Raw genomic sequence first — 57,671 nt, forward strand, 5'->3', positions numbered from 1 at the left:
AGTCCGCCGGAGTTTGATCCCGGCCGACTTTTCTTCCGGGAGAATGGTCGCACGGGCTGGTTGCTACAACCGGTTGTTGGGAGCGATGGCCTGAGCATGTTGCTGTTTGCATTGGCTCCGCTGGCGTTTCTACGGTTCTTGCGTCCTCAAGACGCCGATCGAACCTTCCGATCCACCGTGATCACCCTGAGCTTATACACCGCGTGGTTTATTCTCAGTTGGTGGGCGTTGACGCACCGGATCGATCGGTTTTGGATTCCGATGTTACCTGTAGTGGCCGTGCTTGCCGGTATCGGTTGGACCTGGACCCAACACAAAGCCTGGACGGTGGCTATCGGACTTTTAGCTGCAGCGACGTGGGTTCATCACTTGGCGTTGGCCCCACATTATGGCACCCGTCTGCCGCACCTCAGCGAATTATCCGCAGCCCGTGTTGTCGCCGCCCGACAAACGGCCGGTTCCATTCAATTCATCAACGAATCGATCACGCACGGCGAACTTCCGGCAGATGTCTCAGTATTGTCAGTCGGAGATGCGGAGGTCTTTGATGCCCAATTTCCGATTCGCTATGAAACCGTATTTAATGACTCCATTTTCGCGAAATGGGTCTTCCAAGACCTTGCCGATTCGCCCGAAAGTCCTGCGCTCAGACCACCCGCCGAGATCCGCAAGACACTTTCTGAAGCGGGTATCACGCATATCTTAGTCGATTGGGGCGAGATCATGCGGTACCGCGCGACGTACGGATACAACCCCGCGATTACTCCTACCGTGTTCAACGCATTGCAATCCGCAAACGTCGTAGGATCGCCACAGGCAATCGAACAAGTCGGCTTATATCAGCTGGCCAACTCTCAGCGTCAGCGGTTGATTGAGTTGGGTTGGGTCGAGCGTTTGATTGTCCCGTCCGATCGCGGACCGCTGCTTACGCTCACGCAACTTTATCCCGTCAACCGCGTCAGCAATCCCGAATGACGGAACTTTCGACTCATTGCACGTCGAAATGCGTTTGCAACCATTCCCGATGCGCTGAATCCGACCGACGATGGCATTGCAATTTGTCGACTGTCGTCGGTTCGATAGAGAAGTCGTCCCACTCGGAATGGAACGAAATCAACTCACAGGTTTCATCGATCGTTAGGTCCGGTTCCACCTGAATCGCGGGTTCCTCGTCGACGTTCGGCAGGCTCAGTTCTTTTTGGCTTTCCATGACAGCACTCCACGTCAGTCGGTGAGGTATAACTGCATATCCTACCGAGATTGAATGCCACTCGCCACAAAAAACCGAAAATCCGGTGACTATGAAGTCATCATGATTTCGTCACTTCGCTATGCGACTTCAGCACGGCGTCGCCGTCTTTTTGCTTGATGTAATAGGCTGGCTCGTCGTCGCTCGCTTCGCGAGTCACTTCACTTCCCGAGATTTTTCGCGTGACTTTGCGGGTGTAAACCTTCTCGACGGTGCCACGACCGTAACCGTCGCCCCACTTCCACTTCACCCGTTCACCTTCATCGTAGCGTTTCTTCTTAGCCATCGCGGATTCATCCTCTCAGAGACTGATTTCTGATCGAACTTGATCGACCGTCTTACGGGAAGTTGTAGACAGGCCGTCAAGAGGGCAATCACGCAGTTGGCTTCTGAAACTCACGTAGTAGTGTCGTGGCATAAACACCACTCGGAAGCACAAATTGAAAACGCATGCCGTTTTCGGTTGCGTCACATTTCAGATCGTGGGGACGAATCAAAAAGGCGCGTCGTGTTCCAGGCGTCAGCTTTGAGAATCGGCGGAAGAATGTTTCATCCAGACCGGCCTCTTGCAGCACTTGGGTTTCCCACTCCGCGGGTTCGCCGGTCGGCTGTCGCATTTTGGGGCCGAACATGGGTCCTGTGGAAACGATCTCGCCGGCATCAAACCGAGATTGCTCATGCGGCTGGTCTTCCACAACGAACAATCCGCCGGTGGCGACAACTTGCATCACGTCGCCGAGCAGGACCTCAGCAATCTTTCCATCATTCAGCCGATTGGCGAGCGTTCGATTGAACAACTCGGATTGCACCGCCGACAACGCAAACCGCAATAGAAACTTGCGACGCGAACGCGGGATGTCATCGGCCGATTTCTCTCCGCGGAGCAATTGCAGACCCAATTGCAAATTGTCTCCGTCGCGTCCAAAACGCTGATCGCCGTAATAGTTCGGAAACCCGAGTCGAGAAAGTTCCGTAGCGATTGGCGTCGCTAAGTCCGCCGCGTCTGCGTGCGTATCTCGCAGGACAATCTCGAATCGATTGCCACGCAAATGACCGGTTTTTAACTTGTTGGTGTGTCGTTCAAAGGCCAGCACACGAATGTCTTCAGTCGCCAAAGCCGCCGGATTCGGGCACGACTTCGCTGGCACTGAGACAAACTGTCGTGTGACTGCGTGACGATCTTTCAAACCAGCCACGCCGACATCCATTGGTTTCAACTTCAACGTCTGAGCGATATGACGCGAAAGCTGCTCGGCAGCCACCCCACGTTTCTCGATCCAAAGGAATAGATGCTCGCCATCACCGGCAGGCTCATACGCGGGAATCTCCTCGACGACAAAGTCTTCGGGATCCTGCTTAAGCACACCGCCAATACCAGGCAATGCGGACGTGAGAAACGGTAACGGAGACATCGTTTCCTTCAAGACTTCGAATGCCATTGGCTTCGTTAGGGCATTGCGACATCGACATCCATCGAATGTTGGATTGGCACATACCCTCGGATTTACGAGACCAATGAGGTCAAATCGTCATTGCGGTGAAACCACCGTCGACGACAATGTTCGTGCCGGTGATAAAACTGCCGGCCTTCGGAGATGCCAGTAGCAACAACGCCCCCGCGAGTTCTTCCGGGTCGCCAAAACGGTTGGCGGGAGTGTGCTTCATGATGTCTGCAACGCGATCCGGCGTGAGCACTTTGCGATTCTGTTCGGCCGGAAAGAAACCAGGAGACATTGCGTTCACCCGCACCCCCTGTGTGGCCCACTCTCTCGCCAGGTTTTGCGTGAGGTTGATCACCGCTGCTTTGGAAGCCGAGTACGTATAAACCCTGGACAACGCGGTAATTCCGGAAAGCGATGCGATGTTCACAATGGAACCGTTCGTGCCGGAGTCCAACATGAACTGCCCGAAGACTTGGCAGGAAAGTCGCACACCACGCAAGTTGATGTTCATGATCCGCTCCCATTCCTCGTCATCGATTTCGAGAAACGGAGTCGCGGAGTTCGTTCCCGCACCGTTGATCAGGACGTGCACTTCTTGGCCACGATCCTTGAAAAGCTGCACCAGTTTTTCGAGGTCTTCCCGCTTCGTAGAATCGGCAGCGAAGAATTCGGCCGATCCACCGGCACCTTCGATACGCTGAACGGCCTGTTGTCCGCGTTCTTCGCTACGACCGACAACGAACACGTGTGCACCAGCGGCGGCCAAGGTATCGGCAAACCCGCCTCCAAGAACTCCCGTCCCTCCAATCACGACCGCATTCAAGCCGTCCAACCCAAAAAGTTGTTTCAAATATGCATCTGTAGCCATTGCGGATCAATTCGTCGTCAAAAAAAGAAAGCGAACGTGGGAGTACCAAAGCGTGTCCGCCCACCATGACGTCCGCCCGTAAAATCGTCAACTCAACACACAATCAGCCATTGGCAAAATCTGCCAAACCATGACCATATTGCGGCCCAGTTACCTAGAGTGAACAGATTCTAACCGACCACACCAGGAATTGCGCAAAATAGAATCTGGATGGAGCCAACGAGGATTGGCCGTGGTGGTTGTCGCAGAGGTCGCTGGCACGATATGATGGGGTCTGAACCGAATACCGAGAGGATAACCGAACCACAATGACTGATTCACGTAACCTGTTCAACAAAGTTTGGGACCATCATACCGTCCGCGAATTGCCGTCTGGGCAAACCCAATTGTTCATTGGTCGTCATCTGATCCACGAAGTCACCAGCCCGCAAGCGTTTCAGATGCTTCGTGAACGCGGACTCCAGGTGATGCACCCCGAATTGACGTTCGCGACCGTCGATCACATCGTTCCAACCGATAACCAAGCCCGACCGTTCGCCGACAACCTGGCTGAACAAATGATGTCGCAAATCGAAATCAACTGCCAGGAGTTCGGCATCGAGTTGTTCGATTTGAAGGGCGATCGACAGGGAATTGTCCATGTTGTCGGCCCAGAGCTTGGTCTGACCCAACCGGGCGTGACGCTTGTTTGTGGCGACAGTCACACGAGCACACACGGTGCCTTCGGCAGCATCGCATTGGGAATCGGCACGAGTCAAGTTGCGTATGTGCTTTCCACGCAAACACTTGCGTTAGCTCGCCCAAAAGTTCGGCAGATCAAAGTCACCGGCGAACTTCAACCCGGCGTGTTCGCGAAGGATGTGGCGTTGCATATCATTCGGGTACTCGGCGTGAAGGGCGGCATCGGTTATGCGTACGAATATTGCGGCGAAGTCTTTGACCGCATGACGATGGAAGAACGCATGACCGTTTGCAATATGAGCATCGAAGGCGGAGCCCGTTGCGGGTACGTCAATCCCGATGAGACCACGGTCGAGTATCTCCGGGGACGCCCCTATTCCCCGAGTGGCGAGGAATTCGAACGCGCCGCCGAATGGTGGTTGAGCCTGGCGTCGGGACCGGACGCGAAATTCGATGACGTCGTGGAGATCGACGGATCACAAATCCAACCGACTGTTACCTGGGGCATCAATCCCGGTCAATCCGTTGGCGTCAACGAGAACTTGCCGACCGTTGATTCCTTTGCCGCCGATGAACGTGGCGGGGCAGCGGAAGCATTTCAGTTTATGGACCTGACCGAAGGCCAACCGATCCAAGGCACCGCCATCAACGTGGCGTTCATCGGTTCCTGTACAAACGGCCGAATCTCCGATTTGCGAGAAGCCGCCGAAGTGGCTCGTGGCCGACATGTCGCCGAAGGTGTCCGGGCACTCGTTGTGCCGGGTTCGAAGAAAGTCCTCGAACAAGCCAAGCAAGAAGGACTCGATCAGATCTTCATCGACGCTGGTTTTGATTGGCGAGACGCCGGCTGTTCCATGTGTTTGGCGATGAATCCCGACAAACTCGTCGGCCGCGAAATCTGTGCCTCCTCGAGCAACCGCAACTTCAAAGGCCGCCAAGGCAGCCCGACCGGTCGCACGCTGCTCATGAGTCCCGCAATGGTCGCCGCAGCCGCCGTCAACGGACACGTGGTCGACGTCCGCGAGTTGCTGGAACCGGCTACGGTCTAGTTCTGAGGGGTCAAAATGGCCGAAACCACTCTGATCAGCAACGCACCGGAATCACCGGAGTTCACGCATCAAACGCTCGCCGACCTGGTTGAGCGTTTGGGTGGTATTCCGTTGTCGCGGATCTGGTGTGACCCACCTCCCGGCACTGCGAACGAAGGAGATGTACTCCGCTATAAATACTCCGGCAACGGCGAGAAACATCTCTTGGAACTCATCGACGGCACACTGGTGGAGAAACCCGTGGGACTTCGAGAATCCATCTTGGCAGTTTTCCTCGCTCGCATGATCGGAAACTTCGTTGCCGACGGGAATCTGGGTTGGGTCGCAGGAACAGATGGTCCATTCCGGTTGGCTCCCGGCTCGGTGCGATACCCGGACGTGTCTTTCATCTCCCGGACACGATTCCCTGATGGTCTGCCCGAGGATCAGATTGGCCAATTCGACCCGGACCTCGCGATCGAAGTCCTCAGTCCGAGCAACACGACAGCGGAGATGCAGCGAAAACGTGAAGAACTGTTCGCAGCCGGTACACGGTTGGTTTGGATGGTCGATCTGTCCACTCGTTCTGTCCGCATCTATCGAGACCCGAATCGTTTTCAAGAGCTCACCGAAACCGATGAACTCGACGGCGAAGATGTTCTGCCCGGTTTCACACTATCTATTCAAGAATTATTTGCGACACTGAATTGACGATACGAAAGACGAATCATGGCGAAGATTGAACAAGTTCGAGGATGCGGAATTCCGTTGTTGATTGACGATATCGACACCGACCGCATCATTCCTGCCCGGTATTTGCGGTGCGTCACGTTTGACGGACTCGGCGAGCACGCGTTCAAAGACGACCGCGAGCAGGACAAGAATCATCCGTTCGACAACCCGGCTTACCAGGAATCGACGATTTTGGTTTCCGGTCGAAATTTCGGTTGTGGTTCGTCACGCGAGCATGCTCCGCAGGCGTTGATGCGGTGGGGCGTGGAGGCGGTGATTGCGGAATCTTATGCCGAGATTTTCTTCGGCAACTGCACCTCGCTGGGCATTCCCGCGGTCTGTTTGGAACGGGTCGACCTGGAAACACTGGCGACGATGATTCAACAGACTCCGACGCTGCCAATCACAGTCGACTTGGTCGCTAAACGCGTTTCATGTGGCGATGCGGAGTTCCCGCTCACGATGGCCGAAAGTGCCCGTTCCGCATTGACCAGCGGCGAATACGATTTCCTGGCCCAACTTCTCGAGGGCAAAACGGAGATCGAAAAAACCGCCGGAGAGTTGCCGTATTTGAACCAATTCCAAACGGCCTAGTTGTCACCGATGACGGACTCAGCACCGAACCGACGCGATTTTCTGTCCGGCCGATCGGCTCATGACGAGTTGCTCCGTCGCACAGGAAAAATCGCTGACGAGCTCGGTGCAATTCCGAATGAACGCCCCGAACCGAGTGCCGGTCCCACGATCCGGGTCGCGACCACCGCGATGGCATGTGAGTTCTCCGTGCTGTTGAACGGCGGTGAAACACCGCAACTGCAATCGACGGCGGAAGCCTGGGCCGCTTCGGATGTGTTGGATCAAATCCACCACCTCGAAGATCAGATGACCGTCTATCGCGACGACAGCGAACTGGCGGACATCAACCGCCGGGCCGATTCTGAGGCTGTTTCCGTCGAATCGCAATTGTTTCGCCTACTGTGCCAGGCTCGGGATATTGCCCGAGAGACCGAATATGCATTCGACCCGACTTCCGGTCCGTGCGTCGCGTTATGGCGGGAATGTCGTCAAGATAATCGTCTGCCCACTCAGGAAGAAATCCAGTCTTGCCTGGAACGGAGCGGGATCGAGAATATTGAGTTCGACGAATCCGCCGAGACGGTGCAGTACACGAAAGCCGGGGTCGAACTCAATCTTGGTGGTATCGGGAAGGGTTATGCACTCGATGTCGTCGCGAAGGAGTTGGCGGAGCAGGGGTTCGAAAGTTTCCTTGTGTCCGGCGGTCATAGCAGCTTGATCGCACGCGGTGAACACAACGGACACTCGGGCTGGCCGGTGGGGATTCGCAACCCGCTGTTTCCCACCGAACGTTTGGCGACGGTTTTGCTCTGCGATCGGGCGATGTCGACCAGCGGTTCCGGCGTGCAACATTTCCGCCACGCGGGGAAACGATACGGCCACATTATTGATCCACGAACGGGTTGGCCGGTCGATGAATTGGCCTCTGTGACCGTTCTCGCCCCGACGGCGGCAGAGGCCGACGCACTTTCCACCGCTTTTTTCGTCTTAGGACTCGAAAAAACCCAAGCATATTGTGATAATCGAACAGATGTCGGTGCTTGGCTCATTCCGTCACCACGGCGGGGACGCGCTCTCAGACCGGTTCGCTGCAATCTTCCGGATGAGTTGCTCTTCCTCAACCCCGCCGGGTCTGCGACCGTTTCCGAGTGAACTGTCGTTCGTTTGTTCAAGAAGCAAACCGAGTTCTTCACCGAATTCACTCGATTATCACTTATTTTTGATGCCCCAATTCTTTTCGGGCGATCAGACTGAAGTCGGAGGAAAGCTGAGTGTCCCGCGATTTGAAGCGCATTTCGATTATTGCCGGTTTCTTTTTAGTGACCTTGCGGCTTTGTATCGGCTGGCAGTTCCTCTATGAAGGACTGTGGAAGTATCGCACGCAAGAAACCGCAACCCCTTGGACGGCATCAGGTTATCTCACCAACGCCGTCGGCCCGTTCCGTGATGTCTTCCGGGAAATGGCCGGTGATCCCGATGGACTCAACTGGCTGAACTATAACGCCATGGTTGGTCGTTGGGAAAAATGGCAGGAGGATTTTTCGAGCCATTACAAGCTCAATGAAGAACAGCAAAAGGAACTCGATCGCCTTCTCAATGGCTCGGATGATTTCGCCGTCGCACTGGCGGACTGGCCTATCGAGCTGAAGGGGAACGATCCGAAGTACTTCATGTATCGTGCCAATATCGATGGCGGCGGACAACTGGCAATCATCAAAGGCGAGACACCATCGGCAGCACGGTTCGACAATCTTCGCAAATACATCACGAAGAAAGCCGCTCCGGAATTTCATGAGGCCGTCGACAAACTGCAACTCATGTATGAGAACGACGCCTATGTTAGACAATTGGAGTCTTTGCTCAAAGAAGACCCGGAATGGACCGGTATCGTTCGAGATGCCAAAGGGAACGTGATCGAAGAACGCGTCGGCAAGGTTGACCTCTACCGCGCGAAGTTGGCTGCTTATGAGAAAGAACTCGCCACAGCCGACCAAGATTTCGAGCACGTCCACCTGAAAAAGAAGTGGAGTGAAATTCAGGATTTGAAAAAGGAACTCATTCCGCCAGTCAAGGCGTTGGATGCGGATTTGAAGGTGGCTGCGATCGGTCTTTTGACCGAAGAACAACGGGAGATGCCAAAGTTACCACCGCAGAAAAGTCAGATTCACACCATCGACATGCTGACGATTTGGGCGTTGATTATCCTGGGAATCCTGCTGCTTTCTGGGTTCTGCACACGATTGGCCGCCTTGCTTGGAGCGGGAATGGTTCTATCATTCTATTTAGTGGCTCCTCCTTGGCCAGGCGTTCCGGTAACTCTCGGGCCAGAACACTCATTCGTCGTCAACAAAAACTTGATCGAAGTCGTCGCATTGCTCGCGCTGACGTTCCTCCCGACGGGAACTTGGTTCGGAGTCGATGGCATTTTCTATCGACTGTTCCATCGCACCGATGCAAGTGCCGAGAAATAGTCGAACCACAACCGGCGGGCATTGAATACTCACTCAGTTACTTCAGCGAAAAGGGGCAATCATGCCATTGACTCCCGAACAAAAACAAATTGGACAGGATAACTTCCACGAGGCCAGCGGTTGGACACGGCGACAAGTCCTCAAAGGCGGTGCGGCGGCAGCAGTCGGTGCAGGAGCCACCTTTGCAGGCTTCCAAGAACTCTCCGGCAATCCGGTGAAAGTGGCTTGGATCGGTACCGGGGATGAGGGTAGCGTGCTGCTCAACGAGCACCCGACCGCGCACATGGATATCGTCGCGATCGCAGACCTCCGTCCAAGTAACCGCGAACGTGCCTTCACTGGCGACGGTAACGATCATCGACGTGGTTTGAACAAGATCCTCGGTGAGCAAACCGCCTCGAAGATCAAGAAGAACGGTCACGTTTACAACACGCACAAAGAGTTGCTCAAGGCTGTTGCCGACGGTCAACTCGAGCTGGAAGCAGTCGTCATTGCTGTGCCGCTCGTTGCTCACGCACCGATTGCGATTGACTGTCTCAACGCCGGTTTGCACGTGCTGACCGAAAAGCTGATGGCCCATAACATCGGCGAATGTAAGGAGATGATCAAAGTCGCCCGCAAGAACAATAAGCTGCTCGCGGTCGGCCACCAACGTCACTACAACGTGCTCTACGACAATGCCAACGGACTCGTGCAGAACGGCCTTCTTGGCACGATCAAGCACATCCGCGCCTTGTGGCACCGCAATAACAGCTTCCCGAATCGCGATAGCTGGCAAAAAGCCACCGGCGGTACTGCTCGGGCATTCATGGATGACCGAGAAGCCTTGGCGAAGTCGAACATCGACCTCAAAGAGTTCGGTTTCAGCGACTTCGAACACCTCGGCAACTGGCGGTTGTACAACGAAACCGGTGGCGGACTGATGGCCGAATTGGGCAGTCACCAACTCGATGCCTGTAGCATCTTCCTCGGCAAAGTGAAGCCGATCGCAGTGCTTGGGTACGGGGGCAAGAACTACTACGGCGTGAACTGGAAAGACGAAAATGGCAACCCGGCCGGTTTGGGCCCGAAAGACAAGTGGAATGATCAGCGAGAAATCGACGATCACGTCTACACCATCTTCGAGTTCCCGGGGCCGCACTACGAAGACAACAAAGACGATGTTGTCATCGTGACCTATTCGTCGCTCAACACGAACACGTTCGAACCTTACGGCGAACACGTTTATGGTAGCCGTGCCACGCTCATCATGGAGCAAGAGCAGAAGGTCATGCTCTACAAGGAAGGCGCGGGCTACGAAAAACGTCTGCAGGTTGCGAAGGGCAAAGATGGAAAAGCCGCAATCGACACCAGCGAAAGCTTGGCTCCATCGAGTGCGGCAGCCGTCTCGGCAAGTGAAATCGGCGAGAAGGTCAGCCGAGGTTACACCGAAGAAATGGAACATTTCTGCTGGGCCATTCGTAATCTCGGACCGACTTACTATCCCGATGGCAAACCGGTACCGAAGTCGGAGAAAGGTCTCCGCTGCCCCGACGTGCAAGGCATGGCGGACGCAATCATGGCCCTGACATCGAATCTCGCCATGAAACATCGGCAACGGATCGAGTTCAAACCGGAATGGTTCGACCCCGATAACCCAGCGACTCCGGAAGAAGACGTCAAGAAAATGTTTGGCTGATTCCGTTTCGGACAATCAATTTCTTCTGCCCCTGGGCCTAAACCCAGGGGCTTTTTGTGAAATTTCTCTTCAGACCGATCAATTCGTCGGGATTATCGTCTTCCCCAAGAGTTGACTCGGCGATACACTTCGCCGAACTGATCGACCAACTGCGATCAAGAACCGTCTCACGGTCCCGCGCTATGTCATGGCGACGACAAGGACCGTTTCCTGCCGACCGCTTGCCTACCGAAGCCCACCATGCGACGCGACGAACTCCGAAACATTGCGATCATCGCCCACGTTGACCACGGAAAAACGACGTTGGTCGATTCTCTGCTGCGGCAAAGCGGGCAATTCCGTGATACCCAACTTGCGGGCGACTGCATTCTCGATTCCAACGACCAGGAACGCGAACGCGGCATTACGATTCTCGCCAAGAACATCGCGTTGACCTACAAAGGCGTGAAGATCAACATCATCGACACCCCCGGCCACGCGGATTTCGGCGGCGAAGTCGAACGTGTCCTCAAAATGGCCGACGGTGTGCTGGTGCTGGTCGATTCTTACGAAGGTCCACGTCCGCAAACGCGATTCGTGGTGCAGAAAGCCCTCGAATGCGGCCTCAAACCGCTGGTCGTCGTCAACAAAATCGACCGTCCCGACGCTCGCCCCGATGATGCCCTGTCGGAAACATTCGACTTGTTCGTTGAACTCGGAGCCGATGACGAAGCCCTCGATTTCCCGTACATCTTCGCTAGCGGTCGGGATGGTTACGCATCTCATGATCCGTCTGACCGCGAAGGCACCATCGAACCGCTGTTGGATTTAGTGCTCGAACACGTCCCTGGGCCGGAAGTGTCCCCCGACGGGCCACTCCAGTTTATGGTTACGACCCTGGAATGGTCGGAATATGTCGGGCGAATTGCCACCGGACGGATTACCTCGGGCCAAGTTAGGAAGGGCCAGAAGGTCGTCGTCATCCGGAAGGATGGCAAACACGAGAATGCGACAATCGATGCCGTTGAAGCCTTCGACAAACTCGGCCGAACCGAAGTCGATTCCGCACAAGCCGGTGATGTCGTCGCTCTCGTCGGTTTGCCGGACCCGGAAATTGGCGATACCGTTGCTTGCCCCGTTCAACCGACAGCACTCAAACGCCTTGCGGTGGATGAGCCGACGTTGTCGATGCTGTTTACCGTCAACTCCTCGCCACTCGCGGGACGTGATGGTAAGTTCGTCACCAGTCGACACCTGCGAGCCCGGTTGATGAAGGAACTCGAACACAACGTCGCCTTGCGAGTCGAAGAGACCGGCGAGAAGGACTCTTTTTTGGTGTCTGGTCGCGGCGTGTTGCACCTATCTGTGCTGATCGAGCAAATGCGACGGGAACAATTCGAACTTTCCGTCGGTAAACCCGAAGTCATCCGTAAGGAAATCAACGGGCAAATGCACGAACCGTTCGAGCAGCTCGTCATCGACGTACCTGCAGAGGACGTTGGCCCGGTCATGGAACTCGTCGGGAACCGTCGCGGGCAAATCAAAGAAATGACCGCCGGTGCCACTGGTATGACACACTTGGAATTCTCGATCCCCGCACGTGGTTTGATCGGTTTGCGAACCCGTCTGCTCAACGCAACTCGCGGGCAGGCCATCATCCATCACCGCTTCGAAGACTATCGGCCCATCGAAGGCGATGTCCCTCGACGAAAGAACGGCGTGCTCGTTTCGCAAGTCAACGGACAAGCGGTGGGGTACGCGTTGTGGAAGTTGCAAGAGCGGGCGGAGATGTTCGTGGGCCCAGGTCAAGATGTCTATGAAGGCATGATCGTCGGTGAAAACTCGCGGGAAAACGATTTGGTCGTGAATCCGATCCGTGAGAAGAAACTGACCAACATCCGCTCATCGGGTGCGGACGACGCGATTCTGCTCAAGCCGCCGCGTCAAATGACACTCGAAGCGGCTCTGGAATACATCGAAGACGACGAGTTGGTGGAAGTCACTCCCGCTGTGATCCGCACGCGAAAAATTCACCTCACCGAAACCGGCCGCAAACGCCACGCCCGGAAATAGTCGGCTTATAGAATCCGTTGTCATCGCGAATCTCGGAACTGTATGCTAGTAGTGAATTTTTCACTCAAGCCTCTCAGTTTCGGGAAGGACTGCTGCATGATGCTGGAGCCGACTAATGATATCGGCAATATCTTTCTGCGACTTATCGCCTCGATTTTGATGGCGGCCGTTTTCGGCTGGGAACGCGAATACCGCGATAAACCTGCCGGCCTGAAAACACATATGCTCCTCGCATTGGGGTCGGCAGCACTTACGGTCGTTGCGTTGCAATTCCCGATGACGAATGACCTCCAGGGAACCGGGATCCAATTCGACCCGTTCCGTTTAATCCAGGGTATTCTGGCTGGCATCGGCTTTTTAGGGGCCGGCACCATTATTCAATCGCATGGTGATGTCGAAGGTTTAACCACCGCCTCGACGCTATGGATTGTCACGGCCCTTGGCGTCGCCTGTGGACTTGGTTATTTAACGATTGCCGGTATGACGACCATTTTAGGACTGGTCGTGCTGATTGTAGTCAAAGCCTATGAACGACGAATTTTTCCCAACCAAGATGCCGACCACCCGGATGCCTAATCCATAAAGCGAGTCGAAAGTGTGGTAAGGGTCTGTCGGAATTTTACGGCGTTTGTCCATTTGCAATAAGACGGTCACGCCGTTTCCCACCCTGATGATTCTGTTTCCATATTGACCATTGCGGATGTGCAACCGATACTTGTTGATCGGTTGTCGGGTTTTGAAACTGTTTTGTTTGACTGGTTCCTCATTTGATGTGTCGGCGTTTGCTAATCACACTCATGTTGCTCTCAACCGGAGCACACGCAGTCTTCGGATGCTGTTGGCATCACGAACACGGCGAATGTGAGGACGCACATGACGAGGCGCATGCGGTCGCCGTCGAACATCACAAGTGCGACAAGCATGATTCTCATTCGCATGAATCTGCCGACAACTCCGTGTCAGATGGCGGGAGCGTCGAACTCGAACAGCTGAAGTTTGTCGTCGACCGCGAAACCCACGGATGCCCGCACGAGTGTGACGGCGATCGCTGTCAGTACCTTGTGACGGTTCGCGTCCAGTCGGATTGTTTTTCGCCATTAGCCCAGCTAACGCCTTACCTCACGATTAGCTGGAATTTCCTCGACGTATCAAGCGTCGAGCGTCCACGCGCTTGGGCTTCGTGTTCGAGCGTCCGGCTTCTCTACCAACGCGGCCTGCGTGACCTGACGGAAGTTGCGCTGATTTAGCGCCCAGGTTCTCGTTACTTCTGCGACGGTGTCGCGTGGCTGGTTGGACATTCCGGCAGGAATGTCGGCCGATCTTTGCCGTGCGTTTTCTTTCCCCAATCGATGTGTCTCCGCGTACGCGGAAAACGCGTCTCTTCGGTTTTCCAAACCCTTGGAGGTCGAGATGAACACTCTCGTCTCGTTGTTGTCCCGTTCACGCTCGAAATGGATTGCCGGTTCGATCGTTGTTCTAACAATCGTTACGGCACCATGGTGGTGGGCGTGGATGAACTCCATCGCGGAATCACTCACCGATGGCAGTGTCGACAACGCAGCGATGGCCGACGATGAACCGGCAGACGACCACACCGGTCACGATCATGCGGAGCACGACCATGATGCCTCCGAAGCGGTGGAATTGTCTCCCCAAGCGCGACGGAACTTACGGCTGGAAGTCGGTGAGATTCGCCCCAGTACCTACACGCGTGCGATCACCATTCCGGCTTTGGTCACGGAACAACCTGGGAAAACGCATCATGTGGTTTCCGCCCCGATGACGGGAATCGTGACGGGTGTTTCCATCGTGGAAAACCAGATGGTTGACTCGGGCGATTTGCTCTTCACCGTCCGCCTAACGCATGAGGACTTGGTCAAAGCTCAAACGGAGTTTCTCGCAACGTTGGGTCGGCTCGATGTCGAGCGACGCGAGGTCCAGCGGTTACAACAGGTCAGCACGGGTGTCTTGCCTCAGAAGGTCATTCTCGAACGACAATACGAAGTCGAAAAGCTCGAAGCCATTTTGAAAGCCGAGCAAAGCTCGCTGAACCTGCACGGTCTGTCGGACAAGCAGATCGAAAATATCGCTAAGGAACGCAAGTTGGTGCGTGAGGTGAGCGTGCGTGTTCCGTTTTTGCACGCGGACTCATCAGTGCATACCGACGGGGAACATGACGGGGGACTCCAAGTCGACCAAGACCATGAGGTCTTTTCTCAAAAGTCGGTGGTGTCTCGACTCGATGTCCGTTCCGGGCAAGCGGTCCAAACGGGACAACCGATGTGCCAGCTGACCGATTACGCCGCACTCTACATCGAAGGACGAGCGTTCGAGCAAGACGCAGATATTCTTGCAAAGGCTGCGCAACAGACGGAAAATGTTTCCGCCATTCCGCTGTCTGGCGAGTCTCGTTCGGTGACCGCGATCGAGTCGCTCTCCATTCAGTACGTCGCCAACGAGATCGAAGAGCAGTCTCGTGCCCTCCATTTCTATGTGGGTCTTCCTAACGAAATTGTTCGAGACAGCCGGCACAACGGGCATCGATTCGTAACTTGGAAGTACAAACCCGGGCAACGGATGCAGTTACAAATCCCGGTGGAAACATGGGACGACGTTTTGGTTCTCCCGGTCGATGCCGTCGGTCAGGAAGGGCCGGAGACGTTCGTGTTCGTGGAGAACGGCGATCACTTCGACCGTCGTCCGGTTCATGTGATGCATCGGGACCAACGCAACACCGTCATCGCCAATGATGGCAGCCTATTCCCGGGCGAATCCATCGCTCTCAACGCCGCCCATCAACTTCAAATGGCCATCAAGAACAAAAGCGGCGGAGCCGTCGACCCGCATCACGGGCACAACCATTAGCGGAGAGCCGACGGCGGAGAGCGGAGAGCCGGAGAAGAACGTGAAACTCTTACCAATGTTTTGAGCGGAGAGAACGCCATGTTTCGATTTGAAAAATTCGATGTCTGGCAGAAAGCGATTGCATGGGCCGACCTCGTCTATCGAGTGACTCAATCATTCCCAACGGATGAGCGTTTTGGTTTGACAAATCAAATGAGACGAGCTGCGGTTTCCGTTTCTTCAAACATTGCGGAAGGTTGCAGCAGAACATCCGATCGTGACTTTGCTCGGTTTGTCGAGGTGTCGTACGGGTCGCTACTAGAAGTCGTTTCGCAATGTCACATTGCAAAGAACCAAAATTTTCTCGCTCCGGACGACTTCGAATTGATCGTTGCGGAGGCTGAGCAGCTCGCGCGGATGCTCAGTGCGCTCAAATCGCGATTGAAATCCTGAACTTGTTGAACTCTAGAGTTCTCTGGCTCTCCGCTCTCCACCCTCAGCTCTCCGCCCAATCATGCTCAACTCCGTTATTCAATTTGCACTTCGACAGCGGTTGCTCACGATCGCGTTTGCGGGATTCCTGCTGGTCTTTGGGGGTTGGCAGGCTCTGCGGATGGAGATTGATGTCTTTCCGAATCTCAACCGTCCGCGGGTGGTCGTGATGACGGAAGCTCCGGGGATGGCTCCGGAGGAAGTCGAAACGCTGATTACGTTTCCCTTGGAGACGGCCCTCAACGGTGCCAATGGCGTGCAAGCCGTGCGGAGTTCGTCGGGTGTGGGGATTTCCGTGATCTATGTGGAATTCGACTGGGGCACCGACATCTACACCGATCGGCAAATCGTCGCGGAGCGAATTGCCTTGGCCGAGGAGAATATGCCGCCGGGAGTCAAACCGACGCTCGCACCAATTTCCTCGATCATGGGTCAGATCGTGATGCTCGCGATGTGGAGCGAAACCGGCGAGACCGAGCCGCTCGAACTCCGCACGCTTGCCGATTGGGTCGTGAGACGTCGACTGCTGACCATTCCCGGCGTCGCACAGGTCTTCACAATGGGTGGTGGTCGCAAACAGTTTCAGGTGTTGGTCGATCCGTCGGAACTCCTGCGGTACGGCGTCAATTTGAATGAAGTCAAAGATGCCCTTACCAAATCCAACCGAAATACCACCGGCGGATATCTCGACGAACAAGGCCCGAATGAGTTTCTCGTTCGCGTATTAGGACGTGTGGAAACCGTCGCCGACTTGGAGAAACTCGTTGTGACCACCCGCGAGGATCGCCCGGTTACACTGAGTCAAGTCGCCCAGGTCACCGAAGCCGCTCAGGTCAAGCGAGGCGACAGTTCGGCATTCGTGCGGATAAACGGACAAGAGACGAGTGGCCAGGGGCAAGAGCCAGACGATTCAACTCCGTCCCTGGCCGCTGGTCTCTCGCCCCTGGACTTTAGCGGCGGTCCTGCGGTCGTGCTGACGATCAACAAGCAACCGAACTCCGACACACGGGCTGTAACGGAAGCCGTCGAACAGGCGATTGCCGACCTGAAAATCTCGATGCCAGATGATGTCCGAGTCGAGACGATGTATGCCCAACGCTCGTTTATTGATCGGGCGATTCACAACGTCGTCGAGGCATTGGCCGATGGGGGGGGTGTTGGTTGTGGTGTTGCTGTTCATCTTTCTGATGAACTTCCGCACGACGTTCATCACCCTGACTGCGATTCCACTTTCGCTGGTGATCACAGCGTTGATCTTCGCGGCATTCGGGTTTTCGATCAACACGATGACGCTCGGCGGCTTGGCGGTTGCCATTGGGGAACTTGTGGATGATGCCATCGTCGATGTCGAGAACATCTTCCGACGACTGAACGAGAACCGCAGGCTGGCGGAATCACAGCGGAAAAACCCGTTGTTAGTTGTCTTCCAAGCGAGCGTCGAAATTCGGAATTCGATCGTCTTCGGCACGATGATCGTGGTGCTGGTCTTTGTGCCATTATTCGCGCTCGAGGGCATGGAAGGCCGATTGTTTGTGCCCTTGGGCATGGCGTACATGGTGTCGCTGTTGGCGTCGCTGCTGGTCTCGCTGACAGTCACACCGGTGCTGTCGTATCTGCTACTTGCGAAACGGGGGCCGTGGCTTGCGGTGTCACCGTTGATGGCGATTGGAATCGCGGCTTCCGTGTTCTACTGGATCATTCCGCGACTTCACGAATTTGTCACGATCCCCGAATTCCTCACACGGTCACCCGTGATGGGAACGATTGTGCTCTCGCCGTTGGTGTGGTTGCTGATCATGCTGACCGACCACACGAGCCATTCCGAATCCGATGGCTTCGTACTGCGGATTCTGAAAGTTGTCGCCGGTTGGGTCATTGGTTTTAGCACGCGGTTGGCCATACCGATTTTGTGCATCGCAGGCCTCGGTGTGGTGTTGGCGGCATTGGTGTTGTCGCGGTTGGAGAACGATTTTCTCCCGCCGTTCAACGAAGGCACCGTGCAACTGAATGTTGTGCTGCCGCCGGGCACATCGCTGGCGACTTCGAACGAAATTGCCCACGCGGTCGAACGGCAACTCATGACGATCGATGCCATCACCGCATTTTCACGCCGTACAGGCCGGGCCGAACTGGATGAACACGCGGAAGGCGTGAACGTCAGTGAAATCATCATCGAACTCGACCCCGAAAGCGAACAAAGCCGCGAGGCGATACTCGAAGAAATCCGCGCAGCGATGGACGAAATTCCTGGCATCGTTGCCAGTGCCGAGCAACCGATCGCGCACCTCATTTCGCATATGGTTTCGGGGGTGAAAGCACAAATTGGGATCAAACTCTATGGTGACGATCTCGACGTATTGCGGTCGAAGGCCGAAGAAATGCGGGCGATGATGGAACAAGTGCCCGGCGTGACGGACTTGCTCGTCGAACCACAAGTCATCATTCCGCAACTGCGTATGGAAATCGATCGCGACGCCTTGCTGATGTATGGACTTCGCCCGGATGAAGTCGGGCAGATCATCGAAACTGCGCTCAATGGGGAAGTCGTCTCCGAGGTATTGATCGGGCAACGCACGTTCGATTTGCTCGTTCGATTCGATGAAGCGTTTCGGGAAGACTTGAACGCCCTCGAACGACTGACAATCGATCTGCCGGATGGTGGGCAAATACCGCTCTCAGCGGTCACAAAGATCTACAAATCTGGTGGCCCGAACACGATTAACCGGGAGAACGTCCGGCGGCGAATTCTGATTCAAGCCAACGTGGCCGATCGTGGGTTAGTGGATGTCGTGCAAGACATTCAACAAGAGTTCCAAACGATCGAACTGCCGCCCGGTTATTTCCTGGAATACAGCGGGCAGTTTGAAAGTCAGCAATCCGCATCTCGAATGTTGCTGTTGTTGTTCGGTTGCTCGCTATTGGGCGTGTTTCTCGTGCTGTACACGATGTTTGGCTCAATCAACTTTTCGTTGCAGGTGATGGCTGCATTACCCATGGCGTTTATCGGTTCCGTGGCGGCATTGATTCTCACCGGGCAAACGCTCACGGTCGCCGCGATGGTCGGGTTCATTTCGCTTGGCGGGATCGCCAGTCGCAATGGGATTCTCTTGCTGAACCATTACTTGCACCTCGTTCGCTATGAAAATGAAGACTGGTCGCGTGAGATGATCGTGCGAGCCGGGAAAGAACGGTTGGCTCCCGTATTGATGACCGCGTTGACGTCCGGAATCGGATTGCTCCCGTTGGCAATGGCAGCCGGTGAAGCGGGTAAAGAAGTGCTCTATCCGGTGGCGACAGTTGTCATCGGTGGTTTGATCAGCAGCACAATCTTGGAATTCTTCGTGCGGCCGGCGTTGTTCTGGACGTTCGGTCGCGGAGCCGGTCGACGGCTGATTCAAGAATCTCAAGAACACGTCGAACTCGTCAGTGAAAATCACCCGATGACCGCATGACGGTTCGCCGATTTGATTTCTCATGAAGTCAAGAAAACGACATGAAATGTAACCGATCGATTCGGAATCGATCACAATTCCCCCGAAGGAGAACGTGATGAAGTTTCACACAACTTGGACACTGTTATTGAGCGGCACGACTCTTTTCTTGAGTGCGTGCAGCAACGACCCCGAACCCGAAAAGCCACCCACAGCTGAAAAGTCCGAGCAGGCTGATGCACACCCGACCGAAGGTCCCCATCATGGGAGCCTCATCGAGTTAGGAAACGAGGAGTACCACGCAGAACTTGCGCACGACGAGAAAACCGGTGAAGTCACGATTTATATTCTGGATGGATCGGCCAAGGAACTGGTGTCGATCGATGCAACGGAAATCGTGATCAACGCGAAACACGACGGAAAGCCGGAACAGTTCCCCTTAACCGCACAACCGAGCGAGACCGATCCTGAGGGAAAATCGTCTCGGTTTGTCTCGACCGACGAGGAACTTGCTCATCACCTGGATGAGTCAGACGCCGATGCGCGATTGGTACTGAAAATCGCCGGGCGATCGTACAATGGCAAAATCGTGCACGACCATAGCACGCACAACCATTGAGAAGACGCTTAAACCGCTGGTCAAGTTGTTCGGTCGCGAGTGCTGAACCAAATAACTTGACCAGCCTCCACGACCGCACCGTGAGAATCAGGAAGTCGGTAGAAGCCGTTCCGGCGGGGAATCCACCGGTTGCGTCCCGTGAGAACCGTTCTATACTGTGTATTGGCGAGTTGGGTCATGGTCTTGCGATCTTGACCATCCGAACACGTAACGGTTACACTTGCGGGGATTCCGTTGCGGCAACGAGAGAATACGTGTCCCGACACGGGGAGCGAGTAGGCGTTGAAACGAGCGATCATAAGCGACATCCACGGCAACCTCGAAGGATTGGAAGCCGTCCTTGCGCACATTAAAGAGCAGGGTTGCGACTCGATCTACTGTCTTGGCGACATCGTCGGTTATGGTCCGAACCCCCGCGAATGCATTGATCGGGTGATGGATTGCCAGATGACCTTGCTCGGCAACCACGATCAAGGTGCATTGTTCGACCCGGAAGGCTTCAACGCCGGAGCGGAACGGGCAATTTTCTGGACCCGCAAAATGCTCGAGGGCGGCGATGCCCGTGGAAACCGCAAACGTTGGGATTTCCTCGGCGAACTGCCTCGAATGCACCGTGAGAACGATCTATTGTTCGTTCACGGTTCCGCGCGGAACCCGCTTAACGAATACGTCTTCCCGGAAGACATTTACAACCAACGGAAGATGGAACGCATCTTTGGGTTGGTGACGAAGTACTGTTTCCAAGGGCATACCCATATCCCCGGTGTTTTCACCGAGGATTACAACTTTCTTCCGCCCGAGGAAATCGACATGACCTACCGCACCACCGGCGCGAAAGCGTTAGTGAACGTGGGTTCTGTTGGTCAACCGCGAAATGGCGATAACCGCTCGTCTTATGTGATCTTGGAAGATACCGAAGACGATTGCGATTATGTCATCCGTTTCCAACGTGTGCCGTACGACTTTGAAAAGACCGCTGCCAAGATCTACGACGTACCCGACCTGGATAACTTCTTGGGTGATCGTCTCCGCGACGGACGTTAGTTCGCTGCTGCTGTCGCGAACAGACTTTCGGCGGCAACCGGTCATCGCGTCGGCGTGTTGCTCTTGAGTGGGCCGTCCACTAAGATTTCGAAATCCGTGATCCACCACGCTGCGGTTCGCGTTCTCGCTACCAATTGCAGCAGTCTGGTGGTTTGCCGATAATCAGTCAACTTCTGCGTTCGAGGATCGCACACCGAATTCCAACGCAGCCTTCTTTGAACGTCGATTGGCGTAGCCATTATGGATTTTCGCAGCATTTTACGGTTTATTTTGCTGTCGTTCGTGATTCTCTTCCTTTGGAAGCGATTTGTGATCGACAATTTCGCGCCGCCAGTACCACCACCGGTCGCCGAGGAAGAAGACGATCCCAAGAAAACCAAAAAGGACCGTAACGCACCCGCCGTTGCTGAGAAGCCGAAACCCGAACTGGCCAGCAATCCCCACAAGGACGGCATCACAATCGGTTCACTCGAGCCGGATAGCGAGTACTACTTCCAAGCCATACTGACGACCACCGGCGCTGCCGTCGAGAAACTGCAACTCAACGATCCTCGCTACCACAGTCTCGACAACCTTGAGGAACCGCTAGAGATTGTACGGCCGCTCGAATCGGGCAACGAAACTTACCGCACCTTCTCGACCTCGTTCAATGGCGATGAACGACTGGCAGAGTTGCTGGAAGATCATCCGCTTGACGACGAAGATTGGAAGATCGTCGAGAAAGACAAATCGAGCGTAACCTTCGAATTCACGATTCCGGGCCAAGTCCAGATTCGGAAGCGTTTCATCGTTCCCAAAGTGCAAGAGGGAATGTCCACTCGTCAAATTCGAGACCGCAACGCGAGCGGATACCAATTGCAATTGCAGATCGAGATCAAGAACCTCGACACACAAGATCGCGAAGTGCAATACGTGCTTCAGGGGCCGGTGAATTTTCCGATTGAAAACCCCGATACTGCGCGGAAATTGCAGGATGTGAAATACGGTTACATCGATGATGGCGAGTTGACAAACTCACAAATCGATGTGGCATCGTTGATCGAACAAACCGAGGAAAATACGGTCGAACGCTGGACGAAGCCGTTTCGTTACACCGGTGTCGACGGGCAATTTTTCGCGGCGATGGTGCTACCCAAAGAGAAAAAACGGACCAGCGATTACCTCGAATATTACGAAGCCGAGGTACTGGAAAAGAACGACGAGAACGAAAAACTCAGTCAGATTAGCGTCAAATTCACGTCCAAAGAATTCGACTTGAAGCCAGGTGAGTCCACCACTCAGGATTGGTATTTGTTCGCCGGTCCGAAGCGGCAACGTTTGCTGGACGAGATTGGGGCGGGAGCGATCGTCGAGTACGGTTGGTTCGCACCGGTCAGCAAAGCGATGTTGTGGTTGTTGAATTTCCTGCACGAGACGCTGTATCTGCCATACGCTTTGGCGATTATCTGTTTGACGATTCTTGTTCGCGGTGCGTTGTTTCCGATCTCACGGAAGCAAGCAATCAGTGCGGCTCGCATGAAAGAACTGCAGCCGAAACTTGCCGAACTCAAAAAGAAATATGGCGACGACAAGGAAAAGTTCCTCAAAGCCCAAATGGAACTTTTCCGCGATGCCGGCTACAACCCGCTCGCGGGGTGCCTGCCGATGTTGTTGCAACTTCCGATCTTCATCGGCTTGTACTACGGCCTCTACACGGCAATTGATTTACGAGCTGCCGAGTTCCTTTGGATTCAAAACCTGGCCGCTCCGGACAATCTGTTCAACATGCCCTTCAAGGTGCCGTTCTTAGGAACGTCGTTCAACTTGCTACCGATCATCACGATTGTGCTGTTCATCGCTCAGCAAAAGATGTTCATGCCAACGCCCGACCCGGAAGATGAGCAAGCCGTCTGGAATGCTCGCATCATGAACTTCATGATGGTCTTCATGGGCTTTCTGTTCTATCACGTGCCGGCGGGATTGTGTTTGTACTTCATCGCGTCGAGCTTGTGGGGCATGGGTGAGCGGAAATTGCTCGACGTCCACAAGAACCCGGCCGCGGCCGATGGCGGTTCCGGGGGTAGTTCTGGCGGTGGTGGTTCATCGGGCTGGAAGCCTAACGGTGGTGGCAGCAATGGCAGCACGAAACGAGCCAACACCAACAAGAAACAGAAATCCAAGAACCGCGGACGTTCCAAGAATCGTCGCTAAGGTTTTGTAGGAGATAGGGGTTAGGTGTCAGGGGAAGTGGTCCCACAGATCGCTGTAGTCCGAAAACATCACTTAGTCCCGAAATCCTGCCCCCTTCTGAATTGCTAATGACGAATGCAACTTCAATGGGATGACACCATCGCAGCACTTGCGTCTCCTCCGGGTTCGGCGCTTCGAGGAATCGTGCGAGTCAGCGGGCCGGATGTGAAAGATGCGGTTGCCGCGATCTTTCAACCTGATGATCACGAACGATGGCAAACGTCGAAAAGTTCCTTCCGGTATCTTGGCCAGTTGACACTTCCGCAGCTTCCCGCCGTTGAATCGGCCGTGATGCTGTGGCCGGGAAAACGGAGTTACACTGGCGAGCCACTCGCGGAAATCCACACGCTTGGTTCGCCTCCATTGTTGGAAGCCATTCTCGCGACGCTGTATTCCGGCGGTGTGCGTCCTGCGAGAGCGGGTGAGTTCACACTGCGAGCTTTTCTCGGTGGTCGTATTGACTTGACGCAGGCTGAGGCGGTGCTCGGCGTGATCGATGCCGAAGACCATCACGAACTCAATGCCGCCTTACAACAACTCGCTGGTGGATTGTCGTCGCGGTTGGCGACGGAACGGGCGAGTTTGCTCGATCTCCTGGCGGACTTGGAAGCTGGACTCGATTTCGTTGACGAAGATATTCAGTTCGTTTCAGCCGATGACATTCAACAACGATTGAACCGCTCTCTGGCGACCATCCGCGTGCTGTTGCTCGATGCGGAGACGCGCATGCAGACTTCGGTCCATCGCCGAGTTGTGCTTGCCGGGTTGCCGAACGCGGGGAAGAGCAGCCTGTTCAACTCGTTGACAGAGTCCGATGCAGCGTTGGTGTCCGATCAACAGGGCACAACCCGTGATTATCTCACCGGACGAGTTTACTGTGGTGAAACTGTGATCGAACTCATCGACACCGCAGGAGCCGAACCCGTTGCAAACGAGCATGACATCATGCATCAAGCCGGCACCTTGCGGACCGATGCATTGCGGGCAGCGGACTTGATTGTGTTCTGCTCCGAATGTGAGATGTCTCCTTCAGAGCGACAACAAGATGATGAATTCGCAAGCGAACTGAAACGGTTGGAACGGCCGATTCTTCGTGTCACCACCAAGAGTGACCTGAGTTCAAACGGCTCGGCAGATGGGCTTCCGGTTTCCATCAATGATGCTGCAAGTCTTGCTCGACTCAAGTCTGCAATCGCCGAGCAATTGTCCACACGCAATCGGGGTGAACGACAACTCATCGGCACCACCGCGGCACGTTGTCGAGAAAGTTTGCGGGCCACGGAAACCGCGTTGCAAGATGCACTCGAAGCAACGCTTTCCGAATCGGGTGAGGAGTTGATTGCTTTGGAAATCCGAGCGGGGCTTGAACATTTAGGACACATCCTCGGCACGGTTTATACCGACGATATCCTCGATCGAATCTTCAGCAAGTTTTGCATTGGGAAGTGATGTCAGCCGGGTTGCGTGTCGGCTTCAATCCAATCCCGAATCCGTTGTCGATAACGTCGGTATAGCCAAGACACGAGTAGCAACGTGCCCCCCAATGCGATGAAGGCAAACGTGCGGATCGTCGCGTGCAGATGCCATACGTCGACCAGGAACACCTTGCCGATCGTCAATCCAAAGAAGGCCAACGAGAGTTTTCGCAAATTGGCGGATCGCACCGCAATTCCGGCTAACAATGTCGCCAGTGAGTAGCCAGTCCAGACGAGCGTAATCGCAAGTCCGGTCAATGTAGCCCAGTCGTGCTGCACCCCCCAGACACGAGCTTCCCCGGTCAACCAACCCCAACCAGCGAGAATTGCGGCCAGTGCCAAAGTGGAAGCCGTCGTGAGATTGGTTTGGTGATCCGTGACTGTTCGATCGTCCGTTCGGCGAAGGACTGCGGCAGTGGTCATCGCTAATACGAGGGGAACGAGGAAGCCCAATCCCCGCGGATTGACGAGGGCGAGGGTCCACCATGAGTTCGGCACATCTTTCAAGTACAACTCGCTCCCCGCGACGGCGTTCAGGAACGCGATGATCACAGCCAAACCTGTGAAACCAAAAATTGTTGTCCCTAAAGATTTCAACCAAGAGTGCCCACGGACTCCTGCGGCGATCAGGATACCACTCGCAAAAACCGCCGTTTCGATCGCGAACACGCTGATCAGCGTCGGCGGGTAACGATCGAGATGCCACCATTGCACGTAACTTTCAAGCAACACCAAACCAAGTCCGGCAACAATACTGATGCCGACCAACGAGCGGGAAAGATCGAGGGCATCATCCTCGGTAGTAGACGGCTTATCCGGTGAATACCGAACAACAACGGCAGCAGTGATCGAGGCAAGAACAATCGGGCCGAGAATCCCCAACGCACGCGGATTGAGCATGGGCCAATCCCACCATTCGGTAGGCATTCCTGCAAGCGTGAAATAGCGAGTCATGATGGCATGCAAAAAGACACCACCCACCGCCATGCCAGAGAAGGCAAAAATCGTCGTGCCCAATTGTTTCAGCCAATCATGCCCACAGACTGCAGACACGATCAAAACGACACTCCCGAACACTGCCGTTTCGATCGCAAGCAAACTCAACAGCGATGGGACGAAGCGTCCCCAATGCCACCACAAAACGTAGGTTTCCAAGAGCACCATTCCGAGCGTGGTCACAATGCTGATTCCAAGTAGGGACGCGAACTGGCCCTGGAGATCTCCCGCCAAACTAACATCGCTTTCCGCGGATTTCGCGAAAGTTCGATAACGCCACGCAAGCCCAGCCGTCACGACAATCGCCGCCAAGAAACTTAGCGATCGCCCGTTAAACACACTCTGCCAGCCGGTCACTTCCGTTGTCGCTTGTCCCACGATGAGGTCACTCGCGGCTCGTTGCACCCACAGTGTAGAGAACCGATCAGGGCCGGTAATCGTGGTCACGGCGTAGATTGAAAGAATCCCAAACACTATGCACAGCAAACTCAACCCGGTCTTGCGGAGCTTCGGTTCGTTGAACCTGAGTCCCATCTCCACGAGCACCGCACTCAAAGCTGCCCAAGCAATCGCGACCCAATGCCCAGTAAATTTCAGCGGCACTGCGATTACCAGAAAGACAATCGCCAGTCCGTTGAACGCAAACGAAATCTTTGGGTCGACTCCCACGCGACGTCGAGCGATATTGCCGAAGATTTCATAGAGCACGGCCATGCCGATGGCCATCACGGGTTGCCATTGTTGGTGGTTCGTTTTGGTCAACAAAAAGAATGTCGCGAAGAAGATGCTTGGTGTGGCAATGACAAGGAAGAAATCCTCCGGCAAAGCGATAGTCCGACGTACCAAGTGGTGCCAAACCCCCAGAGCACTAAAGACGACGAAGAACAACGACATCAAAATTACAACATCACCAAGTTTGTCGGGGTGATAGTGATTTCCGAACCAGCCCAACCACATCAAGAGCGTTCCGCCAAAGGCGAGTGAGTTCAATCGAGGCCAACGTCGAAACGATGCAATCCCCAGCACGCCAAGATCGAGCATCAGCAGATACGGAAACAACGTCCAACGGGCATCTACGCCACGGGAGAGCATGATCGGTGTGAGGAATCCCCCCAACAATGCCAGAACCGCTGCCGCCTGGGCTTCATAGACGGCTGCAAAGGTTAACGCCGCCACGGTAGCGAGTACCATTCCGCTAAAGGCGACGGGATCGGAAAACACGGGCGGTTGGTACCAGCGAGCCGACGCGAACAACGAAAAGTACAAGATCCCCAATGCAGCCCCGACCATTCCCTGAGCGAAGGCGTCGTAGTTTTTCCGCATGCCAATCACGCCGCCCACGAAACACGCGACGCCGCCGGTAATGCCAATCAGGACTCGTGTTTCCGGGCCGATCCAACCTTGCTCGATCGCATACTTGAAGAAGAAGCCAGCACCGATCACAACCGCAATCGCTCCAACCCAAGTCATCCACTGACCAGCGAGAATCTCTTCGAATGTCAGTGAAGAGTCCTTCGATATGGTTGAACTGGCATCGGATTTGGCCATCGCAGCAGCCATTGGTGGGTTTGCTGGATGGTGACTTGCGGTCGGTTGTGGCGATGGCGACGTCGGAGTCAGCTCTGGGGGTTTTTCTGGTTTCTGCGGTTGCAGCGTGGGAGATTTGTTAGGTTCTTCGAGGAAGTCTTCGATGTCTAGCGGAACTGGCGTCGGGGGTTCTGGCGGGGGCTCACGCGGCGGTGTCGGCTTTCTGGCAACCGGTTGACGAGCGGCATAATTCTGCACCACGTTCGCAGCACTTTTGGACTTAGACTCCTGCCGAAGCTTTGCGAATTGCTTCTCAAGATCATCGACCTTGGTCCATAAACCGAACAGGAATAACGGACTCAACAAGATCCATCCCACCACGACTAGTCCCAACAGAATCAATAGTTCGTTCATCGTCGCCTCATCGTGTTGCGGGTTGGTTCTGTCAGATGCTTCAATTCAATCAGGCGGATTCTCCGGGCAAATGTCACGCGGAAATCCGGGATTTCTGGCAGATTTTTGGAATGATCGGCTGATCACTGGCGATTGGTGAATTCTGCGTAATCGCCGGAACCGTTAGAGCCAACGAAATTTCACCCGAACTCCCAAATGCCCCCTTGACGTTTTGGAGAATCGACCCATACCCTAACGATATATTCGCTGATCACCGATTCGCGAAGCGCTCGACTTCTGCCGCTCGCTCGGTCGTCTCTCTCTCTTTGTGGGCCTAGTTGGGTGGAAGGTATATGCCGATTGTCGACTCGTTTGGGATCGCACGCAGTCTGGTTTCGTTGTGGTGCTGGTCGTTCGCACAAAACACACCCGCTAAACGTCGCACTAGCAAGCAACGTCGCCGATTTTCCGAGAATTGCGAGGCACTTGAAGAACGTGTCTTGCTAGCAGCGGGTTTCGATTTCGGTGATGCTCCCGACACGTATGGCACACTCCTTGGCAGCGACGGCGCTCGTCACGACGATGTCGGACCAACACTCGGTACGAATCGAGACACCGAACCGGATGCCCAATTCCCGCTGAATGGAACTGGTGACGACAGCGACGCCTCACCTCCGTTGACGGTCACGCAAATCGACGACGCCTTGATCACGCTGCACACAAACTTCGGCGACATCGTGATGGAGTTGGACCCGACATCCGCTCCGGCAACAGTCGAGAACTTTCTGAATTACGTCCGTGATGGAGACTACGACGACTCGATCTTCCACCGCCTCGTGTCTGGCTTCGTGCTGCAGGGTGGGGGATTCACGACGAATTCGGACATCTTCACAAGTACCTCGCAGTTCACATCGGTCCCACAAGACCCAGCCGTGGTCAACGAGTTCAACCGATCCAATGTTCGTGCGACCGTCGCAATGGCGAAACTTGGAAGCGATCCGAACAGCGCGACCAACCAATTCTTCATCAATCTGTCCAACAACTCGTCAAACCTCGATAATCAAAATGGCGGGTTCACTGTCTTCGCTGAAGTCGTCGACATGACACTGGTCGACCAACTCGCCGGTTTCCCAACGCGACAGCAGGGCGGTGCGTTTGATGACCTCCCCGTCAACGATTTCGACGAATTGATCGTCATTCAGAATGTCGGTGTCGGGAATGTGTCCGGGACGGTCTACCGTGACATCAACGGCAACGGTCGCCAAGACGGAGCCGAGGTTGGAATCAGCGGAGCAACGGTCTTCGCCGATGCAAACAACAATGGAATCTTGGATGCGGGCGAGTTCTCGACGACATCCAACAGTAGCGGCAATTACACGATCAGTGGGTTGCCGATCGGTGACTACGTCATTCGCCAACGGGCTATTGGCGGTTCGGGAATTACGCAGCCCGCAACCGGTGGCGGGTATTCGATCACGATGGACGTCGGTCTGAATATCGCTGACGCCGACTTTGGAAACTTCACGACAACCGAAACACTCGACTACGCGGCTGGCGACGATGAAGACGGAGTCGTCATTTCGACCGATGGCATTGTGAACGCGGGCGAATCCGACACCGCCGTCGTGACGATTGCGAACTCCGCAAGCGCCGACGCCCAACTCTTTGCCTGGATCGACTTCAACGGCGATGGCGACTTCAACGACGCCGGTGAACAAATCGCGAATGGTACCGGCGCGTTTGCGAACCTCGGCAACGGCGTGGTCAATGTGCCTTTTACCGCCCCTGACAACGGGTTCTCGGGTCAGACGTTCTCGCGTTTCCGCGTTACGACGGCGACCACACTTGGATCGACCGGTTTAGCAGCTGACGGGGAAGTTGAAGACCATGTCTTGACGATCAACGGCAATACGCCAACGCCCCCGACACCGAATCCTAACCCGATTACTGAATCTTCGATCGCCGCGTTCGGAGTTGGCAATGGCGGCGGGTCGTTGGTGCAAATTCGCGACACCGAAACCGATGCTGTCCTCTTTGAGTTTTCGGCCTTCGAGGAAGCTTTCATCGGTGGTGTGCGAGTCGCGATGGGCGACGTCACCGGGGATGGTACACCGGACATCATCACGGGTGCTGGGGTTGGCGGCGGACCGCATGTGCGGGTCTTTGACGGCCGGACTGGAGCCAAACTTCTCACGAACGCTGGTGACTTCTTCGCCTTCGACGCAGCGTTCCGCGGTGGGATCTACGTTGCAGCCGGTGACATCAATAATGATGGCCGAGCCGACATCATCGTCAGTCCCGGAGACGGCGGCGGACCACATGTGCGTGTCTTTAACGGAGCCGACGGCAGCCTATTGAATGAGTTTCGCGCCTTCGAAGAGGAGTTTCGCGGCGGCGTTCGGGTTGCTGCGGGCGACATCAACGGCGACGGAATTCCTGAAGTCATCACGGCCGCAGGGCCTGGTGGTGGGCCTCGTGTCCGTGTCTTCAACGGCCTCACCGGCAATCAAATCGCTGGAGCATCCGCGGACTTCCTTGCTTATGACGAACAGTTCCGTGGCGGCGTTTTTGTCACGGTAGCTGATGTCAATGACGATGGTATCGTCGACATCATCACCGGAGCGGGTGCCACCGGTGGTCCGCACGTCAAAATCTTCAATGGCCGAACCGGTGCCGTCATCAACGAATTCTTCGCCTTTGAAGATGCGTTCGTCGGCGGGGTTCGGGTGTCCGTTTCGGATATCGACGGTGACGGCGATGGCGAACTCATCACAGCGGCCGGTGACGGTAGCGATCGGGTAAGAGTCTTCGATCCACTCACCGCTGCCCCTGTTGCCGCCGATCTCGAATCGCTCTTCGGCGATCAAGATTTCATCGGTGGCGTGTTCGTCGGTTAAATTGGAACGATCTCAAGCCACAAAAAGAACGCCTCGCAGATTCTGTCTGCGGGGCGTTCTTCGTTTGCGTACTTAGCGTTTCCGTCGACGCGGTGGATTCTGGTAAGGACCGGCGAATGGAGGTTTGTCGAACTGGCTGCCATCACCGATGACACGTGGATCACCAGTCGTTTGCAGCACGTCCATCAACTGCTTGGATAGCATTTCTCGGGTCTCGGAGTAATCCGATTCTTGGGCTAAATTCGTCAAGCAATCGGGATCATTCTTGATGTCGTAAAGTTCCTCGCCGGGACGCAGACCAAAGCCGTATTGGAAATCGTCGGCATACTCTTCGACTTCGCGATTCTCGATCATCCAGGCTTTCGTCGGACTGGCATCGAGATCCGGAAACGCAGCGAACGTGTTGTTCGCGAGTGTATTGAAGTCTGGATACTCTTTCTCGGGCAGTCCGTAACCGGGTGCAGTTCCCATCGGCCAACGGTCTGGTTTGAAGTTGCGGATAAACAGGAAATCGTTCGTGCGAATTGCTCGTTGCGGGTAGGGCAGCATGTCTGTCCGTGCTCCGGCAACATGTCGTTCGCGACCGGTCACCACGAATTTTCGTTCTTCATCCACGAGTCCAGACTTCCCGGACTTGAGCAGGGAAACCAAACTCCGCCCGGTCATCACATCCGGTGGCGTTTCACCGGCGGCTTCGAGGAATGTCGGAGCGAGATCCATTAGATTGACAAAGTCGTTGACCACGCGTCCGCCCGAGATCTGATCGCCCCAACTGATCGCCAACGGCACGTGCGTTCCGAAGTCGTAAAGATTGCACTTCCCGCGTGGGAATCCTGGAATGCCATGATCGCCGCTGACTGCAATCAACGTGTTCTGCAATTCGCCGCGTTTCTCCAATTCGTCGAAGATGACGCCCAACGAGGCATCGAACGCCTGCACCTCACCGAGATAATCGGCGAAGTCTTCGCGAACGACGGGAACGTCCGGAAGATACTTCGGCATCTTGCCTTTCAGATCATCCGGGTTGATGTCCCACAGTTTCTTGCCGGAACCGCGGGTCCATTTGCGGTGACAATTCGTCGGTCCGTACCAGTAGCAAAACGGCTCCTCACCTTCGCGGTCGTCGAGAAACATCTGGAAGTTCTTCCGGACTTGCCCGTACAACGTTTGTTTGGCGGCTTCGATGTCTTTCTTACCGCTGACAAACTGCGAGAACCCGTTCATCTGCCCGCCGGCTTTGCCATAGTTTGTGCGATTCGCACCGTAAGGTGCGTTCGCCGGTGTCCCAGGGCTCCAGACCTTGTACGTGTAGCCGATGTGATAACCGGCCTTTTCTAAAAGCAGCGGATAGCTGGGAATTTTCTCGTCCCAAACGGCTCCCTGCAAAATCGCACCGCGCCCCGTCCGCCAGAAGTATTGGCCAGAGAGCAACGAACTGCGACACGGCGTACACGAGGGAGCCGTCACGAACGCGTTCTTGAACAGCACGCCATTTTGGGCAACACGGTCGAAGTTCGGTGTGGAGACCAAGTCGCTCGGTCCGCCGGGTTCGAGTTTCGCATAGGCACTGGCATAGCGTCCCCAATCGTCGGCGAAGCAGAACACAATGTTCGGCCGGTCCGCCGCGTCTGCAGTTGCGGCTCCCAAGATCATGAGGTTTGCGAGCAAGAAGATAGCGTGTTTCATGGATGCTCCATTCGAGTGGATTCGTGCGTGTGTTGATCGCATTATGAACAGGTCCGCGTTTGTGCGACAAGCGGATGGATGCCGCTCGCAGAGAATTCTGGTATCATCTTCTACTGATACGACATTTGCTCTTCGACTTTATTCAGTTCAGGAAATCATCCATGACTCGTTCCGTGAATCGTCGTCAGTTTATCGGTCAATCGGTTGCTGCCGGTGCGTTGGCTTCCGCTTGGCACTTGGGAGGTTCCCCCGCACGTGCTGCTGATTCCCCGAACGAGAAACTCAATTTGGCAGCGGTTGGAGTGGCTCACAAAGCGGCTCACAATATTGCTCAGTTGAAGTCTGAGAACTTCGTCGCCTTATGCGACGTCGATGAGAACTTCTTGAACGTAGCGGCGAAGGAGTTCCCCAACGCGAAATTGTTTCGCGACTACCGTCAGATGCTCGATGCCGTCGCGGATCAAATTGATGGCGTGGTCGTTTCGACTGCGGATCACATGCACGCTCCCGCAACGTCAGCGGCATTGGCATTGAAGAAACACGTCTATTGCGAGAAGCCCCTCACACATACCGTTGCCGAAGCCCGAGCCATTTCGGAGCTTGCCAAAGAGAGTGGCGTTGCCACCCAGATGGGGACACAAATCCACGCGACCGATAACTACCGCCGCGTCGTGGAATTGATCCAAAGCGGTGCGATCGGTCCGGTTCGCGAGGTTTACAACTGGTGCAATAAAGGCTGGTCCAACGGACGCTATGACAAATGCAGTCAGCCCGTGCCGAGCAATCTCGATTGGGATCTCTGGCTGGGACCGGCTCCCGAGCACGCATATTGTTCCGGGATTCATCCCTCGAATTGGCGACGATTCTGGGAATATGGCAGCGGCACCTTCGGCGACATGGCCTGTCACGTGATGGACCTGCCGTTCTGGGCTCTTGACTTGCGACACCCGACGTTCGTTAAAGCGGAAGGGCCGGAAGTTCATCCGGTCGGTGCACCGTCTTGGTGCAAAGCGACTTATGAATTCCCCACCGACGCCGGTCCGCTCAAGTTCTATTGGTCAGACGGCGGTGCCCACTTCGATAAAGTCAAAACGACAATGGACCACGCCGGAAAACCGCTCAGCAAATGGGGACTGGGCATTCTCTTCGTTGGCGAGGAAGGCATGCTCGCTGCTGATTACGGTCGTCGTCAGTTGCTCCCGGAAAAACAATTCCAGGGCTTCCAACCACCCGCCCAATCGATTCCGAATTCCATTGGGCACTGGAACGAGTGGATTGCAGCCTGCAAAACCGGTTCGTCCACCACGTGCAACTTCGACTACTCCGGAGCGCTCACTGAAACCGTACTGCTCGGGCCGGCCGCATTCCGCAGTGGAGCCCCAATCGAATGGGACGCCGCGAAACTCAAAGTGACGAATAACGCCGATGCGCAGCAGTACATTTCCAAAGAATATCGCAAGGGATTCGAAGTCATCGGTGTTTGACCACGTAAAACGTTCGCGTCGGCAACCATTGATTGTTTCATGGATAACGGAGCCGTATACTCGTGGTTGGCGCTCACGATCCTACTTTTCCATTTCTTCTGAGGACATTTCATGAATCAACCCACACGTCGTGAATTCTTGCAACATAGCACCGGTTTGCTCGCCGGTGTGACTTTGGCAGGTTCCTTTGGCTTGCGATCTGCATTCGCTGCCGATGCCCCGACCGGCAAGAAACCGCTGTTCAAGATTTCTTGCACGGAATACTCGCTGCACAACATGATCGGGAAGGGCGAACTCGATAACCTCGATTACGCCGCTTTCGTGCAGAAGACATTCGGAATCAATGCCGTCGAATATTGGAACCGTCCATTCTTCCAACAGGGCAGCGATGAAAAGTACCTCGGCGAAATGCGAGAACGCGCGGACGATGCCGGTGTGAAAGGCACGTGTATTCTCATCGACGGCGAAGGTGAAATCGCCAATGCGGAAGAATCCAAACGCGTGGAAGCCGTCAACAAGCACAAGCGTTGGGTCGAAGCAGCGAAAATTCTCGGCTGTGACTCGATTCGCGTTAACCTCCGATCCAGCGGATCAGAAGACGAGCAACGCAAGTACGCCATCGACGGCATGAACAAACTTTGCGAGTTCGCCGAAGTGTTCGACGTGGCCATCATCGTCGAAAACCACGGCGGTCTGTCATCGAACGGCAAATGGTTAGCATCGGTCATGAAGGGTGTGAACCGAGACAACGCGGGCACGCTGCCGGACTTCGGCAACTTCCACGGCTACGATCGTTACCTCGGCGTCAAAGAAACCATGCCTTACGCGAAGCTCGTTTCCGCCAAGAGTCATGACTTCAATGACAAAGGCGAAGAAACGAAAACCGATTACCTGAAGATGATGAAGATCGTCGTCGAGTCAGGTTACAACGGCTACGTCGGCATCGAGTACGAAGGCCGCAACACTCCGGAAGTTGAAGGCGTGAAACTGACCCACGCTCTGCTGAAGAAAGTCCGCAAACAACTCAGCGAAGCATAGAAATTTCGCTGGCAAAATAAGAAAGCCTGCTGATGTTCGCCAGAATGTCAGCAGGCTCTTTTGTTGGGCGGATTACCACAACCGCTACTGCGACAGACGTGGCAAGATTTCTTCGACGACCAATCGCCCGATGTTCAATGAAGACGTGGCCGCCGGCGAGGGTGCGTTCAACACATTCACGCAACGCTCGGAGGAGCGGATTAGAAAATCGTCCACGAGTGAACCGTCACGCTGTAACGCCTGAGCCCGAACACCTGATGGAGCTGCAGCCAAGTCATCGGCTGTGATCTCCGGCATCAATCGTTGGAGTGCTCGAACGAACGCCCCTTTGCTGATCGACCGCCACATTTCGCCTAAGCCCATCTTCCAGTGTCGTGCGGCCAACCGTAGAAAACCAGGATAGGTGAGCGACTCCGTGAGATCCCGAATGTTGACGTTGAACTTTTCGTAACCTTCGCGGGCAAACGCCAACACCGCGTTCGGTCCGCATTCCACACCACCGTGCACCATCCGTGTGAAGTGCACGCCGAGAAAAGGAAACTTCGGATCGGGCACGGGATAGATCAAGTTTTTGCAGAGATGGACCGCCGACGGTTTCAGTTCAAAATACTCGCCGCGAAACGGGATGATCTTCGCTGCCGGTTTCTCGCCCGACATTTGCAGAATCCGATCGCTGTATAGCCCGCCGCAGTTCACCACAAGTTTTGCTTCGAAGTCTCCGGTAGTGGTGCCAACCACGACACGACTTGATTGCTGCGAGACAGCATACACGCGTGAACTGAAGACCACCTCACCGCCGTTGCTTCGACAGTATTCCGCCAGCTTCTCTGTGACGGCGGTGTAATCGACAATGCCCGCTTCGGGAACATGGATCGCCTCCACACCCCGTGTGTGCGGTTCCAACTCGGCAAGTCGGCCTGGTCCAATGATCTCACATTGCACACCATTGGCTTGCCCGCGTTCGAAGATTCGGTGCAACGCCGCTCGTTCTTTCTCCTCGACAGCGACGATGACTTTGCCACAAATCTCGTAGGCGATTCCCTCGCGTTCGCAGAATTCCTGCATTGCGAGTTTACCCGCTCGACAGTTCTGTGCTTTAAGAGATCCGGGTTTATAGTAGATGCCCGAGTGCAAGACCCCGGAATTGCGTCCCGTTTGATGAGCCGCCACATGCAACTCTTTCTCGAGCACAACAATCCGTGTGTTCGGGTTTCGCTGCACCAGTTGATACGCGGTCGATAACCCGACGATACCACCACCGATGATCACAACATCGGTCTGGCGGATCGACATGGGAAACTCTTCTCACGAAAGAAAGGTACGAACAATCGGAACTCAGGTTTTGTCCGATGAACTCTCGGATTGCATGGCTTCGAGGACGGCTTTCTCGCAATCCTCACGCGGCGTCGTACAGGCTTGGCACATGGTTTGGCCATGTTCGTCTTTCAACCCAGCCAATCCGCCGCACGAACCTTGAATACGACGATTACTAAAGATTACGCCCACCGACATAAGTGCCATAAAGCCCATAAAGACGGCTAGACTGATTAACCATGTCGTCATCGCAGAACTCGGTTTTACGGGAGTTGGGAGGATTTTGCTAAGAGCCGGCGTCTCGCGTTCGACAATCATGCCGGTCGCCTCGGCTCCCCGTTCTCCAGAATTGTTCAAAAACACAGCGGCATAGCCATGCTCGCTTGCCCAATTGTATCCCTCATCAGGGCCGAGGACCATCAGTGTTGTGGCCAGGGCGTCGGCTTCCATGCATGTTGTCGCCAGAACCGACACCGAAGCCGGCGGGTGTTCCACCGGTCGACCAGTGCGGGGATCGATCGTGTGCGAATACCGCTGACCTTCGATTTCGAAGAAGTTCCGATAATCGCCGCTAGTCGCCATGGCCAAGTTCTTCAGCGGTATCGTCCGTTGGATTGCCCGAACGAATGGCGTGGGCTTCTCGATCCCGACTACGAATGGTTCACCGTTTGGCTTGAGTCCCTCCGAACGGACTTCACCGCCGATTTCGACCAGATAGCTCTCAAGCTCGAATCGCTCGAGCAGTTCCGCGATCACATCGACTCCGTAACCTTTAGCAATCGCAGAGAGATCGACCGTCAGTTCCGGCTTGTCTTTCCGTAGAGCAGGGGGCTCATCCTGCACGTGTAAGAACTGATATCCGACTTGTGACAGAGCTTCTTGAATGGCCGCATCGCTGGGGAGTTCGCTCCGGTCTCGGCCCTCTGGTCCGAAATGCCATAGATTGACCAACGGCATTACCGTGATGTCAAACGCCCCGCCGCTTTGCTTGCTGATCGCGTTTGCCGACCGAACGACTTTGGCAGTCTCGACAGACACGGGAAACCAGTCCGTTTCCCGGTACTGATTGAAGCGGGACAACTCGGACTCAGGGTCCCAAGTCGACATGAGCCGATTGATTTCCGTCAGACGATCGTCGATCGCCTGTTGCACCTTGTCGGCAGACACTTTACCGCCCAACACCACCTTGATGTTGTACGTCGTGCCCATTGTCTCGCCGGAGAGCGAAACAAGTTCGTCGGCCCGTAGCGATCCTGTTGGCAACAGCACCGCAGCGAGCAACAACGTCATCCCGATCTGGAAAGAACCACATAGCGATCGGGAAACGCCAAACATCGAACTAGCCACCGAAGTCGTCAAAGGCAATGTTTTCAGGTTGCACACCGAGGTCGTCCAACATCTTGAGAACCGCTTGCAACATCAATGGCGGTCCACAGATGTAGTACTCGATATCTTCTGGTGCCGGATGGTTCTTCAAGTACTCGTCCAACAGCACTTGGTGGATGAATCCTTTGTAACCCGTCCAATTGTCTTCCGGGAGCGGATCAGACAACGCAATGTTCAACTTGAAGTTCGGGAAATCTTTCTCGATGGCCTCGAACTCGTCCACATAGAAAAGTTCGCGACTACTACGTCCGCCGTACCAGTAGGAGACTTTGCGGTCGGTTTTCAGGTTTTTGAACAACTCGAAGATATGGCTTCGCAGCGGTGCCATCCCCGCACCACCACCGATGTAAACCATCTCGGCGTCGGTATCTTTGATGAAGAATTCACCGTAGGGACCACTGATCGTACACTTATCGCCTGGCTTCAAATTGAAGATGTACGACGACACCTTACCCGGTGGAGTACCTTCCGGTGCCCGTGGCGGAGGAGTGGCGATCCGGACGTTGAGCATGATAATGCCTTTCTCGCCCGGGTAGTTCGCCATCGAGTACGCTCGGAAGACTGGTTCGGTCACTTTGGATTTCAAGTTCCAAAGGTTGTACTTATCCCAGTCTTCACGGAACCGCTCCTCGACGTCGAAATTAGAGTAATCGACTTCGTGTGGCGGGACTTCGATCTGAATGAACCCGCCCGACTTGAAGTTCACTGCTTCGTCGGCGGGAAGTTCCAATACAAGTTCTTTGATGAACGTCGCAACGTTTCGGTTGGAACGAACCGTGCATTCCCATTTCTTGGTTTCGAGTGCTTCTTCCGGCACTTCGATCTTCATGTCCTGCTTGACAGCGACCTGACAGGACAATCGATACCCCTCGCGAGCCTGCATATTGTTGATGTGGTTGCGTTCGGTCGGGAGAATGTCTCCACCACCTTCGAACACTCGCACCATACACTGTGCACAGGTACCACCACCGCCACATGCGGACGAGACGAAAATCTCGTTATCGGCTAACGCACCAAGCAATTTTCCGCCCGCGGGCGTCGACAACGCTTTCTGATCGTTGACGATAATCTCGACGTTTCCGGAGGCGACCAACTGTGTCTTCGCAAACTCGATCAATGCCACGAGCACGAGGACGACGCCGGTAAACATTCCCACGCCCAGAAGAATCTGCATAAATGGCGACATGGAATCGTTTCTATCTCTACCTAAAGTCAGGTGATGGTGTGAACAATAAAACTAAACGGGAGTCGTGCAGAATTCAGCTGGTACTAAATCCCGGAGAAGGCCATGAACGCCATCGCCATCAAGCCCACTGTGATAAAGGTAATTCCCAAACCACGCAGCCCGGGTGGGACGTCGGAGTACTTCATTTTCTCACGAATACCTGCGAGCAAGACAATCGCCAAAGCCCAACCAACGCCGCTTCCCAAGCCGAAGGTGACGCTTTCCGCGAAACTATAGTCACGTTGCTCCATAAACAAAGTCCCCCCGAGAATCGCACAGTTCACCGTAATCAACGGTAGGAAGATCCCGAGGGTGTTATAGAGAGCCGGGAAGAAGCGATCGAGCGTCATTTCGAGAATCTGCACCATCGCGGCAATCACGCCGATGTAGCAGATCAGACTCAAGAATGTGAGATCGACGCCTTCCGCGATCACACCGTCTTTGAGCAGGAAATTCAGAATCAGATTATTCGTTGGGACGGTGATCGTTTGAATCACAATCACCGCCGCTCCCAATCCAAGAGCGGTCTTGACGTTCTTCGAAACAGCCAGGAATGTGCACATTCCCAGGAAGTACATCAACGCGAGATTCTCAGGAAACACCGACCGCGTGAACAACGCCAAGTGGTGTTCGAGAAACTCCAAAACGGGAGATTCGCTGGCGGCAGATTCGACTGCTGCTGAGAAAATTGTGACCATTTTCTTTCTGACCTTGTCAGTAATATCCGCGATCAAACGCAAAGGCTAAGCCATCACCGGCCACTAGCTTGCGTCGACTTGTTCCGGTCGGACGGTACGAATCACCCAAATTGTCAAACCGATGATGAAGAACGCACTCGGGGGCAAAAGGAACAAACCGTTGGGGACATAGCCAATACCGCTGGTGGAATCAGCTTGTAACGGAATAATTTGAGCTCCGAACAATTTGCCGCTGCCGATCAACTCCCGAAAGAACGCCACGAGCACCAAGATCGCGCTGTAACCCAGGCCGTTGCCGACCCCATCGAGAAAACTCATTTTCGGACTGTTCTTCATCGCGAAGCCTTCGGCCCGTCCCATCACGATGCAGTTCGTGATGATCAACCCGACAAACACCGAAAGCTTTTGACTAATCGTAAACGCATACGCTTTGAGAACCTGATCGACCAAGATCACAAGTGACGCAATCACGGTCATTTGGACAATGATGCGGATACTGCTCGGGATGCTGTGCCGAATTGAGGAAATCACTGCGCTGGAACACGCCGTGACAACCGTCACCGCCAGACACATGATAATCGTCGGCAGCAATTGCGTGGTGACTGCCAATGCAGAACAGATCCCCAGAATCTGCAACGCAATGGGATTGTTATTGATGACCGGATCGAGCAGAACGTCTTTGGGTTTTGCTTCCGCCATAGTTTCACTCCAGTCCCGCGAGGGAACCGCTGATTATTTCATCTGTTGCTTGAGATACGGTCCGAACCCTTTTTCGCCGAACCAGTAAGACATCATGTTCGCGACACCATTCGAAGTGATCGTTGCACCCGCTAGGGCATCAACTTCGTAATCGCTGTTCGGCTGCTTGACGACATCAAGCTCGACATTGCCGTCTTTGTCGTAAATATGCTTTCCAGGCCAAAGGGCTTTCCATGAGGGGTTATCCACCTCGCCACCCAGCCCCGGAGTTTCAGCCTGTTCGTAGTACGTCAGGCCAGCGACTTCGAGAGTCGATGGATCTTCGGTCAGCGTCGACAAGTCGATACTGATGAAACCTCGCAAGATCGACCACAGACCGTAGCCACGAATCGGCAACACCAATCGCGACTGTTTTCCCTCTTCGTTCTTCACGAAATAGACTTGGGAATACTTCTCGCGAGTCTTGATGTTCGCAACGTCTTCTTCGCCGGGAATTTCGGCACTCAACGCATTTGCGTTTCCGGCTCTGCGTTGATCGTACTCCGCGACATCTTCGACTTGGATCGTGTTGGGGTACTCCTCCGGCGGAACAACTTTGCCGGTATCGAGGTCGATCACTTTGACCTCGACCTTTTCTTCGAAAAGTTTCGGCACCTCTGAAACGGAGTTCGTTTCAGGATCGAATGCTCCAGCGGCAATCAGGATATTCTTCTGCTGCTCGCGTTGTTTGTTGAACTTCTGTTGGTCGCGCAAACCGATTGCGGCAGCCGACACCAACAGCGAACACCCGAGGCACAGCAGCAAAGCCACTTTGAACGTATTGACAAACGAATCACGCGGCATTGCGAGCCAACCTCCGCTTGATGTTAGCTTGAAGGACGAAGTAATCAATCAGGGGAGCAAACACGTTGCCCAACAGAATCGCCAGCATCACACCTTCCGGGAACGCCGGATTGATAACGCGGATGAGAATGGTGACCGCCCCAATCAAAATGCCATACCACCACTTACCGGTTTCGGTCATCGACGCTGACACCGGGTCGGTCGCCATGAAGACGGCACCGAACGCGTAACCGCCAATCACCAAATGCCACCACGGCGGCAACGCATACATCAGATTGCTATCACTGCCGGCAATCCAGAAAATCGAGGACAGCCCCACCGCACCGATGAGCGTTCCCAGCATGATCTTCCAGGAACCAACGCCGGTCATGATCAGGAAAGCAGCCCCGAGCAAACAAGCCAAAGCCGATGTTTCACCCATCGAACCTTGGATCGTACCAAAGAATGCTTGCCACCAGGTGATTGAAAGCGCTCCCATTCCGTCAGCGGCGGGGGCGGTTCCCATGATGGTCAGCGATGTGGCACCACTAAAGCCATCGACAGCGGCGGCGGTCCAGATCCGTTCGCCGGAGATGTACGCTGGGTAAGCAAAGTACAAGAAGGCCCGAGCAGTCAAAGCCGGGTTCAAGAAGTTCCGACCCGTTCCGCCGAAGATCTCTTTGCCGATCACCACGCCGAAGCTGATTCCGATCGCAACTTGCCATAGCGGAATCGTCGGCGGCAAGATCAACGGGAATAGCATCCCCGTAACGAGAAACCCTTCGTTGACTTCATGTCCACGAACGATGGCGAACAGAACTTCCCAGATCCCACCCACCGTCATACACACGATGTAAACAGGCAGAAAGTACAACGCCCCATAGATTAGGCTCGACAAGAAGTTACCCGGATCGAAAGGCAACCCGAGACTTTGCATCAAGCCCGTTTGCCAGTCCGGCCAAACCGTACGACCTTGCGTATATTTGATTTGGTCCAGCGATACCGCGTTCACGCTATCGCTCGCCAACACAGAGTCGAGTTGCTTCTGAAGCTTGTTCTCCGTATCAGCCGTATCGATCGACTCATCAGCCGCAGTCCGCACTTTGGTGACCACACCGACGAGTTTCTCTTCGATGGGCCGACCGATCGAGGCTTGCATCACCACGCCGACTTCGGCAGACGTCAGCACGCCACGATTGAGCAGCACCTCGGCCACCTGGCGATTCCGGATCACGGTATTCGCCTGATACCCGGTATTCCACATGGCCATGAAGATACAGGGAATTAACGCGATGACGACGAGAACCATATACCGTTTCAGGTCGATCCCGTCGCGAACATGCGCGGCGGTCTTTGTGACCGTTCCCGGTGTGTACAAGAACGTGTCGAGCGCCTCGTACAGGGGATAGAGTTTCTCGAGTTTGCCACCTTTGTCAAAGCTGGGATGCAGCTTATCCAGAAGGTTTCGCAAAGGCTTCATGTGTTCGACATCTCACTGAGGAAGAAACGGAAAATCATTCGCCTCAAAACGCACAGAACTTCAAGACGACCACCAACTGCATCAGCCTTCTTTTTCGATGGTCGTCAGATTACTCCGAAGGATCGGGCCGTAATCGTACTTCCCGGGACACACAAATGTGCAAAGTCCCAAGTCTTCTTCATCCAATTCCAAGCAACCGAGTACCTGGGCTTGTTCCGTATCACCAATCACCAAAGATCGCAGCAGGTAAACCGGCTCGATATCCAAAGGCATCACACGGTCGTAAGACGCAATCGGCACCATCGCCCGCGGACTACCACCTTGCGAGGTCGTCAACGCGTACCGTTCACCACGCCCGACATACGCCGACGCAAAAGCTCGGGTTGTCGAAATCGTCTGAAAACCAGGTTTCTGCCAGCCGAGCAACTCACGCTCTCGGCCTTCACTCAGAGCACAGACCTGCAAATGGTACCGCCCTAAGAAATCGTGCGGTGCCGTGAACTGCCGACCCGCCAGCACAGACCCGGAAATCACGCGAATTTCGTCACCAGCCTTCAGCTGACCAGCGGTCAACTCACCTAGTGAAGCCCCAAGTATCGTGCGGATCAACCGCGGACGTTCAACCATCGGGCCCGCGAGGGAAACCACACGCTCTGTCGACAACCGCCCGGTCGTAAACAGAATCCCGATTGCAATCACATCCTGGTAGTTCAGATGCCAAACCGACTTCGAGAGACTCACCGGGTCCAAGAAGTGAATATGAGTCCCGGGCAGCCCGGCGGGGTGCGGACCGGCAAAATCGACGGACTCGACAGACGACAAACTCACTGAAGGCAACTGCGAATCCGGCTCTTTGCACAGATAGACTTTGCCATCCGTAAGCCGTCGAATGACTTGCAAACCATACGAGAATTCGAGTTCATGCTCTTTGACAACAATTTCCGGCCGCACAGCCAGAGGATTTGTGTCGATGGCAGTCACGAAAATCGAATGCGGAACAGCATTCAACTGCGGAACTTTGCTAAACGGGCGAGTACGAAACGCTGTCCACAACCCGCTGTTCACCAAGTTCTCGCGAACCGCTTCCCGACTCAGGCCGTCGAGATCGGTATCGTAGTATGAAGCAAACTCGACTTCGTCGTCACCAGTTGCCTCGACAACAAAACTTTCGAACTTACGTTTCGCACCGCGCCGGACTTCCTTGACGGTACCGGCAACGGGTGAGGTGTAGAGGACACCAGGCGTCTTTTTGTCCTCAAAGAGAGCCTGGCCTTTTTTGACCGACTCACCTTCTTGAACGAGAATTGTTGGCCGCATCCCGATGTAATCATCACCCAACAGACCAACGGTGGAAACCGGTGGCCCGTTTTCAATCGTTTGAGCCGGTTCGCCGGCTAACGGGATATCGAAACCTTTGCGGATCTTGATCATCGGTGGTGGTGATCCCTTGGCAACGGCCATTGAATCGAAAAGGTTGGATGGTCAGATTTCTTGGCCGATCATGCTGAACGACCAATCATCAACGTCAAAACCAGTTTATCGGCGTCTGGAGTATCCGTGTCAGAACACCCAGAGTTGAGGCAGGTCAAGACAATCGTGGTTTTACTTGCCAGCAGCAAACCGCTAGCCGACCAGACATCTTGTTCGTTGCCACCCGAGAATTTCGGCGGCGTATTGAGCACCTCGGTATCTTACACATGCTTTCGGGATTTTGAAGGCTCGCCCCCCTGAGATTCCGGAGTTTCGCGACGGGTTTTCCAAAGCAACGCCTGTCGAGAAAACAGATTCCCGATCGCGAGAACGAAAACCCATCGATAAACTCCGAAACATTTCGGGTTCAGCCGTCAGATCCTCTCATTTTTTTCGGGTGCGGATCATGTGAGTCGCTTGGCCAAACGCACTTTCGGCCGATTCCATCAATGTTTCTGACAGTGTGGGGTGGGCATGGATCGATTCCGCCAAATCTCGAGCTACGGCGGCAGTCTCAACTGCGAGAACGCCCTCCGCAATCATCTCGCCGGCTCCAGCACCGACAATCCCAACTCCGAGAATCCGTTCTGTGCCCGGTTCGATGAGAAGCTTCGTCAACCCGTCAGTTCGAGCAATCGCTTGCGCACGTCCGGAAGCCGCCCATGGGAATCGGACCACCTGCACATCGATGCCCTGTTCTTTGGCTTCATTCTCCGTCAATCCGCACCAAGCCAATTCCGGATCGGTAAACACGACCGCCGGAATCGCCACGTTGTCGAATTCCGCCGGTTTATCCAGCAACGCCTCGACCGCAACTTTGGCTTCACGCGTCGCCTTGTGAGCCAACATCGGTTCACCGGCCACGTCGCCAATCGCCAAAATGTTGGGATCGGTCGTCTGTTGCTTCGAGTCGACTTTGATGAACCCCTTGTCATCGACCTCGACCCGCGTGTTCTCCAGACCCACACCCTTCGTGTTCGGACGCCGACCAATCGCAATCAACACGCGATCGAACGTTTGCGGGCTCTCGACGCCTTCACCTTCGAGATCGGCGACGATTCCGTCATCCGTCGCTGTGAGTTTGGCGACTTTCGTATTGAGATGGATGGAATGAAACTGCTTTTCGAGCCGTTTCTGCAACGGTTTGACCAAATCGCGATCGGCTCCCGGCAACAGTCCGCTGAGCATCTCGACGACGGTCACTTCCGATCCCAACGCCGCATAGACCGACCCCATTTCCAAGCCGATATATCCACCACCAACTACCAGCAATCGGCCGGGGACATCGGGCAAGTTCAACGCACCGGTCGAATCCATCACGCGATCGTCACCGATTTCGAAGATTGGTGGCATCGCCGGTTTCGAACCGGTCGCCACAATCGCTTTCCGGAACGACAACGTCTCGCGACCGCCGTCTTCCTTTTCGACTTCGAGCGAATTGGAACTCAAAAGCGTGGCACGTCCGCGAATGGATTTTACATTGCGAGCGTTCGCAAGTTGTTGCACGCCACCGGTGAGCTGTCCAACCACGGATTCTTTGAATCCACGCAGCTTGTCGAGGTCGATTTTCGGTTCGGAGAACGTAACGCCATGCTCACTGGCATCTTTGGCTTCTTGAATCAGCTTCGCTACATGCAACAGGGCCTTCGACGGAATACACCCGCGGTGCAAACAAACACCGCCAGGTTTGACATCCTCGTCGATCATTACCACGTTCAAGCCATGATCGGCTGCCTCGAAAGCCGCCGGATATCCACCCGGGCCGCCTCCGATGACCACCAAATCGACCGCGTTTGGATCCGTCGATTCACTCGCCGCTGGTGTTGTTTTCTCTTCTGGTGTTGTTTTCTCTTCTGGTGTTGTTTTCTCTTGTTCTGGGGCAGGTTTTGATTCGTCAGCGGCCGGTTTGTTTGGTTCGGATGGTTTCGATTGCTCAGCGGACGCATCGCTGGTTTCCACCGTTAGAATCGCAGCACCGACATTGACTGTGTCGCCGGGACCCACGTGAATCGTGACGACTTTCCCACCGAATGGGCAGGGCACCTCCATCGCGGCTTTGTCAGTCTCGATCTCAATGACGTTCTGACCAGCCTCGATCACGTCACCCTCGGAGACCAACACTTCGGCCACATCGACCGAGTCGACGCCTTCCGAGACAGCAGGGAGTTGAAATTCTTGAGCCATGGGATTCTGGTTGTACCGTTAGTCCGTGATCGTCAAAGTTGGAGAATTCGAATGCCAATCGGCACAGGACACTAAAGCCAACCGCTTTGGATCGTAGCGATTTCTGTCTCGCGAAGGCCAAATTACAAAGGATGTTCCGCGTCCGTCTCGGACACAGAAGACCGAAATCCGGTCTAACACTGAACCATCAGCGCCATGAAGTCAGACAAGGAGTGCGAAAGTTTGACCATGAAGCGAGCCGCATCGGCGCCGTTGATCACCCGGTGATCGTAGGACAGCGACATTGGCAGACGCATCCGCTCCACAACTTGGCCATCCCGCAGTTCTAGCCGTTTCTGACCGCGGGACAACCCGAGAATAGCCACTTCCGGATAATTCACAATCGGCGTAAAACTCGTGCCACCGATCCCACCCAGGTTGGTGATTGTGAAGGTTCCACCTTGCATGTCTTCCAGACCGAGCTTGCGGTCCCGGGCTCGACCGGCAATCTCAGTGAGTTCCTCAGCGATATCTTGAATCGTTTTCTTATCACAGTCGCGAATCACCGGCACGACCAGTCCGGCTGGCGTATCGACCGCACAGCCCAAGTGATAGTAATCCTTAAGGATCAATTCATTCGAGACCGGATCGAGACTACAGTTGAAGTTAGGATACGCCTTGAGTGCTGCTACACAGGCTTTCATGACGATCGCCGTCATGGTGATCTTCGGGCCGTTCTTACCAGGCCCAGCCATGTAAGCTTTTCGTGCAGCTTCCATGTCCGTAACATCTGGCTCGTCGTGCTGCGTGACATGCGGAATCGTTTGCCAGGCGTAACTCAGATGAGCGGCCGACATCTTGGCGATCTTGTTCATCGCCTCACGACGGATCGGGCCGAACTTCTCGAAATTCGGCAACTCGCTCATTCCGCCGCTCATCGAAGCCATTGCTTCAGCAGGCTGACGAACGCCAGTCGACAAACCACTTCCACCGCGAACGAACGCTTTCACGTCGTCTTTGGTAATTCGACCGCCAGCACCGCTGCCCTTGACCTGCACCAAATCGACGTTCAACTCGCGTGCCAAGCGACGCGTCGAAGGAGCGGCGGGCGGGGGCACAGAACCTTGATCGTTCCGACGTGCCAATGCCGTTTCACTCACTGTGGCCACTGCCGGACTTGGCATTGTCTGATGCGGCTGCGAAGGCGGTGGCGGTGAAGAAACCGCATCGTTTTTCGCGGGCGTGCTTTCCGCTTGAGGGGCTTTTTCTTGCGACGTTTCCTTCGGTGGCGTTTCATCTTGCGGAGCATCGTTACTGGATGCGTCGCTCGACTCCTCAATGGTCAGCAGCACGGTTCCGACGGGAACTGTGTCACCAGCCGCCACGTGAACTTTGGTCACACGACCGCCGATTTTCACCGGAACTTCCATCGCGGCCTTGTCGGTTTCGACCTCGACCACATTCTGATCCGGACTCACGGTGTCGCCTTCGGACACCAGGACGTCCGCGATGTCCACGGTTTCCACACCTTCGGAGATTTCCGGCAATTTAAATTCTGTCGGCATTGATGATATCTTGAAAAAGTCAATCAAACGGCCCAAGCCGTTAGCATTCACTAGCTGGCTTGTTTCAGATTTTTCTGAAGTGTTGGATTAGGCGAATGCCGGATCGATCTTGTCTGGGTCGATCTCCAACTCTTTGATCACTTCTGGCAGACGCTTCTTATCGAAGTTGCAATGACGCGAAAGTGCCTCGCAGGTCGCGTAAGCTACGCATTCGCCGTCGACTTCGAAGTGTCGCCGCAGATTCGGACGCGAATCACTTCGGCCGAACCCATCCGTCCCCAACGCTGTGTATGTCCCGGGAATCCACTCGCGAATCTGGTCATGCACAAGCCGAACGTTGTCGCTCGACGCGATGAACGGACCTTCGTGTTCAGCGAACAGTTCTTCGAGATAGCTCTTTTTCGTTTCCTCACCGGGGTGCATCCGGTTCCAACGGGAAGTCGCTCGGGCATCGCGTGCCAGTTCGCTGTAACTGGTAACACTCCACACGTCACTACCGATGCCGTATTTCTCGGCGAGAATTTCTTGCCCGCGTAATACTTCGCGGAGAATTGTGCCACTCCCGAAGAGCTGCGGACGAAGCTCTTTGCCGTTCGTGCCCTCGGTGCTCTTCAGTTTGTAGATACCTTTGAGGATGCCTTCCTCAACGCCCTCGGGCATCGAGGGCTGAACGTAACTTTCGTTGTACACGCTCAGGTAGTAGAAGATTTCCTCACCATCCGCGTACATCCGCTTCAAACCATCGCGAATAATGACGGCCAATTCGTACGCATAAGCTGGGTCATAGGCGACCAAATTTGGTACGGTTGTCGCGACAAGATGACTGTGACCGTCTTCGTGCTGCAACCCTTCACCGTTGAGCGTCGTCCGTCCGGATGTCCCGCCAACGAGGAACCCTTTGACGCGACTATCACCAGCCAGCCAGACCAAATCGCCGACCCGCTGAAAACCGAACATCGAGTAGTAGATGTAGAACGGAATCATGTGCATTCCAAGATTGGAATACGCAGTCCCGGCGGCGATGAAGGACGAAATCGCTCCGGCCTCATTGATCCCCTCTTCGAGAACCTGTCCGTCCTTAGCCTCTTTATAGTACATCAAGGTGCCGGCATCGACGGGTTCGTAGAGTTGCCCTTTGCTCGAATAAATGCCGAACATGCTGAAGAAGGATTCCATCCCGAAGGTGCGTGCTTCGTCCGGAATGATGGGCACCACTCGGTTGCCGATCTTCTTGTCTTTAGCGAGCGCCGCAATAATCGCGCCGAACGCTCCAGTTGTCGACGCCGCGTTATCGCCGGTACCTTCGAGCTGCTTCTTCCACTTTGACAACGGCGGAATTTCGAGACGCTCATCAGTCGCCGCCCGCTTGGGAACGAACCCGCCCAACTTTTCACGATGTTTGAGCAGATACTGAATCTCGGGGCTATCTTCCGGTGGCCGATAGAACGGGGCTTTGACAACCTCTTCATCGGACAGCGGAATCGAAAACCGACTACGGAAGGCGAGCAGTTCTTGCTCGTTGACCTTCTTGGTATTGTGAGCGACGTTGCGGCCTTCACCGGCTTCGCCCAAACCATAGCCTTTGATGGTCTTCGCCAATATCACCGTGGGCGCCCCCTTGTGACTGACCGCCGACCGGTAAGCGGCAAACACTTTTTCAGGGTCGTGCCCGCCGCGACGCATCTTCTGAAGTTGGTCGTCCGACAGGTGCGCGACAAGCTGTTTCAATTCCGGCGTGTTAAAGAAGTGATTGCGGATATACTCGCCGGACTCGACGCTGTATTTCTGGAATTGCCCGTCGACAACTTCGCCCATCCGCTTGATCAGATGGCCTTCGTGATCAGCGGCAATGAGTTCATCCCAATCCCGACCCCACACCACTTTGATGCAGTTCCAACCGGCACCTCGGAATGCGGCTTCCAGTTCCTGGATGATCTTGCCATTCCCACGAACCGGGCCGTCGAGCCGTTGCAAGTTGCAGTTAATTACGAAGATCAAATTATCCAGCCGTTCACGCGAAGCGAGTGTAATCGCCCCGAGAGTCTCCGGCTCATCACATTCACCATCACCCAGATAGGCCCAGACGTTGCTTTTTGACGTATCGAGCAAGCCCCGATGTTCCATGTATCGCAGGAAGCGGGCGTGATAAATCGCGGTGATCGGACCGAGACCCATCGACACCGTCGGGAACTGCCAGAACTCCGGCATCAACCAGGGGTGCGGATAACTCGAAAGACCTTGGCCACGCGGAATTTCTCGGCGGAAGTTTTCGAGATGGCTCTCGTCCAACCGCCCTTCGAGAAACGCGCGGGCATACATCCCGGGAGCGGCATGGCCTTGGAAGTAGACCATATCTCCGGTGTGATCTTCGGTGCGGGCGTGGAAGAAGTGATTGTAACCCACTTCGTACAACGTCGCCGACGACGCAAACGTTGAGATGTGCCCACCGATTCCGTCACTGCGTTTATTGCCACGCACAACCATGGCCATCGCATTCCAACGCACCAAACTTTTGATGCGTCGTTCCAGCTCCATATCGCCGGGGTAATGCGTTTCCTTATCCAACGGGATCGTGTTGATATAAGGTGTATTTGCAGTGAACGGCATCGTCACGCCACGACGGTACGCGCGTTCCTGCAACGTCACCAACAACTCTTGCAACGCCTGTGAACCATAGCGATGCAGAATGTCGTCTAGGGATTCAAACCATTCACCCAGTTCTTCCGAGTGAATGCTCGTGTTGGAGGACGCGGTCTCTTCGCTCATATTTGAATGATTCCCATTCCGTCGTCGTCAGTGAGTGCCGTCCCGGAGGAAGCGCGAGCTGTGCGCAAGAATGGCAGAACCTCGCCCGGGTTGCAACCCTTGAATGATGACGAAGTATAGCGAGGTCAGCGACTCTCGTGCAAAGCGCGTGTTCGGATTTTCTTTCTCGGACCAAACGGTGGGGAGAAATTAGACAAGTTCCGTCAACGTCGCAAGCAACCGCTCAATTTCTTCGTGAGAGTTATAGTGTAACAGGCCAATCCGCAATGTACCGTGTGGCTCTAGCCCGAGGGCTTCTGTCAACGGCAACGCATAGTGATTACCAGCCCAACAAAACAACCCGCGTTCGCCAAGTTTCGTAGCGAGTTCCTGAGGCGTTTTCGACTCATGCGTGATCGAAATCGTCGGTACGCGTTCGGACATTCGCGATGGATCAGTGATTCCCCATATGCGAATCCGCGGCAACTCTGCCAAATTGGTGAGCAGGAATTCACAGTTCTTGCGTTCGATCTCCGCAATCATTCCCATCCCGGCAACCAACGTTTCGCGTCGCGTACCATCACGACAGAATGGTTTTCCGAAAGATTCCAAATACCGAACCGCCTCGACAGCCCCAGCAATTCCCTCATGCGATTGCGTGCCGGTCATCCACCGACCCGGCAGCGAATCAGGAGCAGGGCGGAGCTTGTACGGCTGCAAGTCTTCCAACCGCTCGCGTTTCCCATACAGCACACCCACATGTGGGCCAAAAAACTTGTATGCGGAGACCGCGAGAAAATCACAATCCAACGCTATGACATCGATTGGCCCATGCGGGGCAAAGTGAACCGCATCCACAAACACTTCCGCCCCAACCGCGTGAGCAGCAGCGATCATTTCCGGCAACGGATTGATCGTGCCAACCGCATTTGATGCGTACCCAACGGCCACCAATCTCGTCTTCTCTGTAAGCTTTCGACGGAAATCGTCCATATCGAGCGTGCAGTCCTCGGGGTGAATGCCGACCGACTTGACCGTCGCACCCGCGTCGCGAGCGGCTAACTTCCAAGGAGTCACGTTGGCATCATGACCCAACTGCGTGACCAATATTTCATCGCCCGCCTGCCAACTCCGTGACAATGCTCGACTCAAGTGCAGAGTGAGCGACGTCATATTTGCGCCAAAGACAATTGCACCCGGGTCCGTCGCACCGAGAAAATCCGCCAGCACATGATGGGCGTCTTCGAGCAACTCATCACTTTCGCGACTCGTCGCAAACAGGGCACCTCGATTTGCGTTGGTCTTCAACAGGTAGCCCGAGACCGCATCCGCAACCCGCCAAGGAACCTGCGAACCGGCCGGCCCATCGAAATGTGCCACCGGTTGACCATTGAGCTCTCGTGCGAGCGCCGGGAACTGCTGCCGAATTTCCGCAAGCGATATCAACCCCACGACGCCACCTCCTCAACCAACAAAACAAGCCGCTGACGAAATCAGCGGCTTGAAGAAATAACATGCAGTTCTTGCAACGACTAGCTTTCCGCTGTCGCCGGCTCTTCTTCGGTTTTCTCAACGATTTCCAGGCCAGGCACATCGATTCCGGTGATTTTCACCATCGTGTACTTTTGCCGGTGCCCGTTGTGCTTCCGGGAATTCTTGCGACGCCGAAAGTGCTGAATTTCCAGCTTTTCGCCCTTTTGCTCCGGATCGGCAATTTCCGCCGTCACCGTTGCACCACTGATCAGCGGGGCACCAATTTGGCTCGCACCGCCACCATTGGCAAGCAAGACCTGGTCGAACGTAAGCGTTCCGCCGTCTTCGGCGTCCGCTCGGTAGTCCAAAGACAACAGGTCGCCCGGTTTCACTTTGTACTGACGGCCACCGTCAGCGAAGATCGCAAACATGATCACTCCTCAGTTGAGCCGCATGACATACACACGACATCGGTTATAGTTCGCCTCGCACCATTTTCGGTGCGGCATTCGGCAGCATGCGGAACCGGGCGGGTTCCCACGAGCCAGCCGTTCTGAAAATCCGCAGTTTCAGCCCAGTGGAGTCAAACTCCAGCCGGAACCCGTGAGTTTAGTCGCCTAGACGCTAACTTTCGAGCCTCCGGTGGAAACATTTTTGACAACATTCCCAATTTCATCCGTACACTTCACGAGCAAATGTTCCGGCCCCACATCGTTGCGGGCGATAATGTTGATCGACGCGTCGGTCCGATCTTCCAAATCGGTGATTTCTTTCCGCTTCCGGTTATTGAGATAATTGGCCACCCGTTCATGCATCTCGACGGTCAAGGTTCGCACATCAGCATGGTGAGCACTCGTCATCAACGTTCGCATGACATCGATTGCCATGCTCTCCGCGGTCTTCACCTGACCGGTCCCGCTGCAACACGGGCAATCTTCGTAGATGCTGCGACGCAGTGACGGTCGAATTCGCTGTCGAGTCATTTCGACCAATCCAAATGGACTGATCCGAAGCACCTTGGTGCGGGCCCGATCTCGTTCGACGGAATCACGAAGTCTCTTTTCGACAGCTCGTCGATGACGTTCATCGTGCATATCGATGAAATCGTTGACAATCACACCACCCAAGTCACGCAGGCGAATTTGTCGAGCGATTTCCTCAGCAGCTCGCATATTGAGTTGGTATGCGGTCGACTCGGCATCATCCTCGGTACGGAAATTACCGCTGTTCACGTCAATGGCAACCAACGCTTCCGTCTGGTCAATAACGATCGAACCGCCACCCTTGAGCGGCACATGCCGACTTTGGATTCGAGTGATTTCGTCTTCAATGTTGTAACGATGGAACAACGGTTCTTGGCCATCGTACAATTGCACGCGATCGACATGCTTCGGCATGACGATCTTCATGAATTCGCGGGCACGTTCGTACGCTTCGGGTTGATCGATCAAAACACTGTCGATCTCGCCGTTATAGATGTCGCGAATCGTGCGGATCATCATGTCGCTGTCTTGATAGACATCGCCAGGGCCGCTGGCTTTCTCCAAACGACGCACGATCACTTTCCACAGCCGCAACAGATAATTCAGATCGCGTTGCAAATCTTTTCGCGACCGATCGATGCCAGCCGTCCGAATGATGAACCCCAACCCTTCCGGCGGTTGCAATTCGCGGAGCACGCTTCGAAGTTCTCGACGAGTATCTTCATCGGCAATTTTGCGACTCACGCCGATCCGTTGCAGCCCCGGCATGAGAACCAAATACCGTCCAGGAATGCTAACATAGGTGGAAAGCGTCGGTCCTTTCGCCCCGAGACCTTCCTTGATGACCTGAACCAGAACTTCACTGCCACGTTGGAAGATATCTTGAATCGGCGGTTTGTTTCGGGGGTTGCGATCGTTCATGCGGCTCGAGTTCCGCCCAGACCGCCCGTTAGATTCGTCGTCGTCGACGAGATGTCGATAGTACTGATACTCGACATCACTGACGTGCAAGAAACCGTTTCGCCCAACCCCAAAGTCCACGAACGCGGCTTGGATGCTCGGCTCGATGTTAACGACCCGCCCTTTGTAGATATTGTTGACGTAATTCTCGGAATTCGTCCGTTCGAGGTAAAGTTCTTCCAGCACGCCATTTTCCACGATGGCAATCCGGCTTTCTTCCGGCTGGAGAACGTTGACCAACATCTCCTTCTTCATCTGAGACCCTTTCAGTCTTTGCTGTTGACAATGCCTCTCTGAACCGACCGATTCTCGACCACCGCTTGCACACGAAAGTGCGTGCCCCAAGCTAACGGCCGAACGGGCTTTTCAGACAGACCTTGTCTTAGAGAAAGGGTGCGAATTCCACTTAGGAAGTCATGTTTGCGTCTTGATCGATACGGGACCTATGCTGACTGATCTACAAGAGAGGATTCGAACGGAATTCTCGAAATTTCACCCCCAACCACACACCGAGAGCAGTTTACGCTTCGTGTTAGCCAGGGTTCTCCAAGAGGTTTAGTCGTCTTCATCTCTACGTCTCAAGTTGTTTGACTGTCTATCCGTCAGTGCCGCCCCGTAGGTTAGCATCATGGAACGCGACTCGACAAAGGTTGGCATCTTGCGATGTCGTATCCGAATCGAGCTTGTCCTTGCGAAACAACTCCTCAAGTAATGATTCGCACCGTGTAAATTCAGGTGATTTGTTGAGCAACCCGAGAGTTACCCGATGTATTCGCTTTCAAAATTGTATTGGGGGTGAATCGAAACTAAGATTCCGATCACCGTAGGTAATCCGGGCACAGCTTGATTAATTCGCTATGCAGGAAACTTTCGACATCTCGCGCCAAGTCGAAACTCATTGCGTGCGTCGCAATTCGCTCGGCCTCGGCTATTGTTAATTGACGTATTACGGCTTTTAATTCCGGGATCACATGTGGGGTCACACTCAAACTTCGCAATCCCATACCGATCAATAACGGAACGAACATGGGATCGGAACTCATTTGACCGCACACAGAAACCGGCAGATCGTTTTCTCTGGCGACTGAAATGACTCGATGAATGAGTCGCAAAATTGAAGGGTCGCCAGAATTGTACAGACTGGCAACCGACGGATCACCCCGATCGGCTGCCAAGGCATATTGAATCAAATCGTTGGTGCCGATCGAAAAGAAATCCACTTCGCGAGCGAACTCCTCAATCATCATGACAGCAGCCGGGACTTCGACCATCATCCCGACCTGAAGATCCCGGGCAAACGGAATCCCTTCTTCTTCCAAATCCTCCATCACATCAGCAATGGTCATTTTCGCCTGCCGAAATTCAAGCAGGGTCGAGACCAAGGGGAACATGATCCGCACGTCATGCCCGATTGCCGCACGGAGTATGGCCCGAAGTTGAGTTTTGAACAACGGGAGATTCTGCAGACTCAGCCGGATACTCCGCAAACCGAGCACCGGATTAGAACTCCGGTGAACGAGTTGTTCCATCGAGCCGGGAATCTTGTCGGCTCCCAAATCGAGCGTTCGGATAACGACGGGCTGGCCATCCAACGCCGACACAACCCGCGAATACGCCTGAAAATGATCGTCTTCCGTGGGGTCCTTATCTTGGCCGAGATACAAGAACTCAGTCCGATAGAGACCGACTCCATCTGCACCACGCTCGCTACAATGTGCCGCCTCTTCCGGGAACTCGATGTTGCCCATCAAGCCAATTCGCACACCGTCCTGTGTCTCCGCAGGCAAACCGGCTAGCGATTCCAACCGCTCCGCAACGCTGCGAAATCGCGCTTGCGAATCCCGATACTTCTCTTCGGCTTCCTCATCCGGCTCAACGATAATCTCGCCAAGGTTGCCATCGAGAATGACGGTCTCGCCCCCGGAAAGATCAGAGAGAAACGACCCCAAACCAACGACCGCGGGAATTTCCAATGCCCCAGCCAAAATCGCGGTATGACTGGTGTGACCACCCGCTTCGGTGGCAAACCCGAGTACAAATTCCCGATTGAGCTGAGCCGTTTCGCTCGGCGTGAGATTGTACGCTAACACAATGACCGGGCTAGTCAAATTGGCCAGCGACAACCGATCCTCACCACTGAGCCGACTCAAAACGCGTTTTTTGAGATCGATCACATCGGTCGCACGCTCGGCAAGGTACGGATTTCCCAGCGAGCGAAGACGTTTGGCATTCCGATCCAAGGCAATCGAAGACGCGTAGTCAGCAGAGTAGGATTTCTTACGGATCAACTCCTCGATTTCCGCAGCCAAGAGAGGATCACGTGCCAGATCGAGGTGGGCCGAAAAAATTTGCCCAAATTGTTCGCCAAGCTGTTCGGTAGCGAGTTGTCGGTTGCCTGCAATTTCGACACAGACGGCGTCTAGCGCGGCATGGAAGCGATGCACCTCATCTTCCACAGCAGAAGCCCGAACGAACCGGCGGGCAATACGCGCGTCCTCATCGCCCAGCACGAATGCCGGACCGGAAACAACACCCGGAGAGACCGCGATTCCACGCTTGACTAACATTGACCTATTTTAGCTACTCCTCATCGCTGGCCCCTCCACCATTGCAAGGAACCAATACCAGCGGAACCCGAACTACGAACATTGACTGGCACCTCGAATCACCCAGCCGCAATATCCTGTCCGCCGGCTTCAGGTGACTCGGTAAAATTCGATTCAAACAGCCGTGACAACGACTGCATTGCATCCTCAGCATCGGGACCGGACACTTCGACAGTGACTTCCTCGCCGCAACCGGCATCGAGCGTCAAAAGATCGATCACGCTCCGCGCGTCAGCGATATTCGCCCCTTTCGAGATGCGAACTTCGCTACGAAACTGACGCACTCGACTAGCAAGCTGCGATAGAGGTCGCATATGCAACCCCTCTTCCAACTCCACCACAAAAGTGCGACGGCAAATGAGACGATCGTCCATCAAGCCCGTCCTTTCCTTCCCCCGACCTGAAACAAGCTGCATCAAATGGCAGAGTTGCCCAGGAATCCACCAACGAGTCCGCAGACATTCGGCAGCACCTTGCGCCGATCAGCCCGTCAGTCAAGCTGATTGTTGTCAGCCTCAGCCAAGAGCTCAACAACCTGCTCTTTCGTGCTCGACTGCCGGAGGAAATTACAAAAGTTGTGATTTCGCAAGTGCCGAGAGATCGTCTCGAGCGCGCGAAGATGGTCTCCCGGCCGTTCTGGTGGGGACACCAAAAGAAATAGGATGTAAACGTCTTCCCCATCAAGGCTAGCAAAATCCACGCCATCCGGAGCAATTGCCACAGTCGCGATCAAATTATCGACCGACGGATGCTTCGTATGTGGCACCGCCACACCATTCCCAATACCGGTGGAACCAAGTTCCTCCCGTTTGAGAATCGCCGAAACGATGCTTTCTTCCTCATCAGCCGGAAGGCTTCCACTGTCTTTCAAACTTCCGACCATTGCCCGAATCGCTTCTTCTTTTGTCCTGACGCGCATCTCGGGCAAGATAGCATCTTTGACCACGAAGTCTGACAACCTCATGAATGACTCCTCAGAGACACAACACTGGACGGAGCGTAAGCTTCACTGGAAACCAACATCCGCCCCGCGATCCGCTTGAAACCAATCCCTTTGGCTCGTCACCGAACCAACACACACTCCTAAACTCTTACTCTAAGCCGACTCAGTCTCCGACGTGTCGTCATCCCGCAATTCAATCGGATCGGG

General features: G+C 54.7%; 43 protein-coding genes and 1 pseudogene (2 of these 44 cut by a window edge). 20 read left to right on the plus strand and 24 right to left on the minus strand.

All coding sequences use genetic code 11. The features are described from left to right. On the plus strand, positions 1–975 hold the 3' portion of the coding sequence (locus AC5DDB_RS07505) for an ArnT family glycosyltransferase (RefSeq protein ID WP_491739079.1). It extends 1,380 nt beyond the left edge of the window; 975 of the gene's 2,355 nt are visible here — the last part of the coding sequence; the start codon falls outside the window, past its left edge; its stop codon occupies positions 973–975. A gap of 13 nt (positions 976–988) precedes the next feature. On the opposite strand, the gene AC5DDB_RS07510 is transcribed toward AC5DDB_RS07505, so the two are convergent. The 4 genes from AC5DDB_RS07510 to AC5DDB_RS07525 form a co-directional block, all read right to left on the minus strand. Further along, entirely contained in the window at positions 989–1,210 is a 222-nt protein-coding gene (locus tag AC5DDB_RS07510; RefSeq protein ID WP_491739080.1) for a hypothetical protein, read from the minus strand. Positions 1,211–1,310: 100 nt separating this feature from the next. Continuing rightward, positions 1,311–1,535 (minus strand): hypervirulence associated TUDOR domain-containing protein, encoded by a 225-nt coding sequence (locus AC5DDB_RS07515; RefSeq protein ID WP_491739081.1) that lies wholly within the window; start codon positions 1,533–1,535, stop codon positions 1,311–1,313. An 88-nt stretch (positions 1,536–1,623) separates the two neighbouring features. Further along, the gene (gene truD, locus AC5DDB_RS07520; RefSeq protein ID WP_491739082.1) at positions 1,624–2,688 is read right to left on the minus strand and encodes a tRNA pseudouridine(13) synthase TruD; all 1,065 of its coding nucleotides are present in this window, start codon (positions 2,686–2,688) and stop codon (positions 1,624–1,626) included. Positions 2,689–2,770: 82 nt separating this feature from the next. Beyond that, complete coding sequence (locus AC5DDB_RS07525) at positions 2,771–3,559, minus strand: SDR family oxidoreductase (RefSeq protein ID WP_491739083.1); 789 nt, start codon at positions 3,557–3,559, stop codon at positions 2,771–2,773. 308 nt (positions 3,560–3,867) lie between these two features. On the opposite strand from AC5DDB_RS07525, the gene leuC reads away from it, so the two are divergent. From leuC to AC5DDB_RS07605, 16 genes and pseudogenes are all read left to right on the plus strand, one after another. Continuing rightward, positions 3,868–5,289 carry a 3-isopropylmalate dehydratase large subunit gene (gene leuC, locus AC5DDB_RS07530; RefSeq protein ID WP_491739084.1) on the plus strand — a complete coding sequence of 474 codons (1,422 nt, stop codon included), beginning with the start codon at positions 3,868–3,870 and terminating at the stop codon, positions 5,287–5,289. A 15-nt stretch (positions 5,290–5,304) separates the two neighbouring features. Further along, positions 5,305–5,979, plus strand: coding sequence for a Uma2 family endonuclease (locus AC5DDB_RS07535; RefSeq protein WP_491739085.1), 675 nt, complete (start codon positions 5,305–5,307; stop codon positions 5,977–5,979). 18 nt (positions 5,980–5,997) lie between these two features. Beyond that, complete coding sequence (locus tag AC5DDB_RS07540) at positions 5,998–6,594, plus strand: 3-isopropylmalate dehydratase small subunit (protein WP_491739086.1); 597 nt, start codon at positions 5,998–6,000, stop codon at positions 6,592–6,594. Positions 6,595–6,603: 9 nt separating this feature from the next. Next, positions 6,604–7,728: an FAD:protein FMN transferase gene (locus tag AC5DDB_RS07545; protein ID WP_491739087.1), complete on the plus strand. Its 1,125-nt coding sequence runs from the start codon at positions 6,604–6,606 to the stop codon at positions 7,726–7,728. Positions 7,729–7,847: 119 nt separating this feature from the next. Continuing rightward, on the plus strand, positions 7,848–9,047 hold the full coding sequence (locus AC5DDB_RS07550) for a DoxX family membrane protein (protein WP_491739088.1): 1,200 nt from the start codon (positions 7,848–7,850) through the stop codon (positions 9,045–9,047). Positions 9,048–9,108: 61 nt separating this feature from the next. Then, a complete protein-coding gene (locus AC5DDB_RS07555; RefSeq protein WP_491739089.1) occupies positions 9,109–10,725 on the plus strand; it encodes a Gfo/Idh/MocA family protein in 1,617 nt (538 codons plus the stop codon). 240 nt (positions 10,726–10,965) lie between these two features. After that, positions 10,966–12,777: a translational GTPase TypA gene (gene typA, locus AC5DDB_RS07560; protein WP_491739090.1), complete on the plus strand. Its 1,812-nt coding sequence runs from the start codon at positions 10,966–10,968 to the stop codon at positions 12,775–12,777. A gap of 96 nt (positions 12,778–12,873) precedes the next feature. Continuing rightward, a complete protein-coding gene (locus AC5DDB_RS07565; RefSeq protein WP_491739091.1) occupies positions 12,874–13,353 on the plus strand; it encodes an MgtC/SapB family protein in 480 nt (159 codons plus the stop codon). A gap of 221 nt (positions 13,354–13,574) precedes the next feature. Further along, positions 13,575–14,024, plus strand: a complete 450-nt coding sequence (locus AC5DDB_RS07570; RefSeq protein WP_491739092.1) for a hypothetical protein — start codon at positions 13,575–13,577, stop codon at positions 14,022–14,024. Between the two features lie 163 nt (positions 14,025–14,187). Next, a complete protein-coding gene (locus AC5DDB_RS07575; protein WP_491739093.1) occupies positions 14,188–15,642 on the plus strand; it encodes an efflux RND transporter periplasmic adaptor subunit in 1,455 nt (484 codons plus the stop codon). A gap of 78 nt (positions 15,643–15,720) precedes the next feature. Continuing rightward, entirely contained in the window at positions 15,721–16,074 is a 354-nt protein-coding gene (locus AC5DDB_RS07580) for a four helix bundle protein (RefSeq protein WP_491739094.1), read from the plus strand. Positions 16,075–16,135: 61 nt separating this feature from the next. After that, positions 16,136–19,565 (plus strand): annotated as a pseudogene (locus AC5DDB_RS07585) (efflux RND transporter permease subunit). Between the two features lie 97 nt (positions 19,566–19,662). Beyond that, entirely contained in the window at positions 19,663–20,163 is a 501-nt protein-coding gene (locus AC5DDB_RS07590; RefSeq protein ID WP_491739095.1) for a hypothetical protein, read from the plus strand. Between the two features lie 282 nt (positions 20,164–20,445). Beyond that, positions 20,446–21,207 (plus strand): metallophosphoesterase family protein, encoded by a 762-nt coding sequence (locus AC5DDB_RS07595; protein WP_491739096.1) that lies wholly within the window; start codon positions 20,446–20,448, stop codon positions 21,205–21,207. A gap of 240 nt (positions 21,208–21,447) precedes the next feature. Then, on the plus strand, positions 21,448–23,397 hold the full coding sequence (gene yidC / locus AC5DDB_RS07600; protein WP_491739097.1) for a membrane protein insertase YidC: 1,950 nt from the start codon (positions 21,448–21,450) through the stop codon (positions 23,395–23,397). Positions 23,398–23,511: 114 nt separating this feature from the next. Continuing rightward, a complete protein-coding gene (locus tag AC5DDB_RS07605) occupies positions 23,512–24,885 on the plus strand; it encodes a tRNA modification GTPase (RefSeq protein ID WP_491739098.1) in 1,374 nt (457 codons plus the stop codon). A 2-nt stretch (positions 24,886–24,887) separates the two neighbouring features. Here the strand turns inward: AC5DDB_RS07605 and AC5DDB_RS07610 are convergent, their stop codons facing one another. Then, complete coding sequence (locus tag AC5DDB_RS07610) at positions 24,888–27,848, minus strand: DUF2339 domain-containing protein (protein WP_491739099.1); 2,961 nt, start codon at positions 27,846–27,848, stop codon at positions 24,888–24,890. 332 nt (positions 27,849–28,180) lie between these two features. On the opposite strand from AC5DDB_RS07610, the gene AC5DDB_RS07615 reads away from it, so the two are divergent. Beyond that, positions 28,181–30,724 carry a peptidylprolyl isomerase gene (locus AC5DDB_RS07615; RefSeq protein WP_491739100.1) on the plus strand — a complete coding sequence of 848 codons (2,544 nt, stop codon included), beginning with the start codon at positions 28,181–28,183 and terminating at the stop codon, positions 30,722–30,724. A gap of 72 nt (positions 30,725–30,796) precedes the next feature. On the opposite strand, the gene AC5DDB_RS07620 is transcribed toward AC5DDB_RS07615, so the two are convergent. Continuing rightward, complete coding sequence (locus AC5DDB_RS07620) at positions 30,797–32,410, minus strand: sulfatase family protein (RefSeq protein ID WP_491739101.1); 1,614 nt, start codon at positions 32,408–32,410, stop codon at positions 30,797–30,799. A gap of 161 nt (positions 32,411–32,571) precedes the next feature. Between AC5DDB_RS07620 and AC5DDB_RS07625 the strand changes: the two genes are divergently transcribed. Both AC5DDB_RS07625 and AC5DDB_RS07630 read left to right on the plus strand, forming a co-directional pair. Then, positions 32,572–33,894 (plus strand): Gfo/Idh/MocA family protein, encoded by a 1,323-nt coding sequence (locus tag AC5DDB_RS07625; RefSeq protein ID WP_491739102.1) that lies wholly within the window; start codon positions 32,572–32,574, stop codon positions 33,892–33,894. A 111-nt stretch (positions 33,895–34,005) separates the two neighbouring features. Beyond that, a complete protein-coding gene (locus AC5DDB_RS07630; protein WP_491739103.1) occupies positions 34,006–34,932 on the plus strand; it encodes a sugar phosphate isomerase/epimerase family protein in 927 nt (308 codons plus the stop codon). Between the two features lie 84 nt (positions 34,933–35,016). Here the strand turns inward: AC5DDB_RS07630 and lhgO are convergent, their stop codons facing one another. The 18 genes from lhgO to hpf form a co-directional block, all read right to left on the minus strand. Then, entirely contained in the window at positions 35,017–36,225 is a 1,209-nt protein-coding gene (gene lhgO / locus AC5DDB_RS07635) for an L-2-hydroxyglutarate oxidase (protein ID WP_491739104.1), read from the minus strand. A 42-nt stretch (positions 36,226–36,267) separates the two neighbouring features. Then, positions 36,268–37,581 (minus strand): FAD:protein FMN transferase, encoded by a 1,314-nt coding sequence (locus AC5DDB_RS07640; RefSeq protein ID WP_491739105.1) that lies wholly within the window; start codon positions 37,579–37,581, stop codon positions 36,268–36,270. Positions 37,582–37,585: 4 nt separating this feature from the next. After that, positions 37,586–38,806, minus strand: a complete 1,221-nt coding sequence (gene nqrF / locus AC5DDB_RS07645; RefSeq protein ID WP_491739140.1) for an NADH:ubiquinone reductase (Na(+)-transporting) subunit F — start codon at positions 38,804–38,806, stop codon at positions 37,586–37,588. Positions 38,807–38,901: 95 nt separating this feature from the next. Then, on the minus strand, positions 38,902–39,555 hold the full coding sequence (gene nqrE, locus AC5DDB_RS07650) for an NADH:ubiquinone reductase (Na(+)-transporting) subunit E (protein ID WP_491739106.1): 654 nt from the start codon (positions 39,553–39,555) through the stop codon (positions 38,902–38,904). Between the two features lie 63 nt (positions 39,556–39,618). Further along, positions 39,619–40,254 (minus strand): NADH:ubiquinone reductase (Na(+)-transporting) subunit D, encoded by a 636-nt coding sequence (locus AC5DDB_RS07655; protein WP_491739107.1) that lies wholly within the window; start codon positions 40,252–40,254, stop codon positions 39,619–39,621. A gap of 33 nt (positions 40,255–40,287) precedes the next feature. Further along, positions 40,288–41,097 carry a Na(+)-translocating NADH-quinone reductase subunit C gene (locus AC5DDB_RS07660; protein ID WP_491739108.1) on the minus strand — a complete coding sequence of 270 codons (810 nt, stop codon included), beginning with the start codon at positions 41,095–41,097 and terminating at the stop codon, positions 40,288–40,290. Then, on the minus strand, positions 41,087–42,556 hold the full coding sequence (locus AC5DDB_RS07665; RefSeq protein WP_491739109.1) for an NADH:ubiquinone reductase (Na(+)-transporting) subunit B: 1,470 nt from the start codon (positions 42,554–42,556) through the stop codon (positions 41,087–41,089). The genes AC5DDB_RS07660 and AC5DDB_RS07665 overlap by 11 nt, the downstream gene beginning before the upstream one ends. 81 nt (positions 42,557–42,637) lie before the next feature. Continuing rightward, the gene (locus AC5DDB_RS07670) at positions 42,638–43,987 is read right to left on the minus strand and encodes a Na(+)-translocating NADH-quinone reductase subunit A (RefSeq protein WP_491739110.1); all 1,350 of its coding nucleotides are present in this window, start codon (positions 43,985–43,987) and stop codon (positions 42,638–42,640) included. Between the two features lie 423 nt (positions 43,988–44,410). Continuing rightward, positions 44,411–46,210: a dihydrolipoyl dehydrogenase gene (lpdA, locus tag AC5DDB_RS07675; protein ID WP_491739111.1), complete on the minus strand. Its 1,800-nt coding sequence runs from the start codon at positions 46,208–46,210 to the stop codon at positions 44,411–44,413. 173 nt (positions 46,211–46,383) lie between these two features. Further along, on the minus strand, positions 46,384–47,754 hold the full coding sequence (locus AC5DDB_RS07680) for a 2-oxo acid dehydrogenase subunit E2 (RefSeq protein WP_491739112.1): 1,371 nt from the start codon (positions 47,752–47,754) through the stop codon (positions 46,384–46,386). A gap of 87 nt (positions 47,755–47,841) precedes the next feature. Next, positions 47,842–50,520 (minus strand): pyruvate dehydrogenase (acetyl-transferring), homodimeric type, encoded by a 2,679-nt coding sequence (aceE, locus tag AC5DDB_RS07685; protein ID WP_491739113.1) that lies wholly within the window; start codon positions 50,518–50,520, stop codon positions 47,842–47,844. A gap of 189 nt (positions 50,521–50,709) precedes the next feature. Then, a complete protein-coding gene (locus AC5DDB_RS07690) occupies positions 50,710–51,951 on the minus strand; it encodes a cysteine desulfurase-like protein (RefSeq protein WP_491739114.1) in 1,242 nt (413 codons plus the stop codon). Positions 51,952–52,031: 80 nt separating this feature from the next. Further along, positions 52,032–52,403: a 50S ribosomal protein L21 gene (gene rplU, locus AC5DDB_RS07695; RefSeq protein WP_491739115.1), complete on the minus strand. Its 372-nt coding sequence runs from the start codon at positions 52,401–52,403 to the stop codon at positions 52,032–52,034. Between the two features lie 186 nt (positions 52,404–52,589). Beyond that, entirely contained in the window at positions 52,590–54,170 is a 1,581-nt protein-coding gene (locus AC5DDB_RS07700) for an Rne/Rng family ribonuclease (RefSeq protein ID WP_491739116.1), read from the minus strand. Between the two features lie 563 nt (positions 54,171–54,733). After that, positions 54,734–56,482: a phosphoenolpyruvate--protein phosphotransferase gene (gene ptsP / locus AC5DDB_RS07705; protein WP_491739117.1), complete on the minus strand. Its 1,749-nt coding sequence runs from the start codon at positions 56,480–56,482 to the stop codon at positions 54,734–54,736. 98 nt (positions 56,483–56,580) lie between these two features. Further along, positions 56,581–56,895: an HPr family phosphocarrier protein gene (locus AC5DDB_RS07710; protein WP_491739118.1), complete on the minus strand. Its 315-nt coding sequence runs from the start codon at positions 56,893–56,895 to the stop codon at positions 56,581–56,583. Between the two features lie 116 nt (positions 56,896–57,011). Further along, positions 57,012–57,485, minus strand: a complete 474-nt coding sequence (locus tag AC5DDB_RS07715; RefSeq protein ID WP_491739119.1) for a PTS sugar transporter subunit IIA — start codon at positions 57,483–57,485, stop codon at positions 57,012–57,014. Positions 57,486–57,617: 132 nt separating this feature from the next. Continuing rightward, positions 57,618–57,671 carry the final stretch of a ribosome hibernation-promoting factor, HPF/YfiA family gene (hpf, locus tag AC5DDB_RS07720; protein WP_491739120.1) on the minus strand. The gene runs 321 nt beyond the window's last position, so the window shows 54 of its 375 coding nt (coding positions 322–375); its start codon lies beyond the right edge, outside the window; the stop codon is at positions 57,618–57,620.

The organism is Thalassoroseus sp. (assembly GCF_984380535.1).

What these genes read in the sequence shown, in the direction of transcription:
- AC5DDB_RS07510 (WP_491739080.1), bottom strand. Translation starts at nt 1,210, where the DNA reads ATGGAAAGCCAAAAAGAACTGAGCCTGCCGAACGTCGACGAGGAACCC.
- AC5DDB_RS07515 (WP_491739081.1), bottom strand. Translation starts at nt 1,535, where the DNA reads ATGGCTAAGAAGAAACGCTACGATGAAGGTGAACGGGTGAAGTGGAAG.
- truD (WP_491739082.1), bottom strand. Translation starts at nt 2,688, where the DNA reads ATGGCATTCGAAGTCTTGAAGGAAACGATGTCTCCGTTACCGTTTCTC.
- AC5DDB_RS07525 (WP_491739083.1), bottom strand. Translation starts at nt 3,559, where the DNA reads ATGGCTACAGATGCATATTTGAAACAACTTTTTGGGTTGGACGGCTTG.
- leuC (WP_491739084.1), top strand. Translation starts at nt 3,868, where the DNA reads ATGACTGATTCACGTAACCTGTTCAACAAAGTTTGGGACCATCATACC.
- AC5DDB_RS07535 (WP_491739085.1), top strand. Translation starts at nt 5,305, where the DNA reads ATGGCCGAAACCACTCTGATCAGCAACGCACCGGAATCACCGGAGTTC.
- AC5DDB_RS07540 (WP_491739086.1), top strand. Translation starts at nt 5,998, where the DNA reads ATGGCGAAGATTGAACAAGTTCGAGGATGCGGAATTCCGTTGTTGATT.
- AC5DDB_RS07545 (WP_491739087.1), top strand. Translation starts at nt 6,604, where the DNA reads ATGACGGACTCAGCACCGAACCGACGCGATTTTCTGTCCGGCCGATCG.
- AC5DDB_RS07555 (WP_491739089.1), top strand. Translation starts at nt 9,109, where the DNA reads ATGCCATTGACTCCCGAACAAAAACAAATTGGACAGGATAACTTCCAC.
- typA (WP_491739090.1), top strand. Translation starts at nt 10,966, where the DNA reads ATGCGACGCGACGAACTCCGAAACATTGCGATCATCGCCCACGTTGAC.
- AC5DDB_RS07565 (WP_491739091.1), top strand. Translation starts at nt 12,874, where the DNA reads ATGATGCTGGAGCCGACTAATGATATCGGCAATATCTTTCTGCGACTT.
- AC5DDB_RS07570 (WP_491739092.1), top strand. Translation starts at nt 13,575, where the DNA reads ATGTTGCTCTCAACCGGAGCACACGCAGTCTTCGGATGCTGTTGGCAT.
- AC5DDB_RS07575 (WP_491739093.1), top strand. Translation starts at nt 14,188, where the DNA reads ATGAACACTCTCGTCTCGTTGTTGTCCCGTTCACGCTCGAAATGGATT.
- AC5DDB_RS07580 (WP_491739094.1), top strand. Translation starts at nt 15,721, where the DNA reads ATGTTTCGATTTGAAAAATTCGATGTCTGGCAGAAAGCGATTGCATGG.
- AC5DDB_RS07590 (WP_491739095.1), top strand. Translation starts at nt 19,663, where the DNA reads ATGAAGTTTCACACAACTTGGACACTGTTATTGAGCGGCACGACTCTT.
- yidC (WP_491739097.1), top strand. Translation starts at nt 21,448, where the DNA reads ATGGATTTTCGCAGCATTTTACGGTTTATTTTGCTGTCGTTCGTGATT.
- AC5DDB_RS07605 (WP_491739098.1), top strand. Translation starts at nt 23,512, where the DNA reads ATGCAACTTCAATGGGATGACACCATCGCAGCACTTGCGTCTCCTCCG.
- AC5DDB_RS07610 (WP_491739099.1), bottom strand. Translation starts at nt 27,848, where the DNA reads ATGAACGAACTATTGATTCTGTTGGGACTAGTCGTGGTGGGATGGATC.
- AC5DDB_RS07615 (WP_491739100.1), top strand. Translation starts at nt 28,181, where the DNA reads ATGCCGATTGTCGACTCGTTTGGGATCGCACGCAGTCTGGTTTCGTTG.
- AC5DDB_RS07620 (WP_491739101.1), bottom strand. Translation starts at nt 32,410, where the DNA reads ATGAAACACGCTATCTTCTTGCTCGCAAACCTCATGATCTTGGGAGCC.
- AC5DDB_RS07625 (WP_491739102.1), top strand. Translation starts at nt 32,572, where the DNA reads ATGACTCGTTCCGTGAATCGTCGTCAGTTTATCGGTCAATCGGTTGCT.
- AC5DDB_RS07630 (WP_491739103.1), top strand. Translation starts at nt 34,006, where the DNA reads ATGAATCAACCCACACGTCGTGAATTCTTGCAACATAGCACCGGTTTG.
- lhgO (WP_491739104.1), bottom strand. Translation starts at nt 36,225, where the DNA reads ATGTCGATCCGCCAGACCGATGTTGTGATCATCGGTGGTGGTATCGTC.
- AC5DDB_RS07640 (WP_491739105.1), bottom strand. Translation starts at nt 37,581, where the DNA reads ATGTTTGGCGTTTCCCGATCGCTATGTGGTTCTTTCCAGATCGGGATG.
- nqrF (WP_491739140.1), bottom strand. Translation starts at nt 38,806, where the DNA reads ATGCAGATTCTTCTGGGCGTGGGAATGTTTACCGGCGTCGTCCTCGTG.
- nqrE (WP_491739106.1), bottom strand. Translation starts at nt 39,555, where the DNA reads ATGGTCACAATTTTCTCAGCAGCAGTCGAATCTGCCGCCAGCGAATCT.
- AC5DDB_RS07655 (WP_491739107.1), bottom strand. Translation starts at nt 40,254, where the DNA reads ATGGCGGAAGCAAAACCCAAAGACGTTCTGCTCGATCCGGTCATCAAT.
- AC5DDB_RS07660 (WP_491739108.1), bottom strand. Translation starts at nt 41,097, where the DNA reads ATGCCGCGTGATTCGTTTGTCAATACGTTCAAAGTGGCTTTGCTGCTG.
- AC5DDB_RS07665 (WP_491739109.1), bottom strand. Translation starts at nt 42,556, where the DNA reads ATGAAGCCTTTGCGAAACCTTCTGGATAAGCTGCATCCCAGCTTTGAC.
- AC5DDB_RS07670 (WP_491739110.1), bottom strand. Translation starts at nt 43,987, where the DNA reads ATGATCAAGATCCGCAAAGGTTTCGATATCCCGTTAGCCGGCGAACCG.
- lpdA (WP_491739111.1), bottom strand. Translation starts at nt 46,210, where the DNA reads ATGGCTCAAGAATTTCAACTCCCTGCTGTCTCGGAAGGCGTCGACTCG.
- AC5DDB_RS07680 (WP_491739112.1), bottom strand. Translation starts at nt 47,754, where the DNA reads ATGCCGACAGAATTTAAATTGCCGGAAATCTCCGAAGGTGTGGAAACC.
- aceE (WP_491739113.1), bottom strand. Translation starts at nt 50,520, where the DNA reads ATGAGCGAAGAGACCGCGTCCTCCAACACGAGCATTCACTCGGAAGAA.
- rplU (WP_491739115.1), bottom strand. Translation starts at nt 52,403, where the DNA reads ATGTTTGCGATCTTCGCTGACGGTGGCCGTCAGTACAAAGTGAAACCG.
- AC5DDB_RS07700 (WP_491739116.1), bottom strand. Translation starts at nt 54,170, where the DNA reads ATGAAGAAGGAGATGTTGGTCAACGTTCTCCAGCCGGAAGAAAGCCGG.
- ptsP (WP_491739117.1), bottom strand. Translation starts at nt 56,482, where the DNA reads ATGTTAGTCAAGCGTGGAATCGCGGTCTCTCCGGGTGTTGTTTCCGGT.
- AC5DDB_RS07710 (WP_491739118.1), bottom strand. Translation starts at nt 56,895, where the DNA reads ATGGACGATCGTCTCATTTGCCGTCGCACTTTTGTGGTGGAGTTGGAA.
- AC5DDB_RS07715 (WP_491739119.1), bottom strand. Translation starts at nt 57,485, where the DNA reads ATGAGGTTGTCAGACTTCGTGGTCAAAGATGCTATCTTGCCCGAGATG.